Origin of the sequence: Streptococcus sp. 2020WUSS084, from assembly GCF_044427445.1 — a bacterium.
Lineage (GTDB): Bacteria > Bacillota > Bacilli > Lactobacillales > Streptococcaceae > Streptococcus > Streptococcus suis.
Genome location: NZ_JAOTGC010000006.1, coordinates 1 through 57,671 on the forward strand (window position 1 = coordinate 1; position 57,671 = coordinate 57,671).

43 protein-coding genes and 3 pseudogenes are annotated in these 57,671 nt (G+C 42.4%); 26 read left to right on the forward strand and 20 right to left on the reverse strand.

All coding sequences use genetic code 11. From position 1 onward, the window contains the following. Positions 1 to 137: 137 nt before the first annotated feature. Positions 138 to 1,817 (reverse strand): ribonuclease J1, encoded by a 1,680-nt coding sequence (gene rnjA / locus ODU50_RS04720; protein WP_002938522.1) that lies wholly within the window; start codon positions 1,815 to 1,817, stop codon positions 138 to 140. 3 nt (positions 1,818 to 1,820) lie between these two features. Then, positions 1,821 to 2,051 (reverse strand): DNA-dependent RNA polymerase subunit epsilon, encoded by a 231-nt coding sequence (locus ODU50_RS04725; RefSeq protein WP_002938523.1) that lies wholly within the window; start codon positions 2,049 to 2,051, stop codon positions 1,821 to 1,823. Positions 2,052 to 2,726: 675 nt separating this feature from the next. On the opposite strand from ODU50_RS04725, the gene tsaB reads away from it, so the two are divergent. Genes tsaB through tsaD form a run of 3 tightly spaced genes read left to right on the forward strand, consistent with a single transcriptional unit; the run spans position 2,727 to position 4,844 of the window. After that, entirely contained in the window at positions 2,727 to 3,410 is a 684-nt protein-coding gene (gene tsaB, locus ODU50_RS04730; RefSeq protein ID WP_105148031.1) for a tRNA (adenosine(37)-N6)-threonylcarbamoyltransferase complex dimerization subunit type 1 TsaB, read from the forward strand. Next, positions 3,407 to 3,847 (forward strand): ribosomal protein S18-alanine N-acetyltransferase, encoded by a 441-nt coding sequence (rimI, locus tag ODU50_RS04735; RefSeq protein WP_105148030.1) that lies wholly within the window; start codon positions 3,407 to 3,409, stop codon positions 3,845 to 3,847. The genes tsaB and rimI overlap by 4 nt, the downstream gene beginning before the upstream one ends. Then, entirely contained in the window at positions 3,837 to 4,844 is a 1,008-nt protein-coding gene (gene tsaD, locus ODU50_RS04740) for a tRNA (adenosine(37)-N6)-threonylcarbamoyltransferase complex transferase subunit TsaD (protein WP_105148029.1), read from the forward strand. The genes rimI and tsaD overlap by 11 nt, the downstream gene beginning before the upstream one ends. A 37-nt stretch (positions 4,845 to 4,881) precedes the next feature. Here tsaD and ODU50_RS04745 read toward each other — a convergent pair whose 3' ends face one another. Beyond that, a complete protein-coding gene (locus tag ODU50_RS04745) occupies positions 4,882 to 5,718 on the reverse strand; it encodes an AraC family transcriptional regulator (RefSeq protein ID WP_024382108.1) in 837 nt (278 codons plus the stop codon). Positions 5,719 to 5,932: 214 nt separating this feature from the next. On the opposite strand from ODU50_RS04745, the gene ODU50_RS04750 reads away from it, so the two are divergent. The 8 genes from ODU50_RS04750 to ODU50_RS04785 all read left to right on the forward strand — a co-directional run bounded on the left by ODU50_RS04750 (position 5,933) and on the right by ODU50_RS04785 (position 21,926). Beyond that, entirely contained in the window at positions 5,933 to 7,207 is a 1,275-nt protein-coding gene (locus ODU50_RS04750; RefSeq protein ID WP_105148028.1) for a sugar ABC transporter substrate-binding protein, read from the forward strand. Positions 7,208 to 7,275: 68 nt separating this feature from the next. Next, positions 7,276 to 8,169, forward strand: coding sequence for a carbohydrate ABC transporter permease (locus tag ODU50_RS04755; protein ID WP_002939305.1), 894 nt, complete (start codon positions 7,276 to 7,278; stop codon positions 8,167 to 8,169). A gap of 10 nt (positions 8,170 to 8,179) precedes the next feature. Next, a complete protein-coding gene (locus ODU50_RS04760) occupies positions 8,180 to 9,010 on the forward strand; it encodes a carbohydrate ABC transporter permease (RefSeq protein ID WP_011921761.1) in 831 nt (276 codons plus the stop codon). A 9-nt stretch (positions 9,011 to 9,019) separates the two neighbouring features. Next, positions 9,020 to 11,221: an alpha-galactosidase gene (locus ODU50_RS04765; RefSeq protein ID WP_105148027.1), complete on the forward strand. Its 2,202-nt coding sequence runs from the start codon at positions 9,020 to 9,022 to the stop codon at positions 11,219 to 11,221. Between the two features lie 274 nt (positions 11,222 to 11,495). Beyond that, complete coding sequence (locus tag ODU50_RS04770) at positions 11,496 to 12,197, forward strand: AzlC family ABC transporter permease (protein WP_141604891.1); 702 nt, start codon at positions 11,496 to 11,498, stop codon at positions 12,195 to 12,197. Then, positions 12,184 to 12,507: an AzlD domain-containing protein gene (locus ODU50_RS04775; RefSeq protein WP_012774916.1), complete on the forward strand. Its 324-nt coding sequence runs from the start codon at positions 12,184 to 12,186 to the stop codon at positions 12,505 to 12,507. The genes ODU50_RS04770 and ODU50_RS04775 overlap by 14 nt, the downstream gene beginning before the upstream one ends. Before the next feature lie 9 nt (positions 12,508 to 12,516). Further along, positions 12,517 to 13,539: a YeiH family protein gene (locus ODU50_RS04780; protein WP_398581337.1), complete on the forward strand. Its 1,023-nt coding sequence runs from the start codon at positions 12,517 to 12,519 to the stop codon at positions 13,537 to 13,539. Between the two features lie 461 nt (positions 13,540 to 14,000). Beyond that, on the forward strand, positions 14,001 to 21,926 hold the full coding sequence (locus ODU50_RS04785; protein ID WP_398581338.1) for a DUF1542 domain-containing protein: 7,926 nt from the start codon (positions 14,001 to 14,003) through the stop codon (positions 21,924 to 21,926). Positions 21,927 to 22,146: 220 nt separating this feature from the next. On the opposite strand, the gene ODU50_RS04790 is transcribed toward ODU50_RS04785, so the two are convergent. From ODU50_RS04790 to ODU50_RS04800, 3 genes are all read right to left on the reverse strand, one after another. After that, on the reverse strand, positions 22,147 to 23,769 hold the full coding sequence (locus tag ODU50_RS04790; RefSeq protein ID WP_398581339.1) for a hypothetical protein: 1,623 nt from the start codon (positions 23,767 to 23,769) through the stop codon (positions 22,147 to 22,149). Between the two features lie 9 nt (positions 23,770 to 23,778). Further along, complete coding sequence (locus ODU50_RS04795; protein WP_024384214.1) at positions 23,779 to 24,477, reverse strand: ATP-binding cassette domain-containing protein; 699 nt, start codon at positions 24,475 to 24,477, stop codon at positions 23,779 to 23,781. 93 nt (positions 24,478 to 24,570) lie between these two features. Continuing rightward, the gene (locus tag ODU50_RS04800; RefSeq protein ID WP_203181237.1) at positions 24,571 to 25,743 is read right to left on the reverse strand and encodes an NAD(P)/FAD-dependent oxidoreductase; all 1,173 of its coding nucleotides are present in this window, start codon (positions 25,741 to 25,743) and stop codon (positions 24,571 to 24,573) included. Positions 25,744 to 25,980: 237 nt separating this feature from the next. On the opposite strand from ODU50_RS04800, the gene ODU50_RS04805 reads away from it, so the two are divergent. The 3 genes from ODU50_RS04805 (at position 25,981) to ODU50_RS04815 (ending at position 30,048) form a co-directional block, all read left to right on the forward strand. Then, positions 25,981 to 27,381, forward strand: a complete 1,401-nt coding sequence (locus tag ODU50_RS04805; RefSeq protein ID WP_398581340.1) for a glycoside hydrolase family 1 protein — start codon at positions 25,981 to 25,983, stop codon at positions 27,379 to 27,381. Between the two features lie 169 nt (positions 27,382 to 27,550). Then, positions 27,551 to 28,045, forward strand: a complete 495-nt coding sequence (locus ODU50_RS04810; RefSeq protein WP_012774919.1) for a DUF536 domain-containing protein — start codon at positions 27,551 to 27,553, stop codon at positions 28,043 to 28,045. Between the two features lie 242 nt (positions 28,046 to 28,287). Beyond that, complete coding sequence (locus tag ODU50_RS04815) at positions 28,288 to 30,048, forward strand: glycerophosphodiester phosphodiesterase (RefSeq protein ID WP_105153263.1); 1,761 nt, start codon at positions 28,288 to 28,290, stop codon at positions 30,046 to 30,048. A 39-nt stretch (positions 30,049 to 30,087) separates the two neighbouring features. Here ODU50_RS04815 and ODU50_RS04820 read toward each other — a convergent pair whose 3' ends face one another. From ODU50_RS04820 to ODU50_RS04840, 5 genes and pseudogenes are all read right to left on the reverse strand, one after another. Further along, positions 30,088 to 30,387 carry a YbaB/EbfC family nucleoid-associated protein gene (locus ODU50_RS04820; protein WP_105153262.1) on the reverse strand — a complete coding sequence of 100 codons (300 nt, stop codon included), beginning with the start codon at positions 30,385 to 30,387 and terminating at the stop codon, positions 30,088 to 30,090. Positions 30,388 to 30,453: 66 nt separating this feature from the next. Further along, a pseudogene (locus ODU50_RS04825) lies at positions 30,454 to 30,642 on the reverse strand (site-specific integrase); the annotation flags it as partial. A gap of 41 nt (positions 30,643 to 30,683) precedes the next feature. Continuing rightward, positions 30,684 to 30,848, reverse strand: a pseudogene (locus tag ODU50_RS04830) (DUF3173 family protein); the annotation flags it as partial. Between the two features lie 29 nt (positions 30,849 to 30,877). Then, a complete protein-coding gene (locus ODU50_RS04835; RefSeq protein WP_105121614.1) occupies positions 30,878 to 31,285 on the reverse strand; it encodes a type II toxin-antitoxin system death-on-curing family toxin in 408 nt (135 codons plus the stop codon). Next, the gene (locus ODU50_RS04840; RefSeq protein WP_044758555.1) at positions 31,282 to 31,503 is read right to left on the reverse strand and encodes an AbrB/MazE/SpoVT family DNA-binding domain-containing protein; all 222 of its coding nucleotides are present in this window, start codon (positions 31,501 to 31,503) and stop codon (positions 31,282 to 31,284) included. The genes ODU50_RS04835 and ODU50_RS04840 overlap by 4 nt, the downstream gene beginning before the upstream one ends. A gap of 549 nt (positions 31,504 to 32,052) precedes the next feature. On the opposite strand from ODU50_RS04840, the gene ODU50_RS04845 reads away from it, so the two are divergent. Continuing rightward, positions 32,053 to 33,222: an SIS domain-containing protein gene (locus ODU50_RS04845; protein ID WP_203181239.1), complete on the forward strand. Its 1,170-nt coding sequence runs from the start codon at positions 32,053 to 32,055 to the stop codon at positions 33,220 to 33,222. 129 nt (positions 33,223 to 33,351) lie between these two features. Then, a complete protein-coding gene (locus ODU50_RS04850; protein WP_203181240.1) occupies positions 33,352 to 35,850 on the forward strand; it encodes a G5 domain-containing protein in 2,499 nt (832 codons plus the stop codon). A 71-nt stretch (positions 35,851 to 35,921) separates the two neighbouring features. Here ODU50_RS04850 and ODU50_RS04855 read toward each other — a convergent pair whose 3' ends face one another. Next, the gene (locus ODU50_RS04855; protein WP_203181241.1) at positions 35,922 to 38,189 is read right to left on the reverse strand and encodes a Xaa-Pro dipeptidyl-peptidase; all 2,268 of its coding nucleotides are present in this window, start codon (positions 38,187 to 38,189) and stop codon (positions 35,922 to 35,924) included. Between the two features lie 181 nt (positions 38,190 to 38,370). Here ODU50_RS04855 and ODU50_RS04860 point away from each other — a divergent pair, with 181 nt between their 5' ends. Further along, positions 38,371 to 39,105: a CppA N-terminal domain-containing protein gene (locus tag ODU50_RS04860; protein WP_105153258.1), complete on the forward strand. Its 735-nt coding sequence runs from the start codon at positions 38,371 to 38,373 to the stop codon at positions 39,103 to 39,105. Then, the gene (locus tag ODU50_RS04865) at positions 39,102 to 40,049 is read left to right on the forward strand and encodes a serine hydrolase domain-containing protein (protein WP_105153257.1); all 948 of its coding nucleotides are present in this window, start codon (positions 39,102 to 39,104) and stop codon (positions 40,047 to 40,049) included. The genes ODU50_RS04860 and ODU50_RS04865 overlap by 4 nt, the downstream gene beginning before the upstream one ends. Before the next feature lie 339 nt (positions 40,050 to 40,388). Here the strand turns inward: ODU50_RS04865 and pflB are convergent, their stop codons facing one another. After that, positions 40,389 to 42,734 (reverse strand): formate C-acetyltransferase, encoded by a 2,346-nt coding sequence (gene pflB, locus ODU50_RS04870; RefSeq protein ID WP_105153256.1) that lies wholly within the window; start codon positions 42,732 to 42,734, stop codon positions 40,389 to 40,391. Between the two features lie 315 nt (positions 42,735 to 43,049). Here pflB and dinB point away from each other — a divergent pair, with 315 nt between their 5' ends. The 3 genes from dinB to ODU50_RS04885 all read left to right on the forward strand — a co-directional run bounded on the left by dinB (position 43,050) and on the right by ODU50_RS04885 (position 45,342). After that, the gene (gene dinB / locus ODU50_RS04875; protein ID WP_105153255.1) at positions 43,050 to 44,117 is read left to right on the forward strand and encodes a DNA polymerase IV; all 1,068 of its coding nucleotides are present in this window, start codon (positions 43,050 to 43,052) and stop codon (positions 44,115 to 44,117) included. Positions 44,118 to 44,159: 42 nt separating this feature from the next. Then, complete coding sequence (locus ODU50_RS04880) at positions 44,160 to 44,579, forward strand: Rrf2 family transcriptional regulator (protein ID WP_105153254.1); 420 nt, start codon at positions 44,160 to 44,162, stop codon at positions 44,577 to 44,579. A gap of 136 nt (positions 44,580 to 44,715) precedes the next feature. Further along, positions 44,716 to 45,342, forward strand: coding sequence for an NAD(P)-dependent oxidoreductase (locus tag ODU50_RS04885; RefSeq protein WP_044758560.1), 627 nt, complete (start codon positions 44,716 to 44,718; stop codon positions 45,340 to 45,342). A 113-nt stretch (positions 45,343 to 45,455) separates the two neighbouring features. On the opposite strand, the gene ODU50_RS04890 is transcribed toward ODU50_RS04885, so the two are convergent. The 4 genes and pseudogenes from ODU50_RS04890 to ODU50_RS04905 form a co-directional block, all read right to left on the reverse strand. Continuing rightward, positions 45,456 to 46,013 carry a DUF6036 family nucleotidyltransferase gene (locus ODU50_RS04890; protein ID WP_024416851.1) on the reverse strand — a complete coding sequence of 186 codons (558 nt, stop codon included), beginning with the start codon at positions 46,011 to 46,013 and terminating at the stop codon, positions 45,456 to 45,458. After that, positions 46,006 to 46,290 (reverse strand): hypothetical protein, encoded by a 285-nt coding sequence (locus ODU50_RS04895; RefSeq protein WP_105153253.1) that lies wholly within the window; start codon positions 46,288 to 46,290, stop codon positions 46,006 to 46,008. The genes ODU50_RS04890 and ODU50_RS04895 overlap by 8 nt, the downstream gene beginning before the upstream one ends. Before the next feature lie 12 nt (positions 46,291 to 46,302). Continuing rightward, the gene (locus ODU50_RS04900; RefSeq protein ID WP_105153252.1) at positions 46,303 to 46,737 is read right to left on the reverse strand and encodes a hypothetical protein; all 435 of its coding nucleotides are present in this window, start codon (positions 46,735 to 46,737) and stop codon (positions 46,303 to 46,305) included. A 40-nt stretch (positions 46,738 to 46,777) separates the two neighbouring features. Further along, positions 46,778 to 47,611, reverse strand: a pseudogene (locus ODU50_RS04905) (IS1595 family transposase). A gap of 323 nt (positions 47,612 to 47,934) precedes the next feature. Here ODU50_RS04905 and ODU50_RS04910 point away from each other — a divergent pair. The 4 genes from ODU50_RS04910 (at position 47,935) to ODU50_RS04925 (ending at position 52,014) form a co-directional block, all read left to right on the forward strand. After that, positions 47,935 to 49,071, forward strand: coding sequence for an adenine-specific methyltransferase EcoRI family protein (locus tag ODU50_RS04910; RefSeq protein ID WP_024383150.1), 1,137 nt, complete (start codon positions 47,935 to 47,937; stop codon positions 49,069 to 49,071). 3 nt (positions 49,072 to 49,074) lie between these two features. Then, positions 49,075 to 50,238 (forward strand): DUF262 domain-containing protein, encoded by a 1,164-nt coding sequence (locus tag ODU50_RS04915; RefSeq protein ID WP_024415358.1) that lies wholly within the window; start codon positions 49,075 to 49,077, stop codon positions 50,236 to 50,238. A 167-nt stretch (positions 50,239 to 50,405) separates the two neighbouring features. Next, entirely contained in the window at positions 50,406 to 51,326 is a 921-nt protein-coding gene (locus tag ODU50_RS04920; protein ID WP_398581341.1) for a 1-phosphofructokinase family hexose kinase, read from the forward strand. Positions 51,327 to 51,378: 52 nt separating this feature from the next. Further along, positions 51,379 to 52,014 (forward strand): endonuclease III domain-containing protein, encoded by a 636-nt coding sequence (locus ODU50_RS04925; protein WP_161951483.1) that lies wholly within the window; start codon positions 51,379 to 51,381, stop codon positions 52,012 to 52,014. A 167-nt stretch (positions 52,015 to 52,181) separates the two neighbouring features. Here ODU50_RS04925 and ODU50_RS04930 read toward each other — a convergent pair whose 3' ends face one another. The 3 genes from ODU50_RS04930 to rnhC all read right to left on the reverse strand — a co-directional run bounded on the left by ODU50_RS04930 (position 52,182) and on the right by rnhC (position 56,265). Then, the gene (locus ODU50_RS04930) at positions 52,182 to 54,671 is read right to left on the reverse strand and encodes an ATP-dependent RecD-like DNA helicase (RefSeq protein ID WP_105249058.1); all 2,490 of its coding nucleotides are present in this window, start codon (positions 54,669 to 54,671) and stop codon (positions 52,182 to 52,184) included. Between the two features lie 64 nt (positions 54,672 to 54,735). Beyond that, the gene (gene lepB, locus ODU50_RS04935) at positions 54,736 to 55,365 is read right to left on the reverse strand and encodes a signal peptidase I (protein ID WP_024413243.1); all 630 of its coding nucleotides are present in this window, start codon (positions 55,363 to 55,365) and stop codon (positions 54,736 to 54,738) included. 9 nt (positions 55,366 to 55,374) lie between these two features. Beyond that, positions 55,375 to 56,265 carry a ribonuclease HIII gene (gene rnhC / locus ODU50_RS04940; protein ID WP_105249057.1) on the reverse strand — a complete coding sequence of 297 codons (891 nt, stop codon included), beginning with the start codon at positions 56,263 to 56,265 and terminating at the stop codon, positions 55,375 to 55,377. 84 nt (positions 56,266 to 56,349) lie between these two features. Here rnhC and ODU50_RS04945 point away from each other — a divergent pair, with 84 nt between their 5' ends. Then, entirely contained in the window at positions 56,350 to 57,333 is a 984-nt protein-coding gene (locus ODU50_RS04945) for a Gfo/Idh/MocA family protein (RefSeq protein WP_105249056.1), read from the forward strand. Positions 57,334 to 57,671: the final 338 nt, after the last annotated feature.

Genomic DNA, 57,671 nt, shown 5'->3' on the forward strand with positions numbered 1-57,671 from the left:
TACATTTTCATGCCTTTCTAGTTGTTTTGTGGTTATTATAATTATAAAGCATGAAGTGGAAAACGAGCAACTCCTAATTGGAATTGCTCGTTTTTTATATGTGAGAAGCTAGTTTTTGCCCAGCCTCTTTTAGTGTGTTATCGGTCAGGCGTCAGAATCATTGGGATAATGATTGGTTCACGCTCTGTTTTTTCGTATAGGAATGGTCGTAGGGCGTTAACAATGGCGCCGTTGACTGTTTGGATATTTGCGTCTTTGTTGCGCATGGCGATGCGGATAGCGTTGAAAAGGACGCGTTGGCTTTCGCGAATGAGCTCGCCAGATTCTCTCATATAGATAAAACCGCGACTGAGGATGTCTGGCCCTGCTAATATCATCTTAGAATTAAAATCGACAGTGGCTACTGCAAGGACAACACCATCTTCTGAAAGATCGCGGCGGTCTTTTAGAACAGCTGCGCCGATTTCACCGATGCGGTTTCCATCAACATAGATGTCTTGGGCGTTGAATTGACCTGCGAGACGTGCAGAATCTTTTGTCAGAGCAAGGACATCTCCGTTTTCCATGATGAAGATATTATCTTTGGGAACGCCTGTATCAACAGCTAGGCTAGCATGGATTTTTTGCATGCGGTATTCACCATGGACAGGCATGAAGTATTTTGGCTTGATCAGGCGGAGCATGAGTTTTTGCTCTTGTTGACCACCGTGCCCAGAGGTATGGATGTTGTTGATCTTGCCGTGAATCACATCGACACCGGCTTCAATCAGGATATTGATGAGCTTGTTGACACCTGTGGTATTTCCCGGAATAGGACTGGACGAGAAGATAACCGTGTCGCCTGGCTGGAGTTGCACTTGACGGTGGGTACCGTGGGCGATGCGAGAGAGTGCTGCCATAGGCTCCCCTTGGCTCCCTGTACAGAGAATCATGATCTCGCTGGCAGGGTATTCTTTGATCTCGTTTGGCTCGATGAAGGTATCCTTAGGCACCTTGATGTAGCCGAGCTCGATACCGTTAACAATAGCCTTTTCCATGGAACGTCCAAAGACAGCAATCTTGCGTCCGGTCTTAACCGCTGCATCAGCCGCCTGTTGGAGACGGAAGATGTTGGAGGCAAAGGAAGCAAAGATAATGCGTCCGTGGATGCCTTCAATCAATTTCATAATGGACTGACCGACCACTTTTTCCGAGTTGGTAAAGGTTGGGACTTCAGCATTTGTCGAGTCGGAGAGGAGGCAGAGAACGCCTTCTTCACCGAGGGCAGCCATGCGGTGAAGGTCTGCTGGCTCGCCAACTGGAGTGAAATCGAACTTGAAGTCACCGGTACAGACGATTTTTCCTTGCGGGGTGTCAACGACAATACCAAGTGGCTCTGGAATGGAGTGGGTGGTACGGAAGAAGCTGACTTTGAGGTGTTTGAAGGTCAACTCTGTATTATGATTGATTTCATGCAAAGTCGCATCACGGAGCAGTCCGTGTTCTTCCAATTTGCCTCGAATGAGGGCGAGGGCTAAAGGTCCAGCATAGATTGGGACATTAGCTTGCTTGAGTAAGAAGGGAATGCCTCCGATGTGGTCTTCGTGCCCGTGGGTAATAACCAGACCTTTCACGCGGTCTAGGTTTTCAACGATGTAGGAGTAGTCTGGGATAACGTAGTCGATACCCAATAGGTCATCTTCTGGGAACTTGATACCGGCATCGACGATGAGAATTTCATCCTTGTACTCGATACCGTAGGTATTTTTCCCGATTTCTCCCAAACCACCGATGGCGAAAACGCCAACTTCATGAGGTTTTAGATTGACTGATGACATGGATTAAAACTCCGTAATTTTGAAATCTGCGTGCTCTTTCTCGTATTCAAGATGATTGTCTGATAAGAGGTCGATAAATTCGATGTTGTATTCAGGGCGGTTGGTTTCCACCAATTCACGCGCGATAATACGACCTTCCAATTCTGATGCAGCATCGATGTCTAGATAAAGAGCACGTGTTTGCTCGCGACGTGGGCTAATTTTTGATTCTTGATAGAATACTTTATAAATCATGTGTAGTATAGTTCCTTTCTTTTTGACTGGCAACTATGAAAAAAGCCCCAAACAGTTGGGGCTGTCTGGTAATGCCTATTCAATTTTCTCGAGTTGTCAATTTATTCAGTCTAAATGTACTCTTCATTATACCATAAAATATGCTGATGGTAAAAGGGTTAGATAAGAAAATGGAAAAGTGTCATGATTTTCAGAAACAAGCAGTGATTAAATGGATAAATGAGCGAGAAATGCAAATATATTTTTAGGTATTACAATAAATGAAAGCGGAATTTTCAAGGCATCAAAAGAGGGGATGAGTCAGAAAAGTGAGCTAGGATTCCGAGTGTGTTGGGATAGTTGAGATTGTGTAATGAACAATACAATTCAACTGTCAGATGGAGATATGAAATGCTGGGATGACAAATCGATTCTATCCGATAACCAACTTGAAATCACAACCGATTCTTTTCATTATTTGAAAAAATATCCAAGATAGCTTACAATAGAGAGTAGCATTGAAAAGTCTTTCAGTTTACTTTTAGTACTAGGTAACGAGCTGCGGGCTGTACTGGAGTACGGCAAAGCGAGTTCAAATAATGATGAAATTATTTGAAGTGGGAAATACGGAAACGAAGTTCCCTCATGCGTCGCAGTAATAAAAGCAAACCGAATGACGTAAAGAAAGAGAAACTTATGAAAATATTAGCCCTAGACAGTTCCAACCAGGCCTTATCGGTTGCCTTGGTGGAGGATGGTCGCTTGCAGGCGGAAACCCTGCTGGCTGTCAAGAAAAATCATAGTATCAGCCTCATGCCTGTGGTCGATTTTTTGGTAGCACAGGTGGGCTGGACGCCTAAAGACTTGGAGCGGATTGTGGTCGCTCAGGGGCCTGGCTCCTACACGGGTCTGCGGGTGGCGGTGGCGACTGCCAAGACCTTGGCCTACACCCTCAAGATCGACTTGGTGGGGCTATCCAGTCTTCAGTCCCTGGTTCCGCCTAGCCTGACGGGTCTGGTGGTCCCCCTCATCGATGCCCGCCGTAACCATGTCTATGCAGGTGTTTATGAAAATGGCAGAGCAGTCGAGGCAGACCGCTACTGGTCTTTTGAAGACTTACTTTCTAGCCTGTCTGGCAAGGAAAACATCACCTTTGTCGGAGAAGTGGAAAACTTTATCAATCAAATCGAGCAAGCTCTGCCAACTGCCCATTACCAAACTAGTCTGCCGTCTGCCTATCAGCTGGCGGTGATTGGTCAAGACTTGCCAGCAGTAGATGTCACCAGCTTTGAGCCCAACTATCTCAAGCGAGTAGAGGCAGAGGAGAACTGGCTCAAGGACAACCAAGCTGGTTCAGAAGGTTATATCAAGCGTGTATGATAGAGATTAAACACTACGACGGTCAGGAAAATCTGGCAGAGGCTGTTTTGGCAGTTATGCAGTCGGTTTATGAGCAGTCTCCATGGACCTTGGAGCAGATTGTGTCCAGTATGGCTAGTCAGGATGAGGATTATTATCTGGCCTATGAGGGTCAGGAGCTAGTCGGATTTTTGGCAGTGCAGACGGTGCTGGATGAGATGGAAATCTTGCAGATTGCTGTCAAGACTGATTTTCAGAGGTTGGGAATCGCCAGTCAGCTGATGGCTGCTGTGATGGACTGGGATGGAGACATCTTCCTCGAAGTGAGGGAGTCCAATAGTGCAGCTCAGGCCCTCTATACACGCCAGCATTTTACCAAAATAGGAAAACGAAAAGACTACTACCGTAATCCTGTCGAGGACGCGGTGCTAATGAAGAGAGAACGGAATGAAAGATAGATTGATTTTGGCGATTGAGACCTCCTGTGACGAGACCTCGGTGGCTGTTTTGCGAAATGATGCGGAGCTTTTGTCCAATGTCATTGCTAGCCAGATTGCCAGCCACCAGCGGTTTGGCGGGGTGGTGCCTGAAGTGGCCAGCCGTCACCATGTGGAAGTGATTACGGCTTGTATCGAGGAGGCTTTGTTGGAGGCAAATGTGACGGCAGAGGACCTGACGGCTGTGGCTGTGACCTATGGGCCTGGCTTGGTCGGTGCCTTGCTAGTTGGGATTTCGGCTGCCAAGGCATTTGCTTGGGCTAACGGTCTGCCACTCATTCCTGTCAATCATATGGCAGGGCATTTGATGGCGGCGCGTGCGGTCAAGGAGTTGGAGTTTCCGCTCTTGGCCCTCTTGGTCAGCGGTGGACACACGGAGTTGGTCTATGTGTCAGAGGCAGGTGACTACAAGATTGTCGGTGAAACGCGAGATGATGCGGTCGGAGAGGCCTATGATAAGGTGGGACGGGTCATGGGCCTGCCCTATCCAGCTGGTCGGGTGATTGACGAATTGGCACATGAGGGGCAGGACATTTATGATTTCCCTCGTGCTATGATTAAGGAGGATAATCTGGAGTTTTCTTTCTCTGGTTTGAAATCCGCCTTTATCAACCTCTACCACAATGCTCAGCAGAAAGGGGAAACCTTGTCCAACGCGGACCTGTCAGCTTCTTTCCAAGCCTGTGTTATGGACATCCTCATGGCTAAGACCAAGAAGGCCTTGGAGAAATACCCTGTCAAGACCTTGGTGGTAGCGGGCGGTGTGGCAGCTAATCAGGGCTTGCGAGAGCGGATGGCTGCTGAAATTACCGATGTGGAGGTTATCATTCCCCCGCTTCGCCTCTGCGGTGATAATGCGGGCATGGTTGCCTTGGCAGCTGTTAGTGAATATAACAAAGAAAATACTGCTGGCTGGGATTTAAATGCAAAGCCAAGTCTGGCTTTTGAGAATTTATAGAATAAAAACCTCTTACGATGAAAGATCTGTAAGAGGTTTATTTGTGGATTTTTCGCCAGCGATTTGGAGAAATTTGGTAATGTCTTTTAAAAGCAGTTGAAAAATTGAATTGGTTGGAGTAGCCGATTTCTTCAGCAATTTCCTGTAGTGTCTTAGTGGTGTTTTTTAAGAGTTCGCAGGCTTCACTGAGTCGGTATTGGATGATAAATTGTTGAGGTGAGATGTTCATTTGCTCCTTGAATAGCCGACTGAAGTAGTGGCGATTGAGGTTGCACACTTGTGCCAAATCATCAACGGATATAGCTTTCTCATAGTTTCGTTCTACGAAGTTGATGGCCTCTCGTATATAAAATTCCTTGTTTTCATCGTGTTTGCTACTTGTTTTGGTTAGCGAACAGTCAATGAGGCAGGAGATAAAGAGGTAAAGGTGTCCGAGAACTAGAGCACTTTTTTGATGATGGAGCGCGAGAATTTGTTTCATTTCATGGTAGACAGGGCTAGAGGTTGGCATTTCTCGTTGCGAAAAGATAGGTTGTTCTTTTGAGAGTCCTGCTTGTCTGAGAAAATGCTCGGTTTTCAGACCGTCAAACTCAAGCCAAATATAGGTCCAGGGGTCCTTTTCGTCTGCTTCGTAGCTACAGATAGCTTCTGGGGAGATAAGGAAGCCCTGTCCTGCGGTTAGGTGGTATTCACGTTGGTCGGAGGTATCGTAAAAAGTACCTGAACCAGAGATGATGTAGTGAAACAGGTAGTGTTGTTTCATAGTTGGGCCGAATGAGTGAAGTGGCTTACAGGCTTCCATGCCAAATTGGATGGGGTAAAAATCTACATAGGATCTGTTATTAAAGACGTAAAATTCAGGTTGTATTTTCATCGTATTCTCCATACCAAAAGTGTAAAGGCTTACAATTAGTATAGCATATTTATATGTAAATGTGACATTTTATTTGAAAAAATTAAAAAATATCCCAAAATCATATGGAATATGTCAAATATTCCTATTTGATTATAAAACGCTTACATGTTATAGTTATAGTAGAAATAACAAAGTTCGTCGACGTATTCGACAAAAGAAAAGGAGTATTATCATGAAGAAAATTGGTCGCTATGTTACCTTGCTTGCGGCTGCAGGCCTGCTGGCAGCGTGTTCTACTTCGACTGAGTCTAGCAAAACTACGGGAGGAAGTAGTTCAGGAAAGACAGAAATATCCTATGCTATTTGGGATTCTGGTCAAGAGCCTGGTTTGAGAAAGATTGCGGATGAGTTTGAGAAAAAGAATCCAGATATTAAAATCAATATTCAAGTATCGGACTGGGATTCCTACTGGACCATGTTAGAAGCTGGTGCGACAGGTGGTTCATTGCCTGATACCTTCTGGATGCATTCAAATGAGATTTATCGCTATGGTTCCAATGAAATGCTATTGCCATTGGATGAATACTTAGCCAAGAGTGAAGATGCCAAACTAGCTAATTTCCCAGATGGTTTGAATGAAATCTACAACATAAATGGTAAGCAGTACGCTATTCCAAAAGATTTCGATACAATCGGTCTTTGGTACAATAAGAAATTGTTTGACGAAGCAGGCATTCCATATCCAGATGATACTTGGGATTGGAATAAGTTGAAAGAAGTAGCGAAGAAATTGACCAAGCCAGATGGTAGTCAGTATGGTTTCGGTGCTGGTTTGAGTAACCAAGAGGGCTACTACAACTTTATCTATCAAAATGGTGGTAAGGTTATTACTGATGATTTGAAATCAGGCTATGCTGATCCTAAGACCATTGAGGCTTTGGATTACTACTTTAGCTTTGTCAAAGAAAAAATTTCACCGGCTATTACAGTAGATAAAGAGCGGGCCGAAGCATTCCAAAACGGTCAAGTGGCTATGAGCGTCTTCGGTTCTTGGAATTTATCTGGTTTCACTGCTAATGACTACATTCGTGAAAATGCTGATGTAGCTGTTTTGCCAAAAGGTCCAGATGGAACTCGTGCAACCATCTTTAATGGATTGGGTCATGCCATTGCTGCTACCACTAAACATCCAGATGCTGCTTGGAAATGGGTTGAATACCTCAGCTCAAAAGAGGCACAAGAAATGCAGGCAACACTTGGTGTGGCAATCTCGGCTTATAAAGGCGCGGCAGATACTTGGGTAGATTCAAACAAAAACTTTACTATCAAGAATTATGTTGACATGGTGGATTATGCACTGATTCGTCCATATTCACAAACAACCATCAAGTGGGAAGATAAGGCTTATGAGCTATTGAAACCTGCTTATCTTGGAGAAAAAGCAACTGAAGAAGCTGCCAAAGAAACAGCTGATATGATGAATGCTGAATTAGCAACTGAAAAATAGGTAGGAGGTCTTGGGAAGTTGATTCTTCCCCAGACCTTCTTATTAAAATGAAGAAGGATGGGGATAAGATGTTCCGAAAAAAAGGAAGTTTAAATGAGGCAATTTGGGGATGGGGAATGGTAGCACCGACCATTATTGGATTAATCGTGCTCAATATTATTCCTATTTTCCAAACCATGAAGATGAGTTTTCATAAGAGTGGAGATTTCGGCAAAGGTGACATCTTTGTCGGCTTGGCAAATTACCAACGCATGTTAGGGGATGCGCAAGTGTGGCAGGCGACATGGAATACCTTGAAATATACGATTCTAGTTGTTCCAGCTACCGTTGCCTTGGCCATGTTGCTTGCAGTTTTGCTTAATTCTAAGATTAAAGGTAAGCATATTTATCGAACCATTTTCTTCTTGCCTATGGTGGCAGCACCAGCCGCGGTGACCATGGTTTGGAAATGGCTCTACAATACGGACTTCGGCTTGATTAACTATATCTTGCGTCGTTTGGGACTGGGTGCTGTGAACTGGATTGAAGATCCAAAGATTGCTCTATACTCAATCGCTTTGATTGGAATTTGGAGTACGGTTGGTTATAGTATGATTTTAATTTTAGCTGGTTTGCAAGAAATTCCAACGGATTTTTATGAGGCAGCTCGCATTGATGGAGCTAGTCCGGCCAAGCAATTTTTCTCCATTACCCTGCCCTTGGTTTCACCAACCCTGTTCTTTGTTGTGGTAACCAGTGTCATTCAATCCATGCAAGTCTTTGATGTTATCTATATGATGGAGGATGTTCGTAGTCCTGCCTATGATAAGACAGTATCTCTGGTTTATCTGTTTTACAATAATTCCTTTAAATATTCGGATAAGGGCTATGGCTCCACCATCGTCATGTTGTTGTTATTAATTATTCTTGTCATTACTTTCGTTCAGATGAAGGTACAGAAAAAATGGGTGCATTACCGTTAAGGAGGTTCATGTGAAACAATCAGCTTTTAAATCAACAATCTGGATGCATGCCTTCTTGATTTTAGTGGCAATGGGCATGCTGATCCCATTTGTTTGGATGGTGTTGACGTCTTTTAAAACGGTAACCGAATCCACTCAGATGAATCCTTTCCACTTTTTACCAAGTAACTGGATGGTGAGCAATTATACGGAGGCTATTCGGACTAATAATTTTCCGATACTCTATCTGAACACCATTTTGATGATGTTATGGCGTATCTTTAGCTCGGTTATGTTTTCAGCTATGGCAGCTTATGCCTTTGCTCGACTGGAGTTTCCTGGGCGGAATTTCTTGTTTGGTCTGGTCCTCTTTCAAATGATGGTGCCACCTCAGTTATTCGTCATTCCTCAGTATTTGATGATTGACCAACTTGGTATGCGCAATACGATTTTTGCTCTGGTATTCCCAGGAATTGTCAGTGCCTTTGGGACATTCTTGCTCCGTCAATTTTTCATGGGTCTTCCAAAAGAATTGGAGGAATCTGCAAAATTGGATGGTTGTAATATTGGGCAGACCTTCTTTAAGGTCATGTTGCCTTTGGCCAAGTCTGGCTTGATTGCCTTAGCGATTTTTACGGCTTTGTTTGCTTTCAAGGATTTGCTGTGGCCATTGATTATCAACTCAGAAGCGGACAAGGCTACCCTGTCTAGCGCACTTTCTAAGATTCAGGGAGCTTACGCTGTTAACTATCCTCAGCTCATGGCTGCAAGTGTTTTGGCTATTTGGCCGATGTTGGTACTGTATGTGATATTCCAGAAGCAGTTCATCCAAGGGATTGCGACATCTGGTGGAAAATTATAGGAGGCTACAATGGGAATTATCTTTCATGAAAAGACAAAGGAATTCCATCTTTACAATGAGTTTATTAGCTATGTGTTGACGGTCTTGCCTAATGGTCATATTGGTAGTTTGTATTATGGAAAGCGTGTAACAGAAACAGCTTCCTATCAGTATGTGCGTGAAGATGAGTATCGTGCTTTGACTTCCTTTGTAGAAGACGATGACCGTTTCTTTTCGCTCCAATATGCCAATCCTGAATTTGCTTGTTATGGTACAACGGACTATTTTTCTCCGACTTTTGAGTTGGTGCAGAAGGACGGTAGTAGCCTGTCGCACTTTGTGTATCAAGGTCATGTGATTTATGCTGGGCGATCGGCTTTGAAGGGTCTTCCTCATCTCTATCTGGATGAGGAGGGACAGGCAGATAGTTTGGATATTTATTTGTTGGATGAAGAGTCGCAGACCCGCCTGGTCTTGTCTTATACGATTTTTCGAGATTATCCAGCGGTGACTCGCTCTGCTCGTTTTGAACAACTCGGAGAACAATCTGTCTGTTTGAACCGTGCCTTGAGTATGACACTTTGTCTGCCTGATATGGACTATGATTGGTTGCATTTGGATGGGGCTTGGGGGCGTGAGCGGCATCTGCAACTATCGCCTCTTCATCAAGGTTGTCAGTCTATTTACAGTCTCAAAGGGGCTAGTAGTGCGGAGCACAATCCCTTTATGGCTTTGAAACGCCCAACTGCAGATGAGCAACAGGGAGAGGTATTGGGCTTCTCGCTCGTCTATAGCGGAAACTTTTTGGCGCAGGTGGATGTGAGTTCTTTCCAAAAAACAAGAGTGAGTATGGGAATCCATCCTGAGCGTTTTTCTTGGACATTAGATAAGGGAGAAGAGTTCCAGACGCCTGAGGTTGTTATGGTTTATAGCGAGCATGGTTTGAATGGCATGAGCCAAACCTATCACCGCCTCTTCCAAAAACATCTGGTGCGTGGCTATTGGCGTGATAGAGAAAGGCCTGTTCTCTTGAACAACTGGGAAGCCATGAGTTTTGATTTTGATGAGGAAACAATTCTTTCCTTGGCTAAAGAGGCTGCAGGTCTTGGTGTTGAACTCTTTGTCATGGATGATGGTTGGTTTGGCAAGCGAAACCATGACCGAGCAGGCTTGGGAGATTGGACGGTCAACCGAGAGAAATTGCCAAGTGGCTTGACAGGGATTATTGACCAAGTTCATGCTATGGGAATGAAATTTGGACTTTGGATCGAACCTGAAATGGTCAATAGGGACAGCGATCTATACCGAGCGCATCCAGACTGGATTTTCCATCATCCTCAGCATAGTCAATCGCACGGACGCCACCAATATACTTTGGATTTGTCGAGGGAGGATGTTTATCAAAATATTCATGACCAACTCCATCGGCTGTTGGCTGAGCATGATATTGATTATATCAAGTGGGACATGAATCGCTATATGACAGAGGTCTTTACATGTACACGGGAGGCGGATCGACAAGGTGAGACCTTCCATCGCTATATTCTCAATCTCTACCGTTTATATGATAGCCTGATAGCAGCTTTTCCGACAGTCTTATTCGAATCTTGTTCAAGTGGTGGAGCTAGATTTGATCCAGGGATGCTCTACTATGCACCGCAAACCTGGGTCAGCGATGACACGGACGCCATGGAACGCTTGAAAATCCAATATGGAACGAGCATGGTCTATCCTTTGAATAGTATGGGTTGTCATGTGTCAGCTAGTCCAAATCAGCAGTTGGGGCGTGCTACTCCACTAAACACACGTGCCAATGTTGCATTCTTTGGAAGTTTTGGCTATGAATTGGATTTGTTTGAGTGTAGCCAAGAAGAGTTGGAAGAGATGAAAGAGCAGATTGCCTTTTACAAGACTCACCGTAAGATTTTCCAACAGGGTATTTTCACTCGTCTGAAAAGTCCATTCGATGGAGAAATAACGGCTTGGCAGGTCCAATCCTCGGATGGTCAGCAAGTCATCGTGGGTTATTACCGTCGGTTAACAACTGCCAATCTTGCCTATCAACGCTTGTACTTGCAGGGGTTGGAAGAGGAAGCGGTCTATCACCTTGATGGAGAAGTTTATACTGGTAGCCAATTAATGCATACAGGTTTGTCGATTCGACATGGGGACCATGTTGGAGACAATAAGGACTTTACTTCTTGTTTGATGGTCCTTCAGAAACAACAGTAGCCTCCCTATCCATAGGCCCAGCTATCGGCTGGGTCTATTTTATGCAGAAAGTACATCAATAAGGGCAAGACCTCTACTTATACTCTTCGAAAATCAAAATTATCCGTTGTCAACTTGCCTTGATGAACTCCAGTTCTATCTTCGGCTTCGTTTCCTAGGCTACTTTTGATTTTCATTGAGTATTAGATATAAGAATTCTTGAAAAACGGGTTGCAATGTGAGAAAATGAGAGAATAATTCTTCAATCAATTAGTGAGAGGAAGGGAGATAATGAATGAAGAAATATGCTTTTCGTGAAGGGATGCGCGATGCCATTCCCACTGTATTGGGCTATGCCAGTATTGGTCTAGCCTGCGGAGTCGTATCGGTTAATTCGGGCATTTCTACTGTGGAGATGGGGCTGATGAGCCTATTAATCTATGCCGGGAGTGCTCAATTTGTCATGTGTGCCATGATTTTTGCAGGTGCACCTTTGTTATCCATTGCAGTAACCGTTTTCTTTGTCAACCTGCGAAATTTTCTGATGTGCTTGCATGCGACAACTATTTTTCAAGGAAATCGTTTAGGGTCGAATATCTTGATAGGATCCTTTGTGACGGATGAATCCTATGCAGTTCTTTTGCGTAAGCAGATTGAGCATCATACCATTACTCCAGAATGGATGTACGGAAATAATTTTGCAAGCTACGCCTCTTGGGTTACATTCACGACTCTCGGCAATCTGATTGGTGGTCTCATTCCAAATCCTGAGCAGTTTGGATTGGACTTTGCCTTGGTTGCCATGTTTGTCGGTATTTTTGCAGGTCAGTTAGAGGCTATGGTTCGGACCATTCCGCTGAAAAAAATTGGCTTGATTCTGCTGGCAGTCGGTCTGGCCTATATCGGTCTGTCTATGATGGTGTCGTCCTATGTGGCGGTGCTCTTGTCGACACTCTTAGGTTGCTTTGTGGGGGTGATGATTGATGATAAAAACTAATATTTTACTGATTATTCTAATGGCGGCCCTAGTGACTTGGGTGCCACGTGTCCTACCTTTTGTCCTGACACAAAATAAATCTCTCCCTCCAAAGTTGGTGAAATTCCTCAGCTTTTTGCCAATCACTATCATTTTTGCATTGACCCTCTCCAGTATTATGGATGAGAAAGTTGGCTCCTTGCCAAGTTTTCTCCCTGTGGAAAGCTTAGCTATTCTTCCGACATTTTTTGTGGTTTTGAAAACAAAAAATATCCTTTTAGCAGTCTTGGTTGGCGTTGTTACAACCGCGTTATTACGTTTGATATTTTAGGAGGTTTTTATGGTAAAGGAAAATGCCAAAGGTGTCGGACTTTGTTTCTTTTTGGCTTTGGCGGGTCAGTGGTTAGGTCATTTATTTCCACTTGTGGGTGGGCCTGTTTTTGCTCTTCTAATCGGGATGAGCCTGTATCCCTATTTTTCAAGTAAAAATGCATTTCAGTCAGGCTTAACCTTTACTTCCAAGAAAATTTTACAGTATGCTGTGATTTGTTTGGGATTTGGATTAAACTTATCAGCGGTCTTGGCAGTGGGGCGTCAGTCTCTTCCAATTATTCTTTCAACCATCAGTTTCGCTTTGTTTTTGGCATTTTTGATGTGGAAATGGTTGCCGATTTCATCTCCTCTGGCGACCTTGATTGGCGTTGGTACCTCTATTTGTGGAGGGTCAGCCATTGCGGCGACAGCTCCCATTATTCAGGCAGATGATGAGGATGTGGCACAAGCTATCTCGGTCATCTTTCTTTTTAATGTCTTGGCAGCTTTGGTCTTTCCGACTTTAGCAACGTGGCTTGGGTTTTCGACAGATTCGGGTCAGGCCTTTGGGATGTTCGCCGGAACGGCGGTCAATGATACCTCCTCTGTGACAGCAGCAGCTTCGACCTGGGATAGCTTATATGGTCTAGGCAGTCAGACCTTAGATACAGCAGTGACGGTTAAGTTAACACGAACTTTAGCCATTATCCCGATTACAACAGTCTTAGCAATTTGGCAAACCCGAGGAAAGGGTCTCAAGGCAGATAAGAAGTCCCTCCTGACAGGTTTTCCGACCTTTATCTTGTATTTTATCTTAGCTAGTCTAATCACAACGATAGCGGGTGGATTTGGTATAGGGGCAGATTGGTTTGCTCCGCTGAAGTCCCTCTCTAAATTTTTCATTTGTATGGCTATGGTGGCGATTGGTTTGCGGACAAATGTGTTTGCCTTGGTGAAAAATGGCAAAGCGGCTCTCATGGTTGGTCTGGTTTGCTGGCTGGGAGTGACTGGGTTGACACTGGTCTGGCAAGCAATTTTGGAGATCTGGTAAGAGAAATGTGAGTGGGAAAGACATTATTTCCTATTTCAAACAATTTTTGAGAAGTAAATCGCAGTGCCACAGGGTTTTTGTCGCTCGGTTTTTGGTACCGTTGAACAACTCAAAACTAGTTATGGTTTGTTTAAAATGTAATTGAATTGCCTTTTTAAGTAGGCTGTTTACACGACATTTGTCTTCCTTTATATAAATATGATAGATTTTCAGTAAATTTTTCAAAAAAACTCAAAAATAACAGATTTTTTCTTGTATCTTTGAGGCATAAGGAGTATAATGGTGACGGTATTCAAGTAGAAATTTTATATACTCTGGATGAAAATATTCTGTCTACTTTAAAATAAATAATCTACTGGGTATCCTTCTGCTAAGTTTTTAAAGCAGGAGGTGTGTTTTTGTACATGGTGTTACAAGAACCAGAAATGATGGCATTCGCCAGTAAAATATAGGAGGATATCATGTCTTATAAAGATATGTTCAGAAAAGAACAACGTTTTTCTTTTCGCAAATTTAGCTTTGGTCTAGCTTCGGCAGTCATTGCAAACGTTATTTTGGGAGGAGCAATCGCAAACAGCCCAGTTGTTCATGCTAACACAGTGACAGAAGCAGAGGCAGCTGTAGCACCAGCTAACCAAGACCTTGGAAATGAGACTAAAACGGAAGAAGAACCCAAGGAACCAATCGAAGCAGTTCGAACGGACGTAGAAAACCGTGCAGCTGAAATCTTGCCGGAGGCGCTGAATGCTAGTGTAACAAACCAAGCCCCAGTTATTCCGACTATTGGGGATCTTCCTAAAGATGCGAGTGGTAAGTTGATAAATGGTAAAACAGGTGACAACAAGATTTATCATGTTGTGTATGTTTTTGGTAAGGTGACTGGGACCACGGAAACAGAAACGGGTAGCCAAAATGCCGCTCCAGTTATTAATATAGCTGACGCAAAACAAATGTTCCCAATCACAGATCCAAATAATGATAGCTTTACCGTTTCATACATTATCCCATCTAACATTCAAAGTTATACCTTGGAGAATCCAGATGCTATTGTTTATAATGGTCAGCAACCTGCAACATTAAATCATCTGGATGGTCCAAATGGAACGACATCTACACTTACTAAAGAAGGCTACATAACAGGTTCATTCCCTTGGGCAGCAGGTGACATGGCAGGTCGCCGTATTATAGCGACAGATACAGAAAATAATGCTACTTATAGTAATCCATTCTACCTAGTTGCATATACAGATAAATTAAAAGATAGTACACCTTTAACCGTAGCAAATGTTACTGATCTGACTGAAGCAGCTATTTTTGACAAATTGGTTATTGATAAATCTGTTAGTCACAATGCCAATAGTGACCTTGTGGTGGATCCTAGCAACTATAGCCGTGAAATTATTGGCTATCGATTAACAGGAGACACAATTGTCAAAAGCCTTTCAGCTACAACCCTAGATACCTTACCAGCAGGTGAAAATTACGAAGTTCGTGTTAAAACAACCAACAAGTACGGTCAAACAATCTATAACTGGGTACCGGTAAATGATACACGTACAGTAGCTGTCGAAAAACACGAAATATTTGTCTTTAACAATACTGCGATTGCAACTGTTGCAGATGGGACCTATGTTGCAGATAATGTAAATAAGGTGAAAATAGCTACTGTTAAAGACAAAGATGGTATCAAATCAGCAGTAACTAGCGGTGGAGATTCATTAGGTTATACGATTACTCCAGAAGTTAGTACGACAGCAGGTAATACAGATCTCTATGCGGTAGGAACACCTAAAAAAGGAATTGAAGGTTACTATTCACGTGCGATTACGGTGACAGATAATGCTGACAGAACGACAAACCTCTTCCAATTGATTGGTTCAGATGATCAACGTCAGTTGACCTTTATCCTTGATGCAGTTGCAAAAGGTAAGGTAGAAAAACAAGCAGGTCAAACGGTAACTAAGGACGAAATCCTTGAAAAGGTTGAAGTTAAAGTTGGGAACAGTACAACTTTCTATCCTAACCCAATGGATATCTATCGTATGGATTTGGCACCAGATCAAAAAGTTCCGACTGATCCAGGCGAATATGATGTAAAAGTTCGTGTTGTGACAGCATCAAATGTATACAAGGATGTTACAGTCAAGGTTATCATTCCTAAATATTCAGATGTTTTGACAGCTAAAGCTGACGAGAATACTAGCTTGGTGCCAGGAAGTGGTGCAGCAGCGACACAACCAATCACCTTCACAAAAGAGGAAGTGGTTGATGGTCAGAAGACAAACGTAGCGACGACAGCACCTGCAGGTACGGCTTATGCAGTGGAGCCAAAATTCTTATCTGAAAAACAAGCACTTGGTTATGAAATTTCAGTAAGTGAGACAGGTGAAGTTTCGGTTAAAGCACCGGCTAATCAAGAAGTTGATGTTACTGTTCCAGTAACTGTGACATATCCAGATAATTCTACGGATACAGTGGATGTGTCGTTCAAGGTTAATCAAGAAGATTTGGCTCAGTTGAAGGCTAAAAAGGCGATTGACGATAAGTTGGCTGAGGTAACCAAAGAGCTTGAAACAAAACGTGATGAAGCACTGGCTGAAATTGATAATGATCTTTCTTTGAGAGAAGAACAGAGAAAGGCTGCTAAGGATGCTATTACTGCCGTTGCTGGGGATGCTTTGAAAGACTTAGAAAACAAGGCGATAGAAGCTAAAGAAAAAATTGATAAAGCTACAACCGTTTCAAAAATCGATGAGGCTAAGGTTGATGGTGAATCTGCTCTGATTAATGCAGAAGATGCGGGTGAAAAAGCTATTAACCAGGCGAAGGAAAAAGTACTAGCAAAAGCAGAAGTTGAAAACAAAGCATTCGAGGCATTGGAAAAAGTTAACAATAATCCAAACTTGTTAGAAGAAGAGAAAAAAGCATACTTTGATGATATTAAAGAATCTAAAGAAGTTGCAGTTGAGAAAATCAATAATGCTAGAAATACTGATGAAATTACGGCAGCAATTGACGAAGCGGAAATTGCATACAATGAAGATGTTATTAACGCAGCCCAACTTGATGCTTTGAATAAGCTTGAAAAAGATAGCGAAGAAACTAAGGCAGCTATTGATGCTAATCCAAACTTAACTCCAGAAGAGAAAGCAAAAGCTATTGCTAAGGTAGATGAGCTTGTTAATAACGCCGAATCTGACATTTTGTCGCAACCTACCCCAGAAAAAGTTCAAGCAGTGGAGGATAAGGCTGACAAAGATCTTGCCAAAGTAGAACTTCAAGCAGCAGCAGACGATGCGAAGAAAGGCATTGAAGCCAATCCGAATCTGACTCCAGAAGAGAAAGATGTAGCTAAGAAGGCAGTAGAAGACGCGGTTAAGGTGGCGACAGACGCTATTGATAAGGCGTCAACTCCAGCCGAAGTTGACACAGCGACAAGCAATGGAGTGAAGGCTATTGATGCAGAAGAGTTTAAAGCTACTCAGAAAGATGCTAAGAACAAGATTGCCAAAGAAGCAGAATCAGCTAAGAAAGCGATTGACGACAATCAAAACTTGACTCCAGATGAGAAGGAATCAGCTAAGAATGCAGTGGAAGAGGCGGCTAAAGTAGCAACAGACGCAATTGATAAAGCGTCAACTCCAAATGCAGTTCAAGCAGAAGAGCACAAAGGTGTAGCAGCTATCAATTTGATTACTGCTAAGGCAGATGCTAAAGGTGCCGTTGCTGCTAAGTTGGCAGATGAAATCAAAAAGCTCAAAGATAAGCAAGCAGAAGCAGAAAAAGCCATCGATGCGTCAACTATGACTAATGAGGAGAAAGCAATCGCTAAGAAGGCTCTTCAAGATGTTGTAGATAAAGGAAAAGCAGATCTTAAAGATGCAGCTAGGGTAGCAACAAATAAGATTCATGAAGCTACTACTACAGAAAAAGCGAAAGCGGCGGAACTTGCTGGCGAAAAGAGCTTGACAGACACAGGTAAAGAAGCTAGAGATGCAGTTGAATTGGCTAAGGATAAAGAATTAGCTAAGGAAGCAATCCGAACAGAAAAAGAAGAAGCTACTAAAATAGTAGAGAAGCTTGCAGAAGATACGCTCAAAGCTATCAATGAAGATCCAAACTTGTCAGATGAAGCTAAGGAAGCTGAAATTAAAAAGCTAACTGACGCTGTGACAAAAACTTTAGAAACCATTCGTGACAATGCAGATAAGGCTACGCAAGAAGCAGAAAAAGCTCAAGCCCTAGCAGATCTTGAAAAAGCTAAAGAAACACAGAAAATTGCAGATAAGGCTGCGATTGATGAGTTGAATTTACTTGTGAAAGATGGTGAGCTTGAAGCTACTAAACGAGATGTTTTAAATCAGCTCGAGAAAGATGCAGCTAGAGCTAAAGAGGATATTGCAAAAAATCCAAACTTGACTAAAGAACAAGTAGACAAAGCACTTGAAGATGTTCAAAAAAATCTTGACAAGGCTAAAACTGCAATTAATGAAGCTACAACCCCAGACGCAGTTCAGACAGAAATGGATAAAGGTGTAGCTGCACTTGCTAAAGATGTTCTTGACGCAGCGAAACAAGATGCTAAGAACAAGATTGCTAAAGATGCAGTAGCCGCTAAAGAAGCTATTGACTCCAATCCGAACTTGTCAGATGAAGCTAAGGAAGCTGCTAAGAAAGCAGTAGATACAGATGCCCAAACTGCAACAGATGCTATTGATAAGGCGCTAAAACCAGACGCAGTTCAAGCCGAGGAAGATAAAGGCGTAGGCGCAATCGCCAAAGATGTTCTTGACGCAGCGAAACAAGATGCTAAGAACAAGATTGCTAAAGATGCAGCAGCCGCTAAAGAAGCTATTGACTCCAATCCGAACTTGTCAGATGAAGCTAAGGAAGCTGCTAAGAAAGCAGTAGATACAGCTGCCCAAACTGCAACAGATGCAATTGATAAGGCATCAACTCCAGATGCAGTTCAATCTGAGGAAGATAAAGGCGTGTCAGCCATCGCTACAGATGTTCTTGACGCAGCGAAACAAGATGCTAAGAACAAGATTGCTAAAGATGCAGCAGTTGCTAAAGAAGCTATTGACTCCAATCCGAACCTGACAGATGCAGAGAAGAAAACCTTCACCGATGCGGTAGATGCAGAAGTAGCTAAAGCTAACGACGCTATTTCAGCTGCAACCAGCCCAGCAGATGTTCAAAAAGAAGAGGATGCAGGTGTTGCAGCCATTGCTAAAGATGTTCTTGATGCAGCTAAACAAGATGCTAAGAACAAGATTGCTAAAGAATCCGACGCCGCTAAGTCAGCCATTGACGCTAATCCAAACTTGACAGACGCAGAGAAAGAATCAGCTAAGAAAGTGGTAGATGCTGATGCCCAAGCTGCGACAGATGCTATTGATAAGGCATCAACTCCAGACGCAGTTCAAGCCGAGGAAGATAAAGGCGTAGGTGCTATCGCCAAAGATGTTCTTGACGCAGCGAAACAAGACGCTAAGAACAAGATTGCTAAAGAAGTTGACGTTGCTAAGTCAGCTATTGACGCTAATCCAAACTTGACTCCACAAGAGAAGGAATCAGCTAAGAATGCAGTAGAAGAGGCAGCTAAGGTAGCAACAGACGCAATTGATAAAGCGTCAACTCCAGGGGCGGTTCAAGTAGAAGAGGACAAAGGTGTAGCAGCTATCAATTTGATTACTGCTAAGGCAGATGCTAAAGGTGCTATTGCTGCTAAGTTGGCAGATGAAATCAAAAAACTCAAAGATAAGCAAGCAGAAGCAGAAAAAGCCATTGATGCGTCAACTATGACTGATGCGGAGAAAGCAATTGCTAAGGAGGCTCTTCAAGATGCTGTAGATAAAGGAAAAGCAGCTCTTGAAGAAGCTGCTAGGGTAGCAACAAATGAGATTCATAAAGCTACTACTGCAGAAGATGCGAAAGCGGCGGAACTTGCTGGTGAAAAGAGCTTGACAGATACAGGTAAAGAAGCTAGAGATGCAGTTGAATTGGCTAAGGATAAAGAATTAGCTAAGGAAGCAATCCGAACGGAAGAAGAAGAAGCAACTAGAATAGTAGAGAAGCTTGCAGAAGATACGCTCAAAGCTATCAAGGAAGATCCAAACTTGTCAGATGAAGATAAGCAAGCCGAAATTAAAAAGCTAACTGACGTTGTGACAAAAACTTTAGAAACCATTCATGACAATGCAACTAAGGCTACACAAGAAGCAGAAAAAACACAAGCCCTAGCAGATCTTGAAAAAGCTAAAGAAACACAGAAAATTGCAGATAAGGCTGCGATTGATGGGTTGACTTCACTTGTGAAAGATGGTGAGCTTGAAGCCGCTAAACAAGATGCTAAGAACAAGATTGCTAAAGAAGTAGAATCCGCTAAGTCAGCCATCGATACTAATCCAAACTTGTCAGAAGCAGAGAAAGAATCAGCTAAGAAAGCAGTGGATACAGCTGCCCAAGTTGCGACAGATGCTATTGCTAAGGCATCAACTCCAGATGCAGTTCAAGCCGAGGAAGATAAAGGCGTAGGCGCAATCGCCAAAGATGTTCTTGACGCAGCGAAACAAGATGCTAAGAACAAGATTGCCAAAGAAGTTGATGCAGCTAAGTCAGCAATTGATGCCAATCCGAACTTATCGGATGCAGAGAAAGACGCAGCTAAGAAAGCGGTAGATACAGCTGCCCAAGCTGCGACAGACGCAATTGCTAAGGCATCAACTCCGGATGCAGTTCAAGCCGAGGAAGATAAAGGCGTCTCAGCTATTGCTACAGATGTTCTTGATGCAGCGAAACAAGCCGCTAAGAACAAGATTGCTAAAGAAGTTGACGCCGCTAAGTCAGCAATTGATGCCAATCCGAACTTATCAGATGCAGAGAAGGAAGCTTCTAAGAAAGCGGTAGATGCTGATGCTAAAGCTGCGACAGAAGCAATTGATGCTTCAACAAGTCCAGTCGAAGCGCAATCGGCAGAGGATAAAGGCGTAGGCGCTATCACCAAAGACGTTCTTGATGCAGCGAAACAAGATGCTAAGAACAAGATTGCCAAAGAAGTTGATGCAGCTAAAGAAGCAATTGATGCCAATCCGAACCTGACAGATGCAGAGAAGGAATCCGCTAAGAAAGCAGTGGATACAGCTGTCCAAGCTGCGACAGATGCTATTGCTAAGGCATCAACTCCAGATGCAGTTCAAGCCGAGGAAGATAAAGGCGTAGGCGCAATCGCCAAAGATGTTCTTGACGCAGCGAAACAAGATGCTAAGAACAAGATTGCCAAAGAAGTTGCTGCAGCTAAGTCAGCAATTGATGCCAATCCGAACCTGACAGATGCAGAGAAGGAATCAGCTAAGAAAGCGGTAGATGCAGATGCTCAAGCTGCGACAGAAGCAATTGATGCCTCAACAAGTCCATCCGACGCACAATCAGCCGAGGATAAAGGCGTCTCAGCCATCGCTAAGGATGTTCTTGACGCAGCGAAACAAGATGCTAAGAACAAGATTGGTAAAGAAGCAGAATCCGCTAAGTCAGTCATTGACTCCAATCCGAACTTGACAGACGCAGCTAAGGAAGCGGCTAAATCTGAAATTGATAAAGCTGTTGAGGAAGCGATTGTTTTAATCAATGGTGTTAGAACTCATCAAGAGTTGGAAAAAATCAAACTTCCAATGGCAGCTCTAATTAAACCAGCTGCGAAAGTAACACCAGTGGTTGATCCAAATAACTTGACTGAAAAAGAAATTGCTCGTATCAAGGCATTCCTTAAAGAGAACAATAACCTCCCAGAAGGAACAGAGATTAATGTTTCTAAGGATGCTTCAGTGACAATTAAATATCCAGATGGAACTATTGATTTGCTATCACCAGTAGAAGTTGTGAAGCAGGCAGATAAAACTGCTCCTACGGTCGCAAATGATGGCAAAGGTAATATTGTGATTGTACCGTCTGAAAAAGCTGTTGAGATTGTTGTTTCATACGTAGATAACAATGGTAAGCCGCAAACTGTAGTTGTTACGAAAGGTACGGATGGTTTATGGACAGCAAGTAATACAGTGGTGATTGTGGACCCTGTGACTGGGCAAGTAATCGTTCCAGGTTCTGTTATTAAGCCAGGTACAGTTGTTACAGCATACTCTAAAGACGAGGTTGGAAATAGTTCTGATTCAGCAGAAGCTGAAGTTGTGGCAGTAGACGAAAATAATTCTGCAGCAGGAGTGAAAGTTAAATCAGTTACTACAAATGCTAATAATGTTGAGAAGAAAGCTAAGCAATTACCGAATACTGGTGAGGAAGCAAGTTCAGCAACTTCACTCGGATTAGTAGCTCTTGGACTCGGATTAGCACTTCTTGCAGCAAAGAGAAGAAGAGACGAAGAAGCTTAAGATAAGCTCTTCCTCAGAACTCTTTTGGAAGCCGCAATTTTCCTAGAAGATAGTAGTATGATACTCTTTTATAGCAAGGAAATTCCTTCACTATGATTGGTAGGTATCAGTTATTATCTATCGAAACCCCAAAATCCAAAGTCATTCGACTTTGGATTTTTTTTTGATACGACATGCTCGTCATACCTAAAAAACAGCCTTCTCTTGCGAGAGGCTGTTTTTATGCTTTCAATCTAAAATTCTGCGGAGCTTTTTTCAATAAAATCCAGTAACCGATGCTAACATAGGCAATCATAGCCAGGGAAACCAGCAGGATATAGGTGTGGCTGCCTACATTGATTCGGGTGTTGAGATAGGCCACCCAGTAGAGAGCACCGCTGAGAAATTTATAGAGGGGATTGACCACATCCATGTCATTGGTAAAAGGCTGGAGGATATAGTAGATAAAGAGATCGTGGAAGGAAAAGAGGGCTGTCAAACTCAGCAGGAGCAGGGCAGTTAGTAGAATGGTTTCCAAACTAAAGGCAAACCGCCCCAGTACCATGATAGCCAAAAAGAGGCAGGTCGCAAAAATCAGATTGAGCTTGCAGGTCTGCAAAAATCGGTAGTTAAAACCAGCGATAATAGTCTTAGCTTCTCGATAGAAGGGATAGTGAAGCATGGAAATATCGCAGTTGACAAAGACCATTTGAGCGACCACCTTGCCCGACGAAGCTACATACATAATCATGAAGGAAAGCGGTAGGAATTGGAGCAAGTAGGCTTCCGTAAAGGTAAACGGATCTAAAAAGTAACGAATCCCCTCCAGGGCTGCCAGAATCACGACTACTGCCAAGACCCAGTTCTGCACCTTCTTATAGAGGACTTTTTTGTAGCGGTCAAATAGCAGAGCATTTAAGTAGGTCATGCCAGACAGGTGGGACAGGTCCTTTCCTGTTTTCGCATTGAGTTTTGCCTGCATCTGCAAACCCTGGCGAGTGTATTCATTTCCCTTGGTCATCTCAAAAAGTTTCTTATCCATTTGCAAGGACTCGTCCATACAGTAGGAAAGATAGTCTAGGTGGTTGGTTTGTTGCTTCAAATAACCATAGCTAAACCAAATCAGAAATGGTTGGACAAGCAGGATAGGGACTAGCATGCCTAAGGAGAGCTGATTACGGAAGACAATAGCCAAAACATATAAAACAAAAACAAACGCGATCCATAGCCAAGCATGCCACGAATTGCGACGGGAAAAGATACGACGTTCAAAGAGCAGACGATTGAGGGCATGGCCAGCTAGATGACCTGCCAGCACTGTCATCAAACCAATAGGAAAAACTAACCACTCCTTGGTTATCATGCAAAAAATGGTTAAGGCTGGCAGGTAGTAAATAGTGGTCAGGATAGGCTCGATAAAAAGTTGGCTTTGAAGAAAGCTGGATTGTGACAGGCTGAAATTCTGCATAAATTCTCGATCTGCTTTAGAGATAACAGGGTCTAAGCTCTTCCCCAAACGATAGCTTAGTCCGACAAACAAAAGCCAGAACATAAAGCCAAGGAGCCAAGTGTTTGGGAGAATTTTCCAAAAGGTCAGCTCCCCATTGACTAGCATATTCATCCAGAAAGAAGCGTGGTAGAAATGAAAGAGCAACCAGAAGCCCTTGACCAGAAAGCGACTGGGGATGGATAAGATGTGCAGGACCAAAAAGAGACTAGACTTAAAGCTGTAAGACTTGAAAATACTCTCTGGAATGCACTTTCCCATAAGCGGCAGTTTCCGAAGATAGTAGAAGAATCCATTGACTGACCGATGGAGGTTATATTTTTCCTGATACCAAGAATAACGTAATATTGTTTTCATAGGTTTCTCCTAATCTGCTGTCAGCAAGGCAACTACTTCCTGTTCGAAGTCAGGATCATGGAGCTTGTCACTCGGAACAGCCTGTAGTTCTTGGTGATGTAGTAAAACAATCTCGTCACAGAGGTCTTGAGCCAGTTGTAAGATATGGGTGGAAAAGATAATAACGGAATCCTTTTTAGCCTCCCGAATCAGCTGTTTGAACTCGTGGGCAGCCACAGGGTCAAAGGAAGTCAGCGGCTCATCTAAGAGAAGGACAGGTGGCTGGACAATCAGGGACAGGAGTAGCTGGACCTTGTTCTGCATACCGTGGGAAAAATCCTTGAGCAGACGGTGCTGGTCTTCTTCTCCAATACCGACCAAGTTCAGCCATTCTTCTGGACTGCGAGGAGATTTGAGTTTATCCTTGTGAATGTCCATATAGAAGCGGACAAACTCGTAGGCAGTCATAAAAGCAGGTAATTGTGGATAGGTCTGGGTAAAACCGATGTCTGTATTATCGTAGTCAAGAGTTTCTTCGCCTTTTACAAACTGAATCGAGCCACTATCCAAGGTCAGATTTCGGGCAATGCAGTTAAACAAGGTTGTCTTACCAGCCCCGTTCCGTCCTAGCAAGCCGTAAATCTTGCCTTGTTCAAATTGAAAACTGGCATCCTCCAGAATAATCTTGTGATCAAATTTTTTAGAAATAGAAGACAGTTTCAGTTGCATAGCCAATCTCCTTTTGTTATATTGTTATGGATTTATCATACAACAATAAACAAAAAAATTCAAGCAAATTTTTGCTTGAACTTGATGTAAAAACTAGTAATGCAAACTCCCCGCCACCCAGCCAGTTGCCAGACAGTAGGTGATGTTAAAGCCACCTGTGTGGGCATTGATGTCCAAGACTTCACCAGCAAAGTGGAGGCCAGGGACCTTTTTGCTTTCCAAGGTTTTGGGGTTGATTTCCTTGAGGTCAACGCCTCCCTTGGTCACAAAGGACTTGGCTAGGGACATCTTACCTGTAATCTTAATCGGTAAGGCTTTGAGGAGAGTGACCAGTTCAGTCAGGTCTTTTTGGGAGACCTGTTTGACCTTGCAGTCGTAGTTCTCCGCAAAAAAGTCGGCTAGGCGGTCTGGCATGAGTTCAGAAAGAGCATTCTTGACGGATTTTTCTCTGTTCTTTTCTAAATGCTCAAACAAGTCTTGGTCAGAATGGGTCGGCAGAGCATCGAGAAATGCGGTTTCGCCGCCTTTGACAAAACTAGACAGACGAAGGGCAGCGGGCCCCGACAGGCCAAAGTGGGTAAAGAGCAGGTCGTGGGTGATGACGTGCTTGCCGTAGGTCAGGGTGACGTCGTCCAGGGAAATGCCTTGAAGCTTCTTGTGGGGGAAGTCGGTCAGGACAGGGCTTTCTGCGGCTTCAATCTCCGTGACTTCCAGCTTGAAGTGGCGGGCAATGTCGTGTCCAAAACCGGTTGAGCCAGTGGAAGGATAGGTCTTGCCGCCAGTGGTGACAATGAGCTGGGGAGCTGTAAAGACTTCCTCGCTGGTCTTGACATGAAAGAGGTCATCAATCTTGTGGACGGACACGACTTCAGTTCCTGTGCGGATGTCCACGCCGTTTTCCAGCATCTTCATCTCCAGACATTTGATAATGGTCTGGGAGCGATCGGTGGTCGGAAAGACACGGCCGTGGTCTTCCACCTTGAGTTTGACTCCGTTTTCTTGAAAGAAATTCATGATGTCGTGGTTGTCAAACTGAGAAAAGACGCTGTAAAGAAAGCGGCCATTGCCGGGAATGCCAGCCAGCAGGTCTTCTAGTGTACCGTTGTTGGTCACATTGCAACGTCCGCCGCCTGTGCCAGACAGTTTCTTGCCCAAACGCTTGTTTTTTTCGAGGAGCAGGGTTTTCTTGCCGTAAAAGCTGGAAGAAATAGCGGCCATCATGCCAGCAGGTCCCGCTCCGATAATAATGGTATCTACTGTATTCATGCCTTTATTGTATCATATTTTCATCAAGAAAGTAGTTTGGGTCTTTGCTATGATTTGTGGAGTTTTTCCTTGAAATTGCGGAAGACCATTGACGGGATAGGGGAGTATACTTAGACTAAGGGAAATTAGTTTTTATCAAGAGCTTGTATGTACAAGTAAAGTATTTTTGTGGAAGCTGCATTGTGAATCCAGGTTCTAACAATTCCATCTGTAGCATGAAAGAAAGTAGGTAGAAGTATGGTAACTGAGCAAAGAGAGTATCATTTTCCAGAAGGTTTTTTGTGGGGCTCCTCCACTTCAGGTCCTCAAAGTGAAGGAAGCGTAGCTGGTGATGGAAAGGGATGGAATAACTGGGATTACTGGTACAGTCAGGAACCTGAGCTCTTTCACCAGCAAATAGGACCAGAACAAACATCGACTTTCTATGAACATTTCCAGTCAGATTTGGATTTGTTAGTGGCAACGGGTCACAGCATCTTTCGGACCTCTATTCAGTGGTCGCGCCTCATTCCAGAGGGTATGGGGGAGGTCAATCCGCAAGCTGTGGCCTTTTATCGGGCTGTTTTTACAGGCATTCGAGAGCGTGGGATAAAGTTGTTGGTCAATCTTTATCATTTTGATTTGCCCTATGTCTTGCAGGAAAAGGGTGGCTGGGAGAGTAAGGAGATTGTTTGGGCCTATGAGGCCTATGCTCGCCAGTGTTTCAGTCTATTTGGGGACCTGGTGGATCATTGGATTACCTTTAATGAACCTATTGTTCCAGTTGAATGTGGCTATCTAGGAAGTTATCATTATCCTTGCAAGGTGGATGCAAAGGCAGCTGTGATCGTAGCGTATCATACTCAACTGGCTAGTTCTTTGGCTGTTCGGGCCTGTCACCAACTACACCCAGACCACAAAATTTCCATTGTTCTTAATCTTACTCCTGCCTATCCAAGAAGTCAGAGTCCAGAAGATTTACAGGCAGCGCGGATTGCTGAGCTATTTCAAACGAGAAGTTTTTTGGATCCATCTGTTTTGGGACAATACCCGAGGGAACTGGTTGACATTCTTGAAAAACACGGTTTACGTCCAGAAACCACAGAGGAGGAATTGACCATTATCAAAGAAAATAGGGTTGACTTCCTGGGGGTAAATTATTACCAGCCTCTGCGCGTACAAGCTCCTTCAGAAGATGGATGGAACGGAGAACCTACTTTCCTATCCCAATATTTCCAGCCTTATGATAAGCCTGACAAGAAAATCAATCCCCATAGAGGCTGGGAAATTTACGAAGAAGGGCTGTACGATATTGCTAAAAATATCCAGGAAAACTATGGAAATATCGAATGGTTGGTAACTGAGAACGGCATGGGAGTCGAAGGGGAGGGTGTTTTTGAAGAAAATGGCATGATTCAGGATGACTATCGGATTCACTTCATGGAAGACCATTTGATTCAGCTTCATCGAGGTATTGATGAAGGGGCGAACTGTAAGGGCTATATGGTCTGGACCTTTATTGACTGCTGGTCTTGGTTAAATACCTATAAGAACCGATACGGTTTGGTCTCGCTTGACCTTCAAACTCAGAAGCGTACTGTCAAAAAATCTGGATATTGGTTCAAGCAAGTGAGTGCTAAAAATGGTTTTATTAGATAGAATGTATATTTCGTTTCTGCATAACATTGCATTGAGATAAGATGCTTTTGAGGTTTGTGATTATTCACTAATGCTTGGTAAGAAAATTCCCCTAGATTTGACAGGGATAGGGTTCTGTGGTAATATTTTAATGATACAAACTATGAGAAATGTAAGTACCGAGGATATTATGGGAATCGAAAAAACAGTCAGTGAGTTAGCTGAAATTTTAGGAGTGAGCCGGCAGGCTATGAATAATCGTGTCAAATCACTTCCTGAAGAATTTGTAGATAAAAATGACAAGGGTGTGACCGTTGTAAATCGTGCTGGCTTGATTAAGTTGGAGGAAATCTACAAAACAACCATTTTTGAAGATGAGCCGATTAGTGATGAAGTCAAGCATCGTGAATTGATGGAAATTTTAGTTGACGAGAAAAATGCTGAAATCATCCGCTTATATAGTCAATTAAAAGCCAAAGATAAGCAACTTGCCGAAAAAGATGAACAACTCAAGGTTAAAGATGTGCAGATTGCTGAGAAGGATAAACAGTTGGATCAGCAACAGCAATTGACACTAAAAGCTATGGCCGATAAGGAAGTTCTCAAGTTGGAATTGGACGAAGTTAAAGCACAGGCAGAAGAAGTGCAAGCTAAAGGCTTCTTTGCACGTTTGTTTGGGAAATAAAAAGGTCCGGGGGACCTTTTTATCATGAGCTTGAAAACAAGAGAGCGAATAAAGGTCTGGGGGAGTGAAACAGTCTGGGGATAGACTGTTTCAGCCCGAGCCTGGAAATAGGAAAGCAAATCAAAAGTAAGAAATCAAGCTCTTAGGAACTTGGTTTTTTCTATACTCCATCCATTACTTTCTCAATCTTTCATCCTTGATGAAGGCTTGCAATTCTTGCTAGAATATGGGACACTAGAATCATGAAAAAGATACAACGTGAATTTCAAAAAATATATTACAACCTAGACAAGATTCTCTTGCTCTTCTTTACCCTGTTTACCTTTATGGAATTTGTTTGGATACCGCTCAATTCATGGATTTCTGAGGGACTCTTAGCTATGACAGGGCATGCCTACCTTTCACCGACGAATTTGTTGTCGGTGTTTGCTGAAAATCTGCTCGTGACAGGCTTGTTTATTCTCCTCTTTTTTGTCAACATTGCCATTGCCTATCTAGAATTAGCTCTATTGTTCACAGGGGTTTGGCAACTGTTGGATGAAAAAGTCAAGCACCTCCCCGACTATTTACGGGATGTACGAGATAGTATGGTGGCGATTATCCGTCACAGTAGCCTACCAAAGGTTCTATTTCTGCTCTTTTACTCAGTTATTCTTCTCCCATTTTTACGCCGAGTATTAAATATCTATTATTTTAATAAAATCGTAGTGCCCCAATTTATCGTAGATTACCTATCCAATACAGTCTGGCTAGGAATATTGATTTTGGTCTTCCTCCTCTTGTTCTTCTGGCTTGCGGCACGCTTCATGTACGCTCTGCCAAACATTTATTTTGAACACAGGGGTGTGAAGGAGTCTATCGCTTATTCTTGGGAGAAGACCAGAGGCAGAAAGCAAATCGGTTCATTGTTCCGTCTAATTTGGTTAATCACTTTTCCAGTTCTCCTATTTACAGGAGTAGGAGGACTATTCTACCTTGTGCAACTGTTAGCAGAGCATTTTGTACCAAGTACTTCTTACTGGCTGGCAGTTGTCTGTTACGCACTTCTAAAATTAGCCTACTACGGAGTAGTCGCACTCTTCATGATGGGATTTGTCAGCCTCCTAACAGGAAAACAACTCCCAATCTACCGCCGTAAACGTCTCCGTCATCACCTTCGACTAGCCATTTTGCTCGTATCTGGTCTGGTGTTCGGTACCCAAGGAGCGCTTGCCCTCTACTTTCCCTTTGACACTCTGCCGGTTACCATTTCTCACCGAGGTGTCGATGACGGCAATGCTGTCCAGAACTCTATTGAAGCCCTAGAGAAAACTTCTCAGCTCAAACCAGACTACATTGAGATGGATGTTCAGGAGACAAAGGATGGTCAGTTTATTGTCATGCATGATACGGATTTATTGGCTTTGACGGGCAATCCCGGAGGTACACATGACTATACTCTTGCAGAGTTGACAGGGATGACTGCATCAGAAAACGGCATGACAGCTCCAGTTCCTTCTTTTGATGAATATCTTGAAAAAGCGGATGAGCTGGGACAGAAATTATTGGTAGAAATTAAAGTGACCAAGGCTGACTCACCAAACCTCACCCGTAATTTCTTACAAAAATATGGTCAACGTTTGATTGCCAAAGGGCACCAAATGCAATCATTAGATTACCATACCATTATTGAAATAAAGCAGTATAGCGAGAAATTAGTATCCTTCTTTATTCTTCCGTTCAACTCCATCTATCCGACGACGGTTGCTGACGGCTACACAATGGAGTATACCTCGCTGGATCAAAATTTTATGACCAAGTCTTGGATTCGCGGTAAGTCAGTGTATGCTTGGACACCAAATGATGAGGAGAGTATGACTAAGATGTTGCTGCTACAAGTGGACGGCATCATCACTGACAACATGACCGACCTCCAAAGTCTGATGGAGGAAATGAAAGAGAATCGACGCTATCCAGACCTCTTTTTCCAGCAATTCCAGTCTTTGATTTATAATTTTGAATAAAAAAATCGCGAGAGGAGAGTATCCAATCGCGTTTTCTTTTTAAAAAGGTAATTTACCTGCAAAGGCACCTAGTTTTTTCTGAGTCGCCTCGTCGACTTTTGTAAGTGCAGCGTTGACGGCTTGGATTGTCATTTCTTGCAAGGTTTCAAGGTCGTCTGCATCCACAACATCAACCTTGAAGTCGATAGAAACCAATTTCTTATCTCCAGTAAAAGTAGCAGTAACCAAGTCCTGTACAGAGCTACCAGTAAATTGAGCAGCAGCCAACTCAGCCTGGCTCTTCTCCATTTGTTTTTGAAGTTTTTGAGCTTGGCGCATCATGTTTTGCATATTCATCATAATATTTTTAAGATTCCTTTCCTATCAAGGGTTTAGACCCTGTTTGTAAATTTTCCTTGCCTTATGTTAAACTTTTTTAAAGGCAGAAGCAATTTCTTTTTGTTGGGTTAGAAATAAATGCGAGTATACATTTATTGTAGTGTTGATTGAGGAATGACCCAATCGTTTCATCAAAGTAAAGAAAATATAGTCTTTACATTCTCCATTACGTAAACCTTGGGAAACTGGGAACGCAGCATGAGAATGTCTGAAATCATCCATCACTAATATCTACCTTCCATTTCTTATTATTTTGTCTAATTACTGCCATTTGAAACTCCTTGATCAAGAGCAGTATCTTCTCGTACGTTAGTAATTATATCATGTTTTGGAGATAACTCAAAGCCTAGAATGTCTTCAATAGTCTTGATTGGGACTCGCCCAATCCGTTTATTCTTGTACCAAGAAAAATCGTCTGAGACAGATTTACTATTGGTCAATAACCACTTTTCTATTTTTTATACACTCGATTTTCTTCTTTCAAGAACTGGATAACGTTATCCTTTAACTCCTCAAAATCACCTTGAAACGTAGCAATCTCGATTGTCTTTTCCAGTCCATCGCTTAATGAGAGATTTGACTGAAAACCATTCATTGCTAGAAACATGTGTAAAGCAAGTACAGCAGTCCTTTTGTTGGCATTATAGAATGGGTGTTTCTTGATTAGATTTATCCAGATAATTGCAGCCTTGCTATAGATATCCGGATAAAGTACTTTTCCAAAAATTTCTTGCTTTGGTTGTTCGATAATCATTTGAAGGCTATTTAGGTCAGCGATTCCTACTGGTTCTTTAGGAGAATACTTTCCGATAACCATAACATTGATTTTGACAATGTCTTCAGCGGATAGGTATTTCATTTATCTACTAACTCTTTCAATAATTCATCGTATTGATTCATAGCTTTTTCAAGTTCTCTATCAAAATCAAATTTTGGCTCAGCTTTACGAATGATAACATTACTTCCAGAAGTGACGAATTCGATTTCTTCACCAATTTCTGCGCCAAGAGCCTCTTTAATAGCGTTTGGGATAGTGATAACAGTGCTGTTGCCTGTTTTTCGTAGCAGAACATTCATTGTATTTACCTCCTATATTTGTAAATACATTATACAATATGTATACAAAAATTAAAAGTAAATAATTTAACAGGGTCTATTTTATTTCAGACTTTTTCGCAATTTTTGGTACAATGCACTAAAATAGTAAATAACTTAGTAAAAGACGTAGTAAAAACTTGGTATTTCAATATAGGGCGTTACCAACCACTATCGGGTTGTTGATCAAACTATATTTTTTATATTGTAATTAGCTACTTGTTTTACTTTCGTTATTCGTAAAAGAAGAAAATTTCAGAAACGATCAATGACTGAAAACATCAATCTTCTAACTTTGCAGAATAGACTACAAAGTACAGAAGGTGGTAGCTATCAGGAAAATTGGTCGTTTTTTGCGTCCAATAGTGATTGTGAATTTTTTTGAAAGGCTCTACCTTCTCAAAATAAGTTATAGTCAGCAATATCGGATATAAATTTGACATATTAATCTATTTTAAATTGACTTTGAGGGACAAATTCGCTATAATATAAGAAAAACTGGTTATAACCAGAAATCACGGAGGAAGAGCTATGTTCCGTTTAGCAAAAGAAGAACTTGAAAAGTTGGGAGCTATGATTACGGCGACCGAAATTTACCAACAGCCAGGCTTATGGAAGGAAGCGTATCAACTCTATCTTGACCAATTGGAAAAAATCGAGAGTTTTCTAAAATCAATCAAGGAAAAACATGACTTTGTTCACGTTGTTTTTACAGGTGCAGGGACTTCTGACTTTGTTGGTCAAAGCATTGCCAACTATCTCAACCAAGTCAATGACTTGAAACACATTCGTTTTTCTGCCATTGGTACAGTGGAGCTGGTTGGTCGTCCATATGATTATTTGCAGGCAGATGTGCCAACAGTTTTGGTATCCTTTGCTCGTTCAGGTAATTCACCTGAGAGCGTGGCAGCAGTTGAAGTCGCTAAGCAGTTGGTAGATAAATTGTATCAAGTGACCATTACCTGTGCACCAGAAGGTAAGCTGGCACTAGCGGCTGAAGGAGATGCTGAAAATCTCCTACTCTTGCAACCAGCTGGTTCAAACGATAAGGGCTTTGCCATGACGGGTTCTTACAGCTGTATGGCTCTGACAGCCCTCCTCGTCTTCTCACCAGCCAGTCAAGAAAAAAAAGCTGCTTGGGTTGAGACCATTGCCCGTCTGGGTCAAGATGTCTTGGACCGTGAAGACTACGTGCAAGATTTGATCAACCTTGATTTTGAGCGAGTGATTTACCTCGGTTCAGGTGGTTTCCATGGTCTTGCCCACGAAGCTCAGTTGAAAATTCTGGAATTGACTGCAGGCAAGATTGCGACCATGTATGAGTCACCACTCGGTTTCCGTCATGGACCAAAATCCTTCATCAACGAAAAGACCTTGATTTTCCTCTTTGCCTCAAACGATGGCTACACACGCCAGTACGATGTGGACTTGCTCAATGAAGTCCATGGTGATGGCATAGCAGAGCGGATAGTGGCATTGTCGGCTGATAAGTTAGTCGGTACAGAAGCAGCCAACTTTGTCTTGGCAGAGGGCGGAGCAGATCTGCCAGATGTCTTCTTAACCTTCCCTTACATTCTCTTTGCCCAAACGGTATCCATCATGGCAGCGGTAAAATGCAAGAATTTGCCGGATACACCATCGCCAACAGGCACCGTCAACCGTGTGGTGCAGGGTGTGATTATACATCCTCTAGAAAAATAGTTACATCTATTCAATGATGAAGAAATAGAGCTATTCGGTAGAGTTTTAACACATAAAAAACACATCCAGTCACTCGAATATCATGGTATAATAATTCTATATAATAAAATATAATTAGGGATAATAGAAATGGAAACTGCAAATAAAAAATTCAGATATAGTATTCGTAAATTTAAAGTCGGCGTAGGCTCGGTGCTAATTGCTACTTGCTTACTTGGTGTGGGAGTCTCGACACCAACCGCTTTTGCGACGACAGTAGCTTCGGAACCCACTCAAGTTGAAGTCGCTCAGCCAACGAGTGAAACAGAGCCAACAGTCCAGATTACTGGAACAGTAAGTACAGAGAATATAAATTCTGAATCAAAAGTTGCGCCAGAAGCTAAGGAAGAAGTTCCAGCAATATCAGAAACTCCAGTTGCTGAAAAGGCAGATCCAGAAGTGAAGTCTGCTGAACAAAATGTAGCCTCTGAACCTGAAAAATCAGAAGAACCAACTCCTGCCCCAGCAGCCCTCACAAGCGAAGCTAAGGAAGGAGTATCAGAGAATACCGAAGTTAAAAGCTCACCTCTTCAAGAGGTTCAAAATCTTCTAAAAGACGTGAAAAGAGAGTTAGAAGAATTGGAAGTGTTTACCGAGTATGATGCTTCTGTTTATTGGTATCAAAAATCATTATGGGAACAGTTCTCAGAGATTGGGAAAAGGGAAATGGATCGTGTTCTAACTCTTAAAGAAGATAGTGCTGAAATAAAAAAAGTACATGAGAGTTTATTTGAATTTGGAAATCAAATCAAGATGGAGCGATTTACACGTCAAGTTGCACCATATCTTGAGAAATATTCTGATGATGAGTTTATTAAGAATGAGTACCGTACAAATTTGGAACAATCAGATAACGGCAGTTATGCTAGTCAAGGAGGGAACACTTTTAAGGCATATGTTGATAAAGTAGAGCAATCCGTTGAAAGAATTGTGAAAAGAGGTGAAGAATTAGAACGTAAGAACCTCCAAAAGAAAGTTCCTGATACAGCACCTAAAGTAGCCGAAAAACCAAAACTAGATTTTAAAGTTCAAAAACGAACAACGTATAATTTTTTAGATTTCGAAACGAAAGAGCAAGACGATCCAAACTTGCCACTTGGTGAGAAAGTGGAACGACAAAAAGGTGAGAGAGGCGAAGCATCTGAGACTTACCAAGATGTGATTGTTGGGGATAAAATTGTTGCAAGTACCCTCATTTCCCAAAATCGTAAAGCCCCAGTTGATCATCTGATTGCTAAAGGTACTTTAGTAGAGAAACATCCCGATACAGCACCGACAGCTCCTGAAAAACCAAAATTGGACTTTACTGTTAAAGAACGAGTAGAGCGAGAAATTTTGGATTATATGGTGGAAGAACAAGATGATGCTAGTTTGCCACTCGGTCAGACAAAGGTGCTTCGTGAAGGTCAAACAGGAGAATTGGTTAAGAAATACCAAGATGTGATTGTTGAAGGCAAAGTCATTGAAAGTAAACTTCTTTCAGAAGACCGTAAAGCCCCAGTCAACCGTCTGATTGCAAAAAACATTTTAGTAGAGAAACATCCCGATACTGCACCGACAGCGCCTGAAAAACCAAAATTAGACTTTACTGTTAAAGAACGAGTAGAGCGAGAAATTTTGGATTATATGGTGGAAGAACAAGACGATGCTAGTTTGCCACTTGGTCAGACAAAGGTTCTTCGCGAAGGTCAAAAAGGCGAATTGGTTAAGAAATATCAAGATGTGATTGTTGAAGGGAATGTCATAGCAAGTAATCTCCTTTCAGAAGACCGTAAAGCCCCAGTCAACCGTCTGATTGCAAAAGGCACTTTGGTAGAAAAAACACCAGACATCACGCCGAAAGCCGAGGACGAAGTTCCGGCACCAATGCCAGATGTTCCAGCACCAAAAGTCGAGGAAGAGTTTCCAACTCCAGCCCCAGTACCGGAAACTCCAATGGACAAACCACAAATGGAAGCACCGAAAACTGATAAAGTAGAGTCTGACAAACAGATGCCAGAGGCTAAGCAACCAGAAATGGAGCAACCGAAAGCAGAAGACATGCCGAAGGAGGAAATGCCAAAGGCTGAGCAACCAAAAGCGGAAGACTCTGCACCTAAGACAGCAGTTCCAGAAGTCGCGCCAAAAACAGCGGAAAAACCAAAGCTAGACTTCACAACAAAAGAACGAAAGGTAGAAGAAGCTCTCCCTATCAAAGAAGAAATCAGATATGATGCAAGCCTAGCGCTTGGCAAATCATATCTTCTTCAAGAAGGAAAAGCTGGTAAAAAAGTATCTGTTTATCAAGATGTCATAGTTGGTGGTAAAGTTGTCGCAACCAACCTATTATCAGAGACTGTTGTTGAAGGTCAAAATCGTATCCTTGTAAAAGGTAGCTTGGAAATGAAGAAAGAAGAAGTAAAAACAACTCCTTCAGTACAATCGAATCCGACACTGAGTCACAAAGGTGCACCTTCTGCAAACAAAGCAACCCTACCTGCAACAGGTGAACAACGCAATAACCTAGCCTTAGTAGGCCTTGGTTTAGCTGGAATTAGCTTGGCAGTAGTCGCTACAGCTATAAACAAAAAATCTAAAGATCAAATCTAAACCATTATAAAATATTGATAAAGAGGCCGGGCGGAAACGCCCAGCCTCTTTTTAGAACTGAAAATCAAATATTAGTGCGGTAAAATTAACTGTGATTGACTTAAATCAAGGTGGATTTGCCATTGAGAATTATCTCGAACAGTACACTCAAAGTCGGTGGTGTAGAGAATCAGCTCCAGCACATCGCCTTTTTTCAATTGGTAAATAGTCGGTTGCAGTTTCCAGCTCAGGTCCATCCACTGGTCAGGTACCACTTCCTCGACAGTCATCAGGTCGGTGCGGTTTTGTAAGTTCATAAAGCCCTTGGTCACCAAGCGTTGTGGCATCTCCACATAAGGCAATTCCAGCAGATTTTCTTGGGCATGGTAGCGACCGTTATCCAGACTCAGCCGCGTTTTTGGTGTCGGGATTGGGGCTAGGCGTTTTTTATTTCCCTTGTCCAATAGCTGAGCAGATAAGAGGCCTTTAGCCACACTGGATGCGACACGGAGTTTCAGAGTGACCTGTCCGTTAATCAGGATATCCTCCGTTATAGGTAGTTCTATGCTGATTTGATTGGCCTTGCCTGCATAGAGGTCTTGGTGAAAGGCTGGGTAGGACTTGCCGTAGCGGTCAAAATCTTCTTGGGCATAGTGATTGGAAATGGTCTGACTTCCAGTACCTAGTGGCAAGACAGCCTCATTTTCACCGCCAAAGGTTTCCAAGGTCGTCCAAGTTTGCTCACCGCTGTTGTCCTGCCAGATGACCGTTGGCAGTTGGTAGTTATTCTTGTAGCCCAGCAGTTTTTGACTGAGCAGGGCGTTCATGGACTCGCGGAAGTCGATGGACTGCCAGTTGTTCATATACACGTGGGCACCGTTGTGGAAGAAGAGGTGCTTTTTGATGTGACTTGGCAGGGCATGGAACATATTCCAGACGTGGATTGGCTTGACATTCCAGTCCTGTGAGCCATGGGTAAATACGACCTCGCACTTGACCTTGTCAGCCTGGAGCAGGTAGTTGCGGTCCTGCCAGTATTGGTTGTAGTCACCGCTGGTGCGGTCTAGGGCAGCTCGTTCGGCAGCCAGGCCTTTTTCGTAGGCTTCTTTGCTGCGGAGGAAATCCCCTGCTTGCAGACTTTTCGAGTAGGTCAGGGCAGTCAAGCTGTCCAGATCCTCGCCTGGATAGCCGCCAGGGCTGGTCACCAGCCCGTTTTCACGGTAGTAGTCATACCAAGAGGAAATCCCTGCTTCTGCGATGACGACTTCCAATCCGTCCACGCCAGTTGTTGCCAAGGCATTGGACATGGTACCGAGATAAGACAGTCCTGTCGTCGCTACCTTACCATTGGCCCAATCGGCCTTGACCTCAATCGAGCGAGTGTGGTCTGTGTATGCCTTGGTGCGACCGTTCAGCCAGTCAATCACCGCTTTATAGCCCTCAACCTGCTGGTAGTCGCCAGATGTCATGTAGCCCGTCGAGCCCAGAGTGCCGACCCCGGACACGTGGAGGCTGGCAAAGCCGCGAGCGAGGAAGTAGTCATTGAGGGAGTAAGAAGTGATGTGCCCCAGTCTTTCAGTGGCAGGGCTGACAGGCAGGTCTCGCTGGTCCAAGTCTAACTTGGTGATGCTGGCCTGCTTGACTTGAATGGTACCGACTTGTTTTTCAGCCAGTTCCCCTTCCATCTTATGCAGGGCCTTATCGCTGGCTACATCGTTCACTCCTTGATGATAAGGACTGTTGGTAATCACCGCAGGGATTTTCCCGTCAAAGTGAGGACGGAGAATGGAAACCTTGACAATGTCAGTCTGCCCAGTCCCCGCCGTATCAACAGGTGTTTCGACATAGACCACCTCACGAATAAGTTTTTTTGTTGAAAAGGTTGCCAGAGATTTGCCGTTGAAGAAGTGGTAGCGATTGTCCTCTGGGATTAGGTCGTCGCTGACCAGCTGGTCAATCAAGGTGTTTCCAGACTTGGTACGAGTAGCGAGTAGCTGGTAGAGGTTTTCGATGATGTCCCCATAGACAATCGGGAAGTCGGTTTTCTCCACGAAGTCCATGACATCTGTATAATCTACACCAGGCACGAAGCCTAACAACTGAAATGCCACTTGATAGAAAATCAGGTCTGTCAACTCACGGTCAGACTGGAAGAAGGTCAGCAAATCTGTGTCCCAATCCGCAATCATGTTGGACAGGGCAAAGTCGGTGTTTGCTGTCAGGAAATGGCACTTTCTGACAAAGGTTTCTAAATTTGTCTTACTACTTGCATCAGGAATCAGTTGAAATCCCAGAGAATCAAGTTCTTGCAAGCAGATAGAGGTCTCTTTTTTTATGAAAGAAAATTGATTAAAACGCATAAATTCTCCTCTTTTTTAGGATAATAGTCTATAATAGCTATTATATCGGATAAGTCAATGTTTGTCTAAAAATTATCAGTATATATAGAGATATTAATGTATAAAACGACGATACAATTAGTTGTAAAATGACGAAATTTTTTATACAATATTGTAGAATGACTGAGGAGTGAAATGTATCGTGTTGAGAAAAAATGAAGCTATAGTCCCTGTTTTACGTATTAATAATAGGGCTATTAACCAAGGATTTTTAGAAAAAAATCTAGGAATGAAAACCAAGCTAGAAGATGGTCCTTTTGCTGATTTTGGAGATAGAATAAGCCCAGAAACGAAGCTCGTTTTGACAGAATCTCCTGGTAATCGCACCCGTGCTGTCGAAGGGCTTAAAAAATTGAATAAAATTGTGATAAAAGTAGACAATGCCTCTGAAATTAAAGCTTTACTGGCGCAGGGGTCACAATATAGTAAGCTCTACCAAGGAAAAAATGGCTATGGTTTTGAAGCTGTGTCGCCAGAAGGAGACACCTTCCTTTTACACGCAGAAGCATCTGTTGATGACCTAAAAGAAATCCTTCCACCTGTTCCATTTAAGGTGCAGGGTGACTTTTCTGGTCTGACTGCTTTTACAGTAGAGTCTGTCTGGATTAACAGCCCACAGGCAAGCATCAGCCAAGATTATTATGAGGCTATCCTACCTCAACAAGCCTTTTTGCGTTTTGTTGGAGCAGAAGGTGAAGATTTATTAACTCCTGCGGAACAAGTTTGGGATTTAGAAGGATTGCGTTTTCCTGTCGAGCAGGACTTTGATTGGGGGCATTTGGAAAGCCGGTTGGAAAAACCATTCTTTAAAGATAAAAAAGCAAGCTTTATCCAAACGGTAGACCCAAGTGGTATTGAATTGTGGTTCGAAAAATGAGACAAGTAATTTTAGACAAGGTTTCAGAGCAGATTGAGCAAGGAGTATATCCTGGTGCCAGTCTGGCTTTTTTTTCTGATGGTCAGTGGCAGGAATATTATTTAGGGACCCAGGATGGTCAGGCGCCGGTTGAGGCAGGTTTGACCTATGATTTGGCATCTGTTTCCAAGGTGGTTGGTGTGGGGACTCTTGCGACTTTTCTGGTCAATAGCGGAGCTTTGGAGCTAGATAGAACCTTGCAGTCTTATTATCCAGCTTTTGCGGATAGTAAGGTCACCATTCGGCAATTATTGACCCATACTAGTGGTATCGATCCTTTTATTCCAAATAGGGATAGTCTGGATGCCGACCAGCTCAAGGAAGCGATTTTGAAGATTACCGTAACGGATAAGAAAGATTTCCTCTACACAGACATTAATTTTCTCTTGCTGGGCTTTTTGTTGGAGGAAATAGGTGGAGACAGTCTGGACCAGCTTATCAGACGAGACGTTCTAGAGCCCTTTGGTATGTCCCAAACCTCCTTTGGACCAGTCAGTCAGGCGGTGCCGACGGTTTGTGGCGTCAAAGCAGGTGTGGTGCATGATCCCAAGGCGCGTGTCTTAGGCCTCCACGCGGGAAGTGCAGGTCTCTTTTCGACCGTCAAAGATTTGGAAATCTTTTTGGAACACTATCTGACGGCTGACTTTGCGGCGAATTTGACGCAGGATTACGGTTTTGATGATAAGCGCAAGCGGTCGCTGGCCTGGGATAAGAAGGGGGACTGGTTGTCGCACACAGGCTATACGGGGACCTTTATCATGTATAACCGTCCCTTGCAGAAAGCTGCGATTTTTCTCTCGAATCGTACTTTTGACAAGGATGAGCGAGCCCAGTGGAAGTTGGATAGAAACCAGGTTATGGCCTTGATTCGGCAAGTTCTGGAGGAAGAAGAGGCTATTGACTAATATTCTTCGAAAATCAAAATTATCCGTTGTCAAGAGCCTTGATGAGTGAAAAGCTCCAGTGGAGGTTTTCAGCCTGTTACCTTGAAATAAGAAAGTAACAGAGTTCTATCTTCGACTTCGTTTCTTAGGCTACTTTTGATTTTCATTGAGTATAACTATCCTCCCGTAGCGCTCAGAAGATTTTTCGACATAGTACAGTCTTTTAGTTTACTTTTAGTACTAGGCAACGAGCCGCAGGCATAACTGGAGTTAGGCAAGGTGAGTTAACGACGTAATAAAAGATAAACTAAATGACGATAAAAAGGACCTGCATGTGCAAGTCCTTTCGTGTTTGTTTGATTAAGCTTGTCCTGAAACTTCTGCAGCGTGGTCGTCCATTGAAAGAACTTCGTGGAAGACACGTTGAGTCAATTCAGTTTTTTGCTCTTTAGTGAGGTATTTAGTGTTTACGCAGTATCCAGAGATACGAACGATAACATCTTCACCTGCCATAATCTTGTCATAAACGTCGTTCAAGTCCATAACGTTCAAGTTCACGTGTTGACCACCTTGTTCAAAGTAACCATCAAGGATTGTTACCAAGTTGTTTACTTGCTCATCGAATGTTTTACCAAGCGCTTTTGGAGAAACTTGAGTTGTCAATGAGATACCGTCGTTGGCATGTTTGAAGTTGAGTTTAGAAAGAGTATTCAAGTTTTGCAACCAACCACCACGAGCTTTAGAAGTTGGGTTAGCACCTGGTGGGAAGAATTCTACCTTAGTAGTGTTCACAGAACCATCTTCATTGAGGAATACACCACGGTGAACTGGAGAGTTACCAGTCTGTTTAGAGTAAGCAACGTTTGAAGTGATTGTCAAGATAGATACAGTAGCTTCAGCATTCTTGTACAATTTATGTTTGTTCAAACGAGTGAAGAATGCTTCCATGAGCCATTTCGCAATATCATCTACACGGTCATCGTCTTCACCATAGCGTGGGAAGTCACCAGTTACTTCGTAGTCGTAGATAAATCCATCTTCATCACGGATTGGTTTAACTTGTGCATATTTGATTGCTGACAATGAGTCAACAGTGTTTGCGAAACCACAGATACCGAAGCCCATGTTAGCACGAAGGTGAGTTGGCAAGAATGCCATTTGAACTGCTTCGTAGTTGTATTTATCTGTCATGTAGTGGATGATGTTCATGGCATCAACATATGTATCAGTCAACCAGTCAAGGGCGATTTCAAAGTTCTTAACCACTTGGTCGTAGTCAAAGACTTCAGATGTATTTGGTTCAACACCGTCGAATACTTTGTAATCTTTGTGAACATCATCGTAACCGTTGTTCCAGCTTGAAAGAAGTGCTTTAAGAACGTTTACGCGAGCACCGAAGTATTGGATGTTGTGGCGCTGGTCTTCGCTTTCTGGATCAAGTGGAGATACACAGCAAGAGATACATGACATTTCACCATAACCATCTTTTGCCATTGTTGTTACACCTTCGTATTGGATAGAAGAGTGTTTGTGGCTCATTGCCATACAGTAGCGACGGAATGAATATGGAAGTTGGTCTGACCAAAGAACTGTCAAGTTTGGCTCTGGAGAGTTACCGATGTTGTCAAGTGTGTTCAAGAAACGGTAGTCCATCTTAGTAACACGGTGACGACCGTCGTTACCCATACCTGCCATAGATGTTGTCAAGAATGTTGGGTCACCAGAGTAGATTTCGTCGAAGGCTTTTGTACGAGCGAATTTCACTGTACGAAGTTTCAATACGAAGTCATCAACAAATTCTTGGATTTCAGCCTCAGTAAATGTACCACGAGCCAAGTCACGTTCTGCATAGATGTCAAGAACGATTGGCACACGACCAAGAGAAGTTGCTGCACCGTTGATAACACGACAAACAGCCATGAAAGCAATGTTTGTCCATTGGATAGCTTCTTTCGTGTTCATCGCAGGTTTGCGAACATCAACACCATAGTGATCACCTAAGCGTACAACTTGTTGCAATGCTTGGTACTGCATGTTGATTTCTTCGCGAAGACGGATTGATTCTTCGTCGATTTCAGTAATCGCATTCCAGTCAGCTACTTTTTCTTCCATCAAGTAGTCTGCACCGTAAAGTGCCAAACGAGCGTACATACCGATGATACGACCACGTGAGTATGCATCTGGAAGACCAGAAACGTGGTGTGAGTGGCGAGCACGGCGGATGTCAGCTGTGTAGGCACGGAAGATACCGTCGTTTACAGTTGTAGCATGTTTTGTATAGATTTCATGAAGGAGTGGGTCTGGAGTATAGCCGTTTTCGATAAGAGTTGTTTCAGCCATACGAATACCACCACGTGGCATGAAATTGAGTTTGAAGAGCTCATCGTTTTGGATACCGAAGATGAGTTCGTTCTCTTTATCGATGAAACCTGCTGGAATATCAGCGATAGAAGTAGCACGATCTACGTCCATTGGGAAGCGAGTGTCTTCGTAGCCAGCTTTTGTTTCTTCGATGATTTTTTTGATATGAAGTGAACGCTCAGTTGGGCCTGCGAGGAAGCTTTCATCTCCATCGTATGGAGTGTAGTTGGCTTGAACGAAGCGTGTTACACTTGCCTTATCTTGCCAATCTGTACCTTTAAAGCCTTCCCAGGCTTGGGCGAAAATGTCTTCAGCAACATTTTTTGTTTTAACTTTTGTTGACATGAGGGTTCTCCTTTTATGCTTTTGGGTATCGACTTGGTATCAATACCAACATGTTATTATTATACCATTTGAAAACACTTTCTTCAAGACAAAAATACTTGAAAATAAATGAAAAACCTTTCAAGGAATATGAAAAAACTTGAAAGATGGAGTTGGTATTTTCAAAATAAATTTCTGCTTACATTTGTAATAAGGTGATAAGCTGTCGTTTATTGTATTGGTAAGATGGCTGGTTCAACGAATCTAAAGGCTGAAACTTCCTAAGAAATGCGGTATAATATAGCGAGTTAAACTTGAAAACAGGAAGAGGCAGTCATGTTAATTTTTCCCTTAATCAATGATTTATCTAGAAAAATTATTCATGTAGATATGGATGCTTTTTTTGCTGCCATTGAGGTCAGGGATAATCCTGCTTTGAAGGGCAAACCTGTTATCATTGGGGCTGACCCAAGACTATCTGGCGGTAGAGGAGTGGTGTCTACCTGCAATTATGAGGCGCGTGCCTTTGGTATTCACTCAGCGATGTCCTCAAAAGAGGCCTATGAACGTTGTCCTCAGGCGATTTTCATTTCTGGCAATTATGAAAAATACCAGGAAGTTGGGCGACAGGTTCGAGAAATTTTTCATCGCTATACTGATTTGGTGGAGCCCATGTCTATCGATGAGGCTTACTTGGATGTAACAGAAAATAAGTTGGGTATCAGCTCTGCGGTTAAGATTGCCAAGCTTATCCAATACGATATTTGGAATGAATTGCATCTGACAGCTTCCGCAGGTGTTTCCTATAATAAATTTTTGGCAAAAATTGCCTCTGATATGGAAAAACCGTACGGTTTGACCTTGATTCTACCTGAAGATGCTGTTGGTATTCTCGCCTCCCTGCCTGTTGAAAAATTTCACGGTGTGGGGAAGAAGACGGTGGAACGCCTGCATGAGATGGGGGTCTACACGGGGCAAGATTTACTAGATGTACCAGAAATGGTTTTGATAGATAGATTTGGGCGTTTTGGCTTCGATCTTTATCGGAAAGCGAGGGGCATTTCTAATTCGCCCGTTAAAGTGGACCGTGTTCGTAAGTCAATTGGAAAGGAAAGAACCTATCGCAAACTTCTTTATCGGGAGGAGGATGTCCTGAAAGAGCTAATCAGTCTCTGCCAACGGGTCGCAGCTAGTTTGAAGCGGAATGGAAAAAAGGGGCGAACAATTGTTTTAAAGGTACGTTATGGTGATTTTTCTACCTTGACGAAACGTCATAGTCTAGAGGTGTATACGGACCAGACGGAAACGATTGAGAAAGAGATTCGTCAACTAATTGAAGAAATTGGAAAGATTGAAAAAGGGATTCGTTTGCTGGGTGTGACCGTGACTAATTTTCAAACTTGAGTTCTGTTTCGGTCTATGATAGACTGAAAAAAAGGAGAAGAGATGCAAATTTCAAGTAGATTTACCATTGCCAGCCATATCTTGGTTCTCTTGGCTCTGGAAGGAGAAAAGGAAAAACAGACCAGTACTAGCATTGCAGGCAGTGTCGGGATTAATCCTGTCATTATCCGAAATATTTTGTCCCAACTCAAGGAGGCTGGTCTGGTAGAAGTAGCACGTGGTGTTGGAGGTGCTCGCTTGGCACAGGCTCCAGACCAGATTACACTTTTGCACGTCTATCAGGCTGTGGAGTTGTTTGGAGAAAAGGGACAACTCTTCGGCTTTCATGAGCAACCCAATCCAAACTGTCAAGTAGGTCGCAATATTCATCCCCTGCTAGATAGTCGTTTGGAAAATGCTCAGTCGGCTTTGGAAAGAGAGTTGGGACAAACGACCATTGCTGATTTATTGGCAGAATTGTAGCCATATGTTCGAGAAAAATCATCCTTGTGATGATTTTTTAAATTTTTTTAGTTGTAACTATTTGCATTACAACGCAAATGATTTATACTCGTGTTGTAAATATAATTATTACAACAAAAACAAGTGAGGTATCAATATGAAAATAGCTATTATTGCGGCGAATGGTCAAGCAGGTCAAACCATCGCAAAGGAAGCAGTAGAACGTGGTCATCAGGTGACGGCTATTGTCCGTTCTGAAAACAAGAGCGTAGCCCAAGAAGTGATCCAAAAGGATGCTTTTGCTCTTACCAAGGAAGACTTGGCAGGCTTTGATGTAGTAGTCAATGCTTTTGGTGCTTGGACACCAGAAACCTTGCCGGGTCACGCTCGTCTTGCGGAGCATCTAGCGACCATCCTTGCTGGTAGTCCAACTCGTCTTTTAGTAGTTGGTGGTGCAGGCAGTCTTTATTTAGACGAGAGCCAGACAGCTATGCTGAAAGATACACCAGATTTCCCTGCGGAATACCTACCAATCGCTGAGGCTATGGGTGCTGGTCTAGACCTCTATCGTCAGGCGACAGCTATCAACTGGACCTATATGAGCCCTGCAGCCGATTTTGATGCAGAAGGCTCAAAGACAGGTGTCTACACTATTGCTGGCGAGGTTTTCCAAGTCAATACCCAAGGTGAAAGCTATATTAGTTATGCCGACTATGCTGTGGCTTTGGTTGACATTGCTGAAAAAGGTGGTTACCAGCAGGAACGAATTTCCGTATTTGCATAAAAAAATCAGGAGACTATGTACCAGTTTACACCAACCACAATATGTAGTGTTTCGATAATATCAAAAAAGACGACTTCCAAACTAGGAAATCGTCTTTTCTTCTATCTTGACTATCAATAATATCTTCTCAGTTTATCCTGATTTTCTTTAAAAAATTCTTCTAGCCAGTCCATCCCATAGGCATGACTGAAGCCTTCTAGGAGAACGGAGAAATCAATGCTATCAAACCCCATTTTCTTCAAACCATCAAAGGTATTAAACGGAGAACGGAAGTGTTTGTATTTGATAATTGCTCCAATATCTTTCAAATCCTGCTCTCTTGTGCTAACCATCTTCATACCCAATACGTATTCAATTGGAGCAACTAAAACAGTTAAGTTTTCGAATGAATATAGGGTCTCACACAAATGTAATGGTGGCTGTCTGTTCATGTTTGCCACATTATTATTGAGCCATAGTTCTTCGTCAGTATTCAAATTAAAGCGTTGCCCTACACGAGCAATAATTTCGTTGATTTTCTGACTTTCTTCATAAAAAGCATCTACATCTTGTGTAGCTCGCAAACCATGATACTCTAAAACATAACCACCAACACAAATAATGGTTAAATGAAGATTGGCTTGAGCCAACTCTTGGTTCAAGGCTTCAAAAACAGGTTTCATTTTATCCATGTCTGTATTTCTCCATCATTTTTTGTACATTGGCTAATTTGGCTGGTTTATTTAATGAAACCACATATTCATGTGTTGGTGTATGCTCTTGAATAGCATATTTCAAACTGACCTTTTGAAAATCTGTTAGTTCTTTAGAACCTAGTAACTTTTCGACATCTTCTTCTGTCAAATAAGAATAGTCTTCAAAAATAACTTTTCGCAGGTAGCGAAACCAGTGACTAGCATTAAACCGTGATTGCTCTGATGCCCTTATCATGTAGTCATACCAATCCATCTTGCACCTTCCTTATCTTCTTTTTCTCAGCCCCTCATCTTCTTTAGGATAATAATTTAGAGCCTGTTGCAATTTTAAATCAAAACTGGAAAGTTCTATCTTTTCTTCCTCAAATGGAATCTCAGGTAGTTTAAACTGAAACTTTTTGTAAAAGAAAGTATCAAATTCATCTTTATTGTCTGAAATATCTACTAAAGTATCTAACTCAGAAAGTCGAGCCTGTATACTAATTTTTGTTACCTCTCCAAGTTTTTGATAAATCGCATAATAGGATAGGTCTTGGAAAAATTTTCGGTGTGATTCAACTACTTCCTGAGTGTAAGGGCAGTCATAGTAACTAAGATATTTGGTGTAAAAATTATCAGAGAGAGAAATTTGATAATCTACTAGCTTATTATCAATTGTTTTAGAAACTGTTCGCTCCATTTCTGCATGTAGTTTATCCATGGACTAACTCCTTGTATGTAGTACGAACTTCTGAAGATGACTATAGAAGATTGAAACGGTCGTTGTCAGCCATGCTTCGGGTATTATAACGGAAGTCAAACTCATCTACATAATCTTGTAGATATTTCTTAGACCAAGAATGGTAGATTCCCAGTACACCACGTTTGAGACCTGCCCCAAAACCTTCAATCGTATGTGTATAAACATCATCAATTACATATTCACGAGCACCATGATTTACAAAAGCATGGTCGTACATTTTCGCAACTTTATTATAACCTAACCATTCATCAGTGTAAAGCTGGGCAGCGTCTTTCACAAATTTTACGATTTGTTCTGTTAAAGTTTTTGTGCCTGTATCGGTTACTTTATAAGTATTCAATTTTCCTTCTCGTGCAACCATACTAACAACTTGGATTTTATCTTTTAGGGAGAGACCTTAGGCGTTTTTAACTTTTTTCGAGTTATGGCGATTCTTATTTTTACCACCGATATAGGTTTCATCTACTTCTACAGTCCCATCCAATTCATTACTGTTTTCTGAACCAAAACATCTACGAATACGCTCTAACATAAACCAAGCTGTTTTTTGAGTAACATGGATGTCTTTTGAAAGTTGAACAGAAGAAATGCCTTTTTTGTGGGATGTCACCATCCAAATGGCAATAAACCATTTTTGAAGAGAAACTTTAGTATTATCAAACATTGTACCCGTTTTAACGCTAAAATATTTGCCAGTATTTTTACATCTGTATTTACCATTTTTACACTTATAAACCTTAGAGGTCTCATCAAAAGGGCTGACTACATAGCCGTTCCAGCGAATTTTTTCTAAATGTTGCTCACAGTAATAATCATTTGGAAAAGCATTCATCAAATCATACAATGACTCAAATTCACCTAACACTTCTGTACTCCTTCTATATTATAAAACCATTATATCACAAACGATACAAAAAACAATAAAACGGTGTAAAAAAAGATATAACTCTTTTCAAAAATTGCCTTTTATGGTATAATAGTATTGTTATATAAGGAAGGAGATAAACATGACAACAATCCAATCCAATCCAATCCAATCCAATCCAATCCAGCTGATTATGTAGCCGTTCAGCTTTTTTGTCAAGCATCAAAACAGACTTTTTCACATTTTTGTGGAGAAGTTTTTTCTGTTGTACCAAAAAGCGAGGTGGCGTAATGGCTACCTCGCTTCATAATGCTAAATTACAGAAAAAGGATGAATTTTATACTAGATATTCAGATATTGAAAATGAGATGAATGCTTTTTTAGAATTTAATCCTAAAGTATTTCAAAATAAAACCGTTCTATTACCTTGTGATGACCCTGAATGGAGTAATTTTACAAGATATTTTGCACAAAATTTTGAATCTTTAGGGTTGAAAAAACTCATTAGCACGAGCTTTGCGAACGACAGAAAAACAATAAAGTTTGGTCAGTTAAGTCTTTTTGAAACAGAATCACCACATTTTGATAAAGATAAAACGAACAGCAGAGGAAAGATTTTCACCCTGTCTAAAGACGGTAAATCAAAAGTAGATATTTCAAATTTAAAGTGGCAATATTTAGAGGGCGATGGGGACTTTAATAGCGATGAAGTTATTAAGTTAAGAGATGAAGCTGATGTTATTGTAACAAATCCGCCGTTTTCATTATTTAGGGAGTTCATAAAATGGATAATGGATGGTAAAAAAGAATTTGCAATTATCGGTCATCAAAATGCTATTACTTACAAAGATGTTTTTTCTTATATAAAGGATAATAAGATATGGTTAGGCAAACCTTTTAAAGGTAACGTTGGTTTTTTTATGAGTCCTTATGAGGATTTAGCTACTTCTTCACAACGAAAGAAAGATTTAATAAGGGTTTCTGGTGTGATGTGGTTTACTAATATTGAACACGGCAGGAGACATCAACCTCTTCAACTTATGACTGAAGCGGATAATCTAAAATTTAACACGAAGCTAATCAAAAAGTTGCGTGAGTTTGATACCCAAAATTACCCAAAATATTACAACTACGATGCTATTGAAGTACCTTTTACAATGGCAATACCTTCTGATTTTGACGGTTATATGGGAGTTCCTATCACATTCTTAGATAAGTTTAACCCAGAACAATTTGAAATTATCGGATTGGGAATATCTAGTTCAGGAATTGAAATTGGAGTTAGAGGTTATACTGACGAACATAGGAAATATAGGAAAGAAATCCAAAAACGTGGAACTGCCGATGGAGATTTATACTTCTTAGATAAAAATGGGTTTCCTGTTGTTCCTTATGCCAGAATTATTATCAAAAGAAAAGGGGTATAAATCATGAAAACTACTCTCAATACTGATTTGACAATAAGAAATATTTGTGAAGGTTTCATTTATAACGAATATGAAGGAAAAGGACTGTTTGGGTGGAATGGACAACTAGTCATCCAACCAGAATACCAGCGTAACTATATTTATGCTGATGGTGTCAAGGATGTCGCAGTAATTGATTCTATTTTAAAAGGTTATCCACTTGGGCTAATCTATTTTGTTAAAACAAAAGACGGAATGTACGAAGTTTTAGATGGACAACAGAGAATTACTAGCTTTGGTCGTTTCGTAACGAATAAATTTGCTTTGACAGATAAAGATGGTATTCCGTACTACTTCAGTAGTTTAGCAGAAGATTTGCAAGAAAAAATTATGAATACCAAATTGACTATTTATGTTTGTGAAGGAGAAGAAAGTGAAATCAAGGAATGGTTTAAGACTATCAATATAGCAGGAGTATCACTTAATGAGCAGGAGCTACTGAATGCTATCTATTCTGGACAATTCGTGACATTAGCCAGAGAAGAGTTCAGCAATTCAAGTAATGCGAATATTAGCAAATGGTCAACTTATATAAAAGCAGAGGTCAATAGACAAGGTTACTTAAACAAAGCCTTAGAATGGGTATCGAATGGAGAAATAGAGCATTATATGAGTGTACATCGTAAAGATGATAACATTATAGAACTGAAAAGGTATTTCTCATCAGTCATTGAATGGATAAATGGCTTATTCAGCTCAATAGACCCTCAAATGAAAAAAGTGGATTGGGGTAAACTTTATAGGCGGTATCATGCTAAATCATATAACATTCAGGAACTAAATAGGGATGTAGAAAGTTTGTTATTAGACGGCTTTGTTGGAAGCAAAAAGGACATTTATGAGTATCTACTTGGGGGAAAGCAAGATACAAAATTATTGAATATCCGTGTGTTTCCTGAAACAGTCAAACAAGAAATTTACAAGATTCAAACTGAAGAGGCTAAAGCTAAACATCTATCAAACTGCCCATTATGTGCCTTGGGAACAAACAATAATAAAACTAGAATATGGAAAATTACCGAAATGGATGCTGACCATGTTAAAGCATGGAGCAAAGGTGGTAGCACAGATAAGTCAAATTGTGAAATGCTCTGTAAAACACACAACAGAGCAAAAGGAAATAAGTAGCATAAAAGACGATTTCCTAATTTGGAAGTCGTCTTTCTTGATGTTGTCGAAATACTACATATTGTGGGTAGTGTAAACAGATATATAGTTCCCATCGAGGAATTATCTTTTTATTTTTTGTTCACATATAGTATAATAATATAAACAAAAGAGAAAAGGAGACCGATATGATTCACTTGATTTGTCCCAATCCAGCTCTGGACCGTACGCTACTTGTTGAAAAAATTGAAAAGAATATTCCCCTGAGACCGACGGAAGTGAGGGATTATCCTGGTGGAAAAAGCTTCAACGTGGTCTATGCCCTCCGTGAAAACGGTGTGACAGACTACATCATTCATACTATTTTGGGTGGTCAGATTGGTCGCTATATCCAGGAGCTTAATGCTAATGGTGGCAATACCCTGCGCGTGGTTGAAAATAGCCAGAATACTCGGACGTGTAATATCTATGTTGAAACCAGTACAGGCGATGTAGTACTATTTTATGAAAAAGGTTTTGAACTAACAGAGGATTTGCTCAACCAATTCACTCAGCAGATTGAAAATAGCCTGCAAGCTGGCGACATCCTAGTCTTTTCAGGCAGTCTGATGAAGGGGATGCCGGATGACTATATTCAGCAGTTTATTGAAAAATACCCAGAGGTGCTGACCATAGTGGACACCAGTGGACCAGCTCTACGTACGGCTTATCAAGCTAGACCAGCCCTTATCAAAATCAATAATGAAGAGCTGAAAGATATTTATCCAGAGCTGGATGAAGAAAGTCCTGAGGATATTTTACGAATACTGAAAGATGTAACCCCTCATGAGAATATCATCATTACCATGGGAGACAAGGGTAGTCTAGCTAAGATTGGTCAGCGCTTCTTCCGTATCCAGTCTCCAAAGAAAGAAACGCGTAATCCGATTGCCGCAGGGGATTTCTACCTGGGCTTGCTAGTCAAAGGAATCAGTCAAGGTCAAGCCCCAGAAATCTTTTTGAAAGAAGCGGCAGCCTTTGCAACGGCCAATTGTTTGAATTATTTTCCAGAGGTTGAAGCAGAGCAGTTTGAAGCGATTGTAGATACAATATTACTAGAGGAACTGTAGTATTGTATCCCTTTACTCATCGTGCTATAATGGCAAGGAGAAATAAGGTGAGATGGGGGGGATAGTAGTGGAACAGTTGATGGTTCTTTACCAAAATTTAAAACGGCGATATGGTGAATTTCACTGGTGGAACGATGAAAATCCTATAAAGGATTTGGTATCTATGATTCTTATTCAGCAAACAACGGAAGCAAATGCCAAGCGTGCTTTAGAACAGTTGGAGGGACGGTTGACGATTCATTCGCTTTTAGAGATGCCTGTGGAGGATTTACAAGAATGCATTCGCCCAGCAGGATTCTTCAAGCAAAAATCACTCTACATTCGGTCAGTGGTTGAGTGGGCCAATCAGTTCGATGGAGATTTTTCTCGTCTAGATAATGTTGAGACAGCAGTACTCCGAGAAGAGCTGCTGAGCTTGAAGGGGGTTGGCAATGAAACTGCGGATGTTATTTTGCTCTATTTGTGTCGAAGAAGTGTTTTTGTGGCGGATCAATATGCTCTTCGACTATTTAATCGGTTAGGACTTAGTCAGTCTAAGGATTATTTGAGTTTGAGACAGGAATTTACAGAGCAGATAAAAGATTGGTCGGTAAAAGACGCTCAGGAGCTTCATGCACTGATTGATGAACATGGCAAGCAATTCAGATTAACAAAGGGGCAGCTTGATGAATCATGGTTGATGATATAGTCCATTAGTGTATCTTTTATTACTACGAAGAGCGAGGAAGCCTTATTTCCGAGTTCAAACGCTCCACTGGACTGTTGAAGTAGCCAGCATATCGTTGCCTTGTACTAATAAGCAAACGAAACGACTATAGAAGAGTAAAACCAGCAAATCTACTGACTTGCTGGTTTTTATGCTTTAAAAAACTCTTCAATATCTGCCTGATCTATGCCAATCATGGGGTCGATGGTTAGCAGGTTGTCCACAGTCAGAATATATTCTCTGGGTTGTCCACTTGTTTTTTTTGGCTGGTCTTGGTCAAGAAGGGATAGTTGCTGGCTGTTTTCTGTTACTGGCTCTGTTTGTTTTGGCTTACCCGATTGGGCAGGGGGCTGGGTTTGCGTGGCTGTAGCTGTTTTGCTTTCGTTGTTTTCTGTCAGGCTTTCCTTGCTGTCCTGCTCTGCCATTTCCCCTTGGAAACGTGGGACCAGATAGGTTTTGCGGAGGGTTCCGGCGTTTTTGACGGCGTAGTCAAAGGCGGAGATTTCGCCTAGGAGGATGAGCTTGCTCTTGGAGCGGGTGATGGCGGTGTAGACCAGGTTGCGCTGGAGCATGCGGTGGCTGGTGCGGGTAATGGGAAGGATGACCACCTGGAACTCACTACCTTGGGACTTGTGGATGGACATGGCATAGGCCAGGGTAATCTTGTACCACTCATTGCGAGGGTAGGTGACCTCGCTACCGTCGAAGTTGATAGTAATCTCGTCCTGCTTGGAGTCGGTGTACTTGGCAGGCAGGAGGTCGGTGATGTAGCCCAAATCACCATTGAAGACATTGGCCTCAGCATCGTTGACTAGGTGGATGACTCGGTCGCCTTGGCGGAAGGCCTGCTCGTTGTGGAGGAATTCCAGCTCTCCGTCTTCTAGGGGATTGAGCAGGGCCTGGGTCATGTTGTTGAGTTGGTCAATGCCTGCGGCACCACGGTACATGGGAGCGAGGATTTGTACCTCGTTTGCAGGGATACCTGACTTGATAGCTGCGCCGACAATGCGTTCAATCAGAGCTGGAATTTGTTCGTTTTGCGCTTCAAAATAGGAGCGGTCAGCCTTTTTCTCACGGAAATCGCTAGGTAGAGCTCCTTGGCGGATTTGGCTGGCTAGGGTAACAATGGTCGAATCATCGGATTGACGGTAGATGCGTTCTAGAGTGATGCTGGGTAGCTTGTCGATTTTCAAGAGGTCAGCTAGGACCTGACCGGGACTGACAGAAGGTAATTGCTCCGCATCGCCGACAATCAGAACTTGGGTCTGGGAGGAGATGTTCTGGAAGAGCTGGTTTGCCAACCAAGTATCTACCATAGAAAACTCATCCACGATGATAAAGTCGGCATCCAAATAATCATCACGGTAGGATTCTTCCTGTCCTTCTACCAGACCGAGATGGCGGTGGATGGTGGCGGAAGGCAGGCCTGTCAATTCATTCATTCGTCTGGCTGCTCGTCCAGTTGGAGCGGCTAGGAGGACAGGGCATTCTTCTCGGTTGCGCGTCAGGTCAATCTTATGCAAGATGGCATAGACCGCGATAATACCGTTGATAACCGTTGTCTTTCCAGTTCCTGGTCCGCCTGTCAGAATGAATAGTGGATTGGTAATGGCTTGGACAATGGCTTCTTTTTGAATGTCATCGTAGGTAAGGGAGGACATACTTTCCAGCTCTGCTATGGCAGCCTCAACGTCTGCGCGTGGGAAGGGCTTGAAGCCATTTTTTCCCATCAGGCGGGTCAAGTTTTTATGGATACCATGTTCGGCAAAGTAGAGGCTGTTGTCAAAAATCTTTGTGCCTTCTTGCTGTACCTTGTCGTCTGCAATCAGTCCCGTCAACTCGTGGGCAACAGCAGCGGGGTCCAGTTCTGTATGGCGGGATTTTTCCAGCAGTTCAAGAGTTGCTTCCAGCAAGTCTCTGGCCTCCACATAGGTATCGCCTGTTTCCATGGAGCGATGAATGAGGCTAAAGAGCATACCTGCCCGAAAGCGTTGGGGGGAATCGCTGGCAATTCCCAGGTTTTCCGCAATCCTATCGGCAATGGTGAAGCCGAGGCCCTGGACATCTTCGACCAGTTGATAGGGATTTTCTTCAATAATCTGAAGTGTTTTTTCCTTATACTGGTCTTGGATTTGAAAGGCCAATTTATTGGGAATGCCATACTCGGCTAGTTTTGCCAAGATTAGCTCGGTTCCATAATTGAGGCGGAGTTTCTCCACAAATGCCTGCATGTTCTTGCTGGATAGGCCTGTGATTTGGGTTAGTTTTTCAGGTTCAGCTAAAATCTTATCAATGGTATCCTCGCCATAGAGCTCAACGATTTTTTCAGCTGTTTTACGTCCAATTCCCTTGAAATGGTCGCTGGAGAAATACTTGACAAGTCCGGCAGAAGTGGGCTTGCTGCGTTCGTAACGCGAAATTTGCAGCTGCTGACCATACTTGGGATGGGTGACCAGATTGCCATAGAAACGATAGTCTTCTCCTTCAATGACATCGGCAATCGTTCCGGTCACAATAATTTCGTAGTCATCATAGTCTGCGTCTGTCTCCTCAATTTCAAGGAGAAGGATTTTATAAAAATTACTAGGATTTTCAAAAATAATCCGGTCAATAGTACCGGTAAAATAAACTTCATTCATAGAAAATAGTTCCTAAAATAGTGAAAAAAGAAGTTTGGAACGGATTGCTCCAAACTTGTTTGTATTAATCGACAGTCCCAATACGGTTGAGAGGCCACATGCGAAAGACAACTTCTCCTTTGATGTTTTCACGGGAAAATGTTCCTACACTACGACTATCTAGTGAGACAAGGCGGTCATCTCCCATCAGGTAGTATTGTCCTTCTGGGACTGTCACGGTAAAGTCTACGTAACCATTGGCATCTTGTGTGAAAGCTTCAGCAGATTGGGCCACAGCTTGGAATTGTTTGTTGTAAGAATAGACTTCTTGAAGTTTATCTTTCTGGAATGCGGCTAGATATTCATCTAAGTAAGGCTCGTCCACTTTTTGGTCGTTAACATAGAGGACATCGTTTTCGTAGCGAATGGTGTCACCTGGCATACCAATCACACGTTTGACAATCAGTTTTTCCTTGCCGTCGTTGTCTGTCTCACTGGCTACAACAATATCAAAGCGGTCGATAGAGGTTGTTTTTAGCATGATGAGTTTTTCTTGGTGTTGAAGCGTTGGGTCCATGGAATGGCCATCGACAGATACAGGATCCCAGATAAAGTAACGACTGGCAAAAAAAGCTGTCATAAACAGTAAAAAGATGCCCCATTCAGCTAAGAAGGTGACTAGTGGTGAGCGTTTTGTTTTTTGGATTGCTCCCATATTTTTTCCTCATTTCAATAATTTTTGTGCTTTTTGCGTATTGGCAAAGTGGAGTTTGGCAGTTTGGTTGAGACCAGCCATACCATATTGTTTTAAGATGCTTGCTGCGACTTGGTCGGATTTACTGCCTGCACCAGACGGTAGATTCATCCCAACTAGTTGACCAAGCTGGACAAGATTTTCTAAAAACATAGCTCTAGCAATAATAGAAGATACTGCCACAGCCAGATACTTGCCTTCAGCCTTTTCTTCCAGAGTGACGGGGTTGGCAAATTGGTTGGCTTCCTTCTTCAAGTACTTTTGATAGTTTTGACTGGAAGTGAAGGCATCAATAACAATCTTCTCAGGCTGGACACCCTTTTGCAAGAGTAGGAAAATAGCCTGATTGTGTAGGGCGACCTTGACAGACACCGCATTGTAGCCTTGCTCGATGACTTCGTTGTATTTTTTTGGTGACAATAGCAGAGCTTGGTGGGGGATTTTCTCTTTTAAGATAGGGGCGATTTGGCAGATTTTTTGGTCTGTCATTTTCTTGGAATCATCCACACCAAGCGACTTGAGAAAGGCATGGTCTTCTGGGCGGACAAAACTAGCAACGACTGCCAAACCTCCAAAATAAGACCCGTTTCCAACCTCATCTGTACCAATCATGGGCAGGTTTTGACCAGGTATGGTCGTCTGTCCAGACTTTTCTGGCTCATAGCCCCAGAGCCCTGCTTCCTGCTCTGCCATTTCCCCCTGAAAAACGACTTTTCCAGAAGTGTAGATGGACAGGCTGGCACCGGTCAGTTTGAAAAATGCTTCTATGTAAGGATTTTTGCTGGTCTGCCGATAGCGGTCATAGTGAGCCATCATGGCTTGTTTTTGCTGGGCAGATGCCTTTAGTACAACGGTATTCATGTTCTTATTGTAACACAAATGCTAGTTAGAGTGTGCAGAAAAGGGTGGAATTTACTATAATGGTAGAAGAAAGTGAGGTACACTATGGAAGTGCAAATGAAGTATAAATGGGCGACTCTGGGAACAGGTGTCATTGCCAACGAATTGGTTCAGGCCTTGCAGGCTATGGGAGGAAATCTTTATTCGGTAGCCAACCGTACCTATGACAAGGGTGTGGAATTTGCGCAAAAATATGGCATCGAGAAAGTTTATCGAGAAATCGATGAAGTCTTTGAGGATCCTGAAGTAGACATTATCTACATTTCTACGCCTCACAATACCCATATCAATTATTTGAGAAAGGCCTTGAAAGCTGGAAAGCATGTCCTCTGTGAAAAGTCTATTACGCTTAATTCAGAAGAATTAGCAGAAGCCATTCAACTGGCAGAAGAAAATCAGGTTATCTTGGCAGAAGCCATGACCATTTTCCACATGCCAATCTATCGTCAGTTGAGCCAAGTGGTTGCCAGTGGCAAGCTTGGAGATTTGAAAATGATTCAGATGAACTTTGGTAGCTACAAGGAATACGATATGACCAACCGCTTTTTCAATAAAAACTTGGCAGGCGGTGCCCTTTTGGATATTGGTGTCTACGCTCTGTCCTTTGTACGTTGGTTTATGACGGAAAAGCCAAGCCAGGTTTTGTCCCAGGTTAAATTGGCTCCGACAGGTGTGGACGAGCAGGTAGGGATTTTGCTCAGCAATGATGCAGGAGAAATGGCGACCATCGCCCTGACCCTCCATGCCAAGCAGCCAAAACGTGGAACGATTGCCTACGACAAGGGATACATCGAACTCTACGAGTACCCACGTGGTCAGAAAGCAGTCATTACCTACACAGAAGATGGTAGCCAAGAGGTAATCGAAGCAGGCGAGACAGTCAAGGCTCTTTCTTATGAAGTGGCGGATATGGAAAAAGCTGTCGCAGGCATCGAAAACACCATGCATCTAGCCTACACCCAAGATGTCATGGAAATCATGACCCAACTCCGTAAAGAATGGGGCTTGGTTTATCCTGAAGAAATGTAGGATTTTGACTAATCCGAAAATAGAAATGAGAGTGAGTTAGTAGCCAATTGTTGGATTACTGCCTTACTCTTATTTTTTTTACTTATAGTCTTCGAAAATCCAGACGTTGTTGACTTGATTTGATGAACTTTTGTTCTATCTGCATCTGCGTCTCCGAGTCTGTTTTTGATTTTCATTGAGTATTATCTAATAATATGACAGTCAGATGACATTTATATTGATTGTGTGACAGAAAAGTCCTAAGATTACATAGTGGAGACAGTTTATTTAAAAGAACGGTTGAAGGCTTGTTTTTCAGATTTAATTTAGGTAAGATAGAACTATCTCAAAAATAAAGA

Coding starts and splice junctions, on each gene's coding strand:
- rnjA (WP_002938522.1), bottom strand. CDS start 1,817: ATGTCATCAGTCAATCTAAAACCTCATGAAGTTGGCGTTTTCGCCATC.
- ODU50_RS04725 (WP_002938523.1), bottom strand. CDS start 2,051: ATGATTTATAAAGTATTCTATCAAGAATCAAAAATTAGCCCACGTCGC.
- tsaB (WP_105148031.1), top strand. CDS start 2,727: ATGAAAATATTAGCCCTAGACAGTTCCAACCAGGCCTTATCGGTTGCC.
- rimI (WP_105148030.1), top strand. CDS start 3,407: ATGATAGAGATTAAACACTACGACGGTCAGGAAAATCTGGCAGAGGCT.
- tsaD (WP_105148029.1), top strand. CDS start 3,837: ATGAAAGATAGATTGATTTTGGCGATTGAGACCTCCTGTGACGAGACC.
- ODU50_RS04745 (WP_024382108.1), bottom strand. CDS start 5,718: ATGAAAATACAACCTGAATTTTACGTCTTTAATAACAGATCCTATGTA.
- ODU50_RS04750 (WP_105148028.1), top strand. CDS start 5,933: ATGAAGAAAATTGGTCGCTATGTTACCTTGCTTGCGGCTGCAGGCCTG.
- ODU50_RS04755 (WP_002939305.1), top strand. CDS start 7,276: ATGTTCCGAAAAAAAGGAAGTTTAAATGAGGCAATTTGGGGATGGGGA.
- ODU50_RS04765 (WP_105148027.1), top strand. CDS start 9,020: ATGGGAATTATCTTTCATGAAAAGACAAAGGAATTCCATCTTTACAAT.
- ODU50_RS04770 (WP_141604891.1), top strand. CDS start 11,496: ATGAAGAAATATGCTTTTCGTGAAGGGATGCGCGATGCCATTCCCACT.
- ODU50_RS04775 (WP_012774916.1), top strand. CDS start 12,184: ATGATAAAAACTAATATTTTACTGATTATTCTAATGGCGGCCCTAGTG.
- ODU50_RS04780 (WP_398581337.1), top strand. CDS start 12,517: ATGGTAAAGGAAAATGCCAAAGGTGTCGGACTTTGTTTCTTTTTGGCT.
- ODU50_RS04785 (WP_398581338.1), top strand. CDS start 14,001: ATGTCTTATAAAGATATGTTCAGAAAAGAACAACGTTTTTCTTTTCGC.
- ODU50_RS04790 (WP_398581339.1), bottom strand. CDS start 23,769: ATGAAAACAATATTACGTTATTCTTGGTATCAGGAAAAATATAACCTC.
- ODU50_RS04795 (WP_024384214.1), bottom strand. CDS start 24,477: ATGCAACTGAAACTGTCTTCTATTTCTAAAAAATTTGATCACAAGATT.
- ODU50_RS04800 (WP_203181237.1), bottom strand. CDS start 25,743: ATGAATACAGTAGATACCATTATTATCGGAGCGGGACCTGCTGGCATG.
- ODU50_RS04805 (WP_398581340.1), top strand. CDS start 25,981: ATGGTAACTGAGCAAAGAGAGTATCATTTTCCAGAAGGTTTTTTGTGG.
- ODU50_RS04810 (WP_012774919.1), top strand. CDS start 27,551: ATGGGAATCGAAAAAACAGTCAGTGAGTTAGCTGAAATTTTAGGAGTG.
- ODU50_RS04815 (WP_105153263.1), top strand. CDS start 28,288: ATGAAAAAGATACAACGTGAATTTCAAAAAATATATTACAACCTAGAC.
- ODU50_RS04820 (WP_105153262.1), bottom strand. CDS start 30,387: ATGATGAATATGCAAAACATGATGCGCCAAGCTCAAAAACTTCAAAAA.
- ODU50_RS04835 (WP_105121614.1), bottom strand. CDS start 31,285: ATGAAATACCTATCCGCTGAAGACATTGTCAAAATCAATGTTATGGTT.
- ODU50_RS04840 (WP_044758555.1), bottom strand. CDS start 31,503: ATGAATGTTCTGCTACGAAAAACAGGCAACAGCACTGTTATCACTATC.
- ODU50_RS04845 (WP_203181239.1), top strand. CDS start 32,053: ATGTTCCGTTTAGCAAAAGAAGAACTTGAAAAGTTGGGAGCTATGATT.
- ODU50_RS04850 (WP_203181240.1), top strand. CDS start 33,352: ATGGAAACTGCAAATAAAAAATTCAGATATAGTATTCGTAAATTTAAA.
- ODU50_RS04855 (WP_203181241.1), bottom strand. CDS start 38,189: ATGCGTTTTAATCAATTTTCTTTCATAAAAAAAGAGACCTCTATCTGC.
- ODU50_RS04865 (WP_105153257.1), top strand. CDS start 39,102: ATGAGACAAGTAATTTTAGACAAGGTTTCAGAGCAGATTGAGCAAGGA.
- pflB (WP_105153256.1), bottom strand. CDS start 42,734: ATGTCAACAAAAGTTAAAACAAAAAATGTTGCTGAAGACATTTTCGCC.
- dinB (WP_105153255.1), top strand. CDS start 43,050: ATGTTAATTTTTCCCTTAATCAATGATTTATCTAGAAAAATTATTCAT.
- ODU50_RS04880 (WP_105153254.1), top strand. CDS start 44,160: ATGCAAATTTCAAGTAGATTTACCATTGCCAGCCATATCTTGGTTCTC.
- ODU50_RS04885 (WP_044758560.1), top strand. CDS start 44,716: ATGAAAATAGCTATTATTGCGGCGAATGGTCAAGCAGGTCAAACCATC.
- ODU50_RS04890 (WP_024416851.1), bottom strand. CDS start 46,013: ATGGATAAAATGAAACCTGTTTTTGAAGCCTTGAACCAAGAGTTGGCT.
- ODU50_RS04895 (WP_105153253.1), bottom strand. CDS start 46,290: ATGGATTGGTATGACTACATGATAAGGGCATCAGAGCAATCACGGTTT.
- ODU50_RS04900 (WP_105153252.1), bottom strand. CDS start 46,737: ATGGATAAACTACATGCAGAAATGGAGCGAACAGTTTCTAAAACAATT.
- ODU50_RS04910 (WP_024383150.1), top strand. CDS start 47,935: ATGGCTACCTCGCTTCATAATGCTAAATTACAGAAAAAGGATGAATTT.
- ODU50_RS04915 (WP_024415358.1), top strand. CDS start 49,075: ATGAAAACTACTCTCAATACTGATTTGACAATAAGAAATATTTGTGAA.
- ODU50_RS04920 (WP_398581341.1), top strand. CDS start 50,406: ATGATTCACTTGATTTGTCCCAATCCAGCTCTGGACCGTACGCTACTT.
- ODU50_RS04925 (WP_161951483.1), top strand. CDS start 51,379: ATGGGGGGGATAGTAGTGGAACAGTTGATGGTTCTTTACCAAAATTTA.
- ODU50_RS04930 (WP_105249058.1), bottom strand. CDS start 54,671: ATGAATGAAGTTTATTTTACCGGTACTATTGACCGGATTATTTTTGAA.
- lepB (WP_024413243.1), bottom strand. CDS start 55,365: ATGGGAGCAATCCAAAAAACAAAACGCTCACCACTAGTCACCTTCTTA.
- rnhC (WP_105249057.1), bottom strand. CDS start 56,265: ATGAATACCGTTGTACTAAAGGCATCTGCCCAGCAAAAACAAGCCATG.
- ODU50_RS04945 (WP_105249056.1), top strand. CDS start 56,350: ATGGAAGTGCAAATGAAGTATAAATGGGCGACTCTGGGAACAGGTGTC.